Raw genomic sequence first — 57,671 nt, 5'->3', positions numbered from 1 at the left:
CTGTTTGTGGGCGGCATTTGGGCTGGCCGTGCTGTTGGGAAAGTGCAACATATGAGCGCTATCCGCCATAACGAGATGATCTGTGTTCAACCGGAAGCCCAATTTGCGATCGACGCCAGTGCCTTCATTTTCCACTTCCACAGCGATAAATGGCGCGTCATCAACCGCTATATGAAGCTTTTGATAGGGGGTCACCAAAGCAAAGCTATTATCCGCTTCATGGCGCAGCAAAGTTGAAAAGGCGCGGACCATGGCTGGTCGATTTATCGGCGATCCCTGATGATACCATGTGCCATCCACGGCAATGCGCATCTCGCTGTCACCCTGTTCTTCAGGCTGCCAGTCTTCCACCGGAGGCAATTTTTGGGCAGCAACCATTTCTGCAATGTCAGCAAGAGACAAGGACGCTAGCGCGGGCGGCGGAGTATAAGGCATGATGATGGCCTATTGAGAATATTGATGCCTGTAAAGTGGGAGGGGAAACTAGGTGGAATCTAGGCTAGGAGAATTTACCCGTTTTGCCCCGGAATCCAGGGCCCTAATTTGCCTTTTTGGGGTAGGATTTTGTCGGCAGAAGCCCGCACCAAAAGCCGTTCTGGATCCCAAGGGCCAGGCAGTTTCCAGCCCGATGTGCGATCAGGCGAAAAGCCAAAAAAGCGATCATAATAAGCCGGATCGCCAATCAGGATAAGCGGGAGGTTCTCATCCTCATGCAATTCCTTGAGCAAGCCGTTCATCAAGGCCTGTCCGACGCCTTGACGCTGGCAATCCGGATGGACGGCCACCGGGCCGACCATGATCATCGGATGTAATGCGCCCGCTTCATCAGTCAGCGCCACCGGCCAGCATTGTAAGGTTCCGAGCAGCTCATTTTCCGCCATGTCGACTGCCGCTACGCTTAACCCTTCAAGCATATTAACGCCTTCGCGCACTTTATATGCCGTCCGCTGCGTGCGCTGCTTGCCAAAGGCGGAGTCCAGCAGCTGTTCCACCAAAGCAGGATCGATTTCGGCAAGCGGGATGATCGTAGTCAAAATAGCGTCTCATCGTTCGGGAAAGATCAAGAAATAGCGCACTTAGCTGCAATATTCCACGCTGTCGAGCGCTGTGCTGCGGGTAAAGCTATGCCGATTGCACAATCGCTATGTCCGGTCTAAAAGATGGCAATTAAAGGGAGCGACGCGCGTGAATAGTGAACAAGAACAGCAACCACAAACAGAGCAACCCGTGGCGGAAAAAGGGGCGATCGCTAGCAAACTGGCAAAATGGGGTCAGGATTTAAAAGGACGGACGGTATTTGTCCTCGCTATAGCCTCGGTTGTCGTCTTTTTCGGCGCGTCATTTGGTTCGGGACTAGGATTATGGGGCTGGCAGGCCGGACTTAAGATCTTGCCCTGGACCGGGTTGGCCGCCTTGATTGCTTTGATAATCGCGATTGTTGGTATCATTGTTGATCGCCGCAAAGGCCGCAAGACGCGTTGGCCAATGCTCGGCTTGGGCGCGTTTGTATCGGTTGGATTTTTGGGCTTTTTACTCAGCTATGTGATGACCGGTGCCTCGCTGCCGGCAATTCACGACATTACGACCGATCTGGCTGATCCTCCCCAATTTTCGGCTTTGACCGTAAGAGCTGATAATTGGGATAATATTCCCGGGGCGGATGATGATGCGATGCGCGGCATGAATCCTCGGCAACGCTGGGCAACCTTGCATCAAGACGCTTATCCCGATGTCCGGTCGGTGCGCATTGATCAGCCCGTGGCGGAAGTAATTGAAAAGGCAAAGCGGTTGACCGAAGACCGTGGCTGGGAAGTTGTCAGCGTTGATCCAGCATCTGGGCATCTTGAAGCAACCGCGACTATTTCGCTTTTCCGGTTCAAAGATGATGTCGTTATTCGGGCGCGGTCAGCTGAAAATGGGGCTGCCAGCATCATTGATATGCGCTCTGTATCTCGCGTCGGTGTTCACGATCTAGGCGCGAATGCCAAGCGAGTGCGCCAGTTTTTGAGTGACTTGTCGGGAACAACCAGCGCTTCGCAATAGCCGGATTATCCCCGATTAACGGGCTGGGGTCAGTTTAAGCAACCGCCCGCCTTCGCCATCTTCCAGAACCCAAAGACCGCCATCGGGACCTTGTTCCACTTCCCGAATGCGGCGTCCCATATCATAGCGTTCTGCCTCTTCCGCGCTGTCGCCGTCAAACGACACCCGAATTATCGCTTCGCTCGCCAAACCACCGATAAAGGCGCTGCCTTTCCATGCGGGGAAGAGATCGCCAGAATAGAAAATCATACCCGACGGTGCGATGGTGGGAACCCATGCCACTTTAGGCGCTTCAAATTCTGGGCGCGTAGCGTGATTGGGGATTTTTTTCCCGTCATAATGATCGCCTTCCGATACAATCGGGTAGCCATAATTAGCCTTGGCGTTGACCAGATTAAGCTCGTCACCATCTTTCGGACCCATTTCCTGGTTCCATAAGCGGCCCTGGTCATCAAAGGCCATGCCCAATATGTTGCGATGTCCCGAAGACCAGATTTCAGGCAAAATATCATCTTCGCCGACAAAGGGATTATCTTCCGGAACCGAACCATCCGGATTGAGCCGGATTATCTTGCCCAAATTGCCGGTCATATCCTGTGAGGGGTCAAATTTTTGGCGCTCGCCGGATCCGATGAACAGATATTGGCCATCGGGAGAAAAGACCATGCGATGAGAATAATGGCCGCGGCCGGTTACTTTGGGATTTTGTGTCCAGATTTTGGTTAGATTATCCAATGCCGGTGCTTCGGCTTCGACGTCGGGCGAATTGGGTGCGAGCGACAATGTCGCATGCGCAACCACGGCACCGCGCGTGTCATTATCACCCGCTTCGACCCAACTGAGATAGATGCGACCGCTGGTGGCGAAATCCGGGGCCAAAATGACATCGCCAAATCCACCCTGACCGCCATAATCCACTTCCGGAATATTGCTGATTTCGGTCTTTGTACCGTCTTGATCCACAAGCAATAAATTGCCCTTTTTCTCGGTTACCAAAAGGCGACCATCGGGCAAAAAGGTCATTGCCCATGGTTCGTCAAATTCGCCGATTTCGGCTTTTGCAAAGGGGATCCGGTCAACCGGCGAGATATCGGACGTGGCTTCTTCTGCATCGCCTTGATTGGCTTGGGCGCCATTGCCGTTGCTGCAGGCGAAAAGGATGATCGATAGTCCGGTGGCGAGGGTTAAATTTCTCATTTTGGTTCCCATAATCATATTTAGCGGTGGCCCTGTTGGTTCGCGGATGACAGCAGCAGCGGTCGCTGCGCAACGTTTTTAAAAATATAGCGAACTCGCTTGATAATTCCTAGAATATTCGGCCCTTTGGGTAATGTTCACGGGTTGCTTACCATTTCTGGTTAAAGCGATGGCCTATGTTCGCAAGCAAATCAGAGGCCGATGATCCGCGCCCGCCTTCGGCGGTGTCCAGCGGTGTGGGCGTTGCGGGCCTCGTTGGATTGGGCTGTTGGATCCTGATTGCGCGGCAATATGGCCTGGATGGCCCCTATTCTGCGCTGGTTGCCTGCCTGTCTTGTGGTTTGCCCATGGTTATTTGGTCATTGCTTTATGACAAGGTGCATCTGCGGGCATCGACCGGGATTAATTGGAAAAATCCAAAACCCTGGAAAAAGACATTTGATATTAGCATCGCCAAAATAGCTGGGCTATGGGCGACATGGACAATCATTGCGCTCATCTATTGTGTCGGTCGTTGGTACTGGACCGGCCAGTATCAATTTTCGATGCAGATGATGGAGTTTGCAGCGCCCATCCTGATCGCGCTGTCTATACCTTATGTGATGTGGATGGATCGTCATTTTGTCGAACCCAAAGACGGCGCTTGGCATTTCGGTCAGTTTCTGATGGGCGCGCGTGGCGAATATGATCGTGAGGAAATCTATCATCATTTGCGGGCTTGGGCCGTCAAAGGGTTTTTCCTGGCTTTCATGATTTCCATTGTCCCGGGCGGCTTTGGGGAAATTGTGCGGCTTGATATTTCTCAGATCATCCACAATCCCGTAGCCATTGCCCATTGGCTGATCGTGGCTATGTTTGTTGTCGACGTGCAGTTTGCCACTGTGGGCTATTTGCTGACGATGAAACCGCTCGATGCGCATATCCGGACCGCCAATCCCTATCTCGCTGGTTGGGTGGCTGCGTTAATCTGCTACCCGCCCTTCATCTTAATGGACGGCCCTTTAAACTATAATGTGAACACCGCGGACTGGGCCTATTGGTTTGAAGGTCATACGACAATATTAGCTATTTGGGGCGGGATATTGGTGATCCTCACTGCGATATATGCGTGGGCAACCGTGGCCTTCGGATTGCGCTTTTCCAATTTGACCCATCGCGGCATTTTGACTCATGGGCCCTATCGCTTCACCAAACATCCCGCTTATGTTGCAAAAAACACCTATTGGTGGCTGGCAACTATGCCCTTTTTGGCGACCTCAGGCAGCCCGTCCGATATGATCCGCAACAGCGTTATTATGGTAGCAGTAAGCGGCGTCTATTACTGGCGCGCCAAAACAGAAGAGAAGCATCTGTTAAGCGACCCGGCTTATAAAGAATATGCCGAATGGATGGATCGCAACGCGCCCATTCCCAAGGCTGTAAACTGGCTCAAAGTGAAAGTGGGTTGGTGGCCACCGGCAGAACCGCCTGCACCTGAAATTCAGCCGGCAGAATAGAAGCGCAAAGAGGCTATGAAAAACCGATAAACCGGTTAAGTTCATGCCTATGACAATTATCGGTACAGATGGAAAACACCGTTGCTTTGGCGGGCAAGCGGGCAAAGAATTTTATGGTCAATATCATGATGAGGAATGGGCCATTCCGGTTCATGATGATCAGAAGCTTTTCGAGAATTTGATATTAGAAGGCGCTCAAGCAGGATTGAGCTGGGAAACAATATTGAGAAAGCGAGATGGCTATCGCCGTGCCTTTCACAATTTTGACGTTCGTCTTGTTGCGCAAATGAGTGATGCGGAATTGGAGGCGTTACGCCAAGATGAAGGGATTGTGCGGAACAAGTTGAAAATCTATTCAACCCGAAAAAATGCTCTGGTCTTTCTGGAGATGCAAAAAGAATTTGGCAGTTTTGACAACTGGCTTTGGGCGCATGTTGACGGCAAACCGATTGTCAATCGGCCTCAGGATTTTTCGCAGGTGCAAGCGACATCCGCAATCAGTGATGCGATTTCTAAACAGCTTAAAAAGCGCGGAATGAGCTTTGTCGGCAGCACGATCATCTATGCCTATATGCAAGCTGTTGGCTTGGTAGATGATCATTTGGCTGGTTGCTGGCAAGCCTGATCCGTCGCAAAATGGTTGGCGGATTCAATCTGTTTGGTTGGCAAGGTCTAGATATGCTGCGATAGGGCCGCCATGATAGACATAACGGCTTCCCGAACAGTCGGCCTTGCACGGCTCGCGACCTTCACCCCCAATATGGGGCATAACTATGCCCATAAGCGCAATTTCGATTATGGTCTGGAGGCTAATCTCGCACAAGAAACGTGGCGCGATAACGTATCCAAATTGTCACCTTTTATTCGGCACAGGCTGATTACCGAGACGGAGTTAATCACGCTTGCCATCGAAGCGCACGGCGCGCAGGCGACAGAGAAATTTGTCACTGAGATTTTGTGGAGAGCCTATTTCAAAGGATGGTTGGAACAGCGTCCTGAAGTCTGGGCGGATTATGTGCACACAAGAGACGTGCAATTTAAATTGCTTAAAGCGGATGGGGGACGCCGTAATATATATGAGAAAGCCATAGCCGGTGAGACCGGCATAGATGCGTTTGATCATTGGGCAAAGCAGCTGAAAAGCCATGGCTATTTGCATAATCATGCGCGCATGTGGTTTGCCAGCATTTGGATTTTCACCTTGGATTTACCCTGGCAATTGGGCGCTGACTTTTTCTTGCAATATCTGTTGGATGGCGATGCGGCGTCTAACAGCCTGTCTTGGCGCTGGGTTGGCGGATTGCACACTAAAAGAAAAACCTACCTCGCCACCCAAGATAATATTGTGCAATTTACCGATGGGCGGTTTAAGCCCGTAGGATTGGCAACCACAGCCAATCCGCTCACCGAAAACAAAAATTACAAGTTGCGCCCGCTGAAAATACCGCCGCAACCGCCAGCTGCATCGGCTTTTGCGCTCTTGGTTCATGAAGAAGATTGCCGCCCGGAAAGTTTGCAATTGCCGCAAAAACCGTCTTTGATCATTGGTGTGAGCGGGCCAGATGGGAAAAGCCCCCGCGGCGTGTCCGATCAAGTTCGCGCCTTTGCAAATCAGGCGGTGGACGACGCCATTACACGCGCCGCCGACCATTTTCAATGTGATAAGATCATGTGGAAAAAAGGCGAAAAACTGCAAGATATTCTCAAACGCGCGAAAATTGAACGGCTTTTGTCGCCTTGGCTTCCGGTTGGCGCATTGAGAGATGCTATTGGCAAAGAAATGAGAGGGAACAACGTGCGATGGGTGATGCGGGACTATGATGCCGCTCTTTGGCCCTTAGCTACAAAGGGCTTTTTTGCGGTTAAGAAAAAGGCCCCGGACGCATTGCGCGCCATCGGCATAAAACTGTAATTCACCGCTATCCTTATGGAATGACTGCACAAACCTATTGCAGACCTCATACCATTGCCGTTTGATCTCGTAAATCTATGTAAAATAGGGATAATAGGAAAATATTTACGAATTTTGGCTAGTCTTCAATGATCATGGGGACAAAAATGATTGTGCAAAATCCAATCGAAGAGCTGGGGCGCTCCGATCAAGATCTGATTTTACGAGAACAGCTTGCCGAACATGGCAAATCTGTGCGTGTCACTGTGTTTGCCAACGTGGTAAACGCGGCCATTCTTTCTTTTTTGTTTTTCGACCAAGTTCCGCTTGCGTTGCACTTCATCTGGTACGCAATTTTTGGATTGCTTTCCGCTCAGCGCCTCTATCTTTCAATACCGTCTCGCATGATTGGTGCAGCCCGAGAAAAACTGACTAAATTGAAAAATACGATAGCGCTCAATGCTGCTGGCTATGCTCTGGCCTGGGGCGGAGGCGTTGCTTCGCTTTTGTCGATATCATCGCCCAATCAGTTGATGCTGCTTGCCATTATTGGCGCCGGGAAAATGAGCACCGCAGTGGTTTCCTTCCGCCATATTCCTGAAGCATCACGCGCGTGGATCATCGTAATGTATACCGCGCTCACCATTGGATTGCTCTTCCTTGGCGGGATCGAAAGCTATGCAGCCATTGCTCTGCTCACCATGTTTGCGTCGGTTCTCTATGTGAACGGGGCTCATATTTTTGAGAATTTTGCCTATCAACTCGCGGCTGGTCAACAAATTCAACGCTCGGCCGAAACGGTGAAATTGCTGCTCAATGATTTTGAAGAACAAGCGTCTAGTTGGTTATTCTCTCTCGATGAGCAGGGCCGGTTGGTCAAAGTTTGTGAACGGTTTGCTGAAGTTGCACAACAACCGCGCGAAGCGATGAACGGTGTAAGCTTGGCATCGCTCATTGCCAAAGATGGTGACCATGATTTGTTGGTCGATCATATCGCCAATAACCGCTCCTTTCGCGATCTCACTGTCTCGGTTGATGCCGGTGAAACAAAACAATGGTGGACGATTAGCGCTCGGGCTGTCGAGGAAAGGCTCGATGCGGATGGCATTGTCTTTCGCGGTGTGATTGAAGATATTACGGCCCAGAAAAATGCAGAAGATAAAGTCAGCTATATGGCGCATTTCGATGGGCTTACGGATTTGCCCAATCGCCGTCTTTTCACCGAAACACTGAACCGCACGATACACCGTGCGAAACCAGAAGATAATGTTGCGTTGATCTTTTTTGATCTCGATCACTTTAAAGCGATTAATGACACGCTGGGACATCCCATCGGGGACAAGCTGCTGCAACGTATCGCTAGGCGTTTGGAGGCATTGGTGAAACCAGGGGATTTGTTAGCGCGTATTGGCGGCGACGAATTTGCCTTGCTGTTGACCGACAGAAGAGCGCAGCAAGCCCAAGATATTGCTGAAATGATTGTCGAACAAACTGGTCGGCCCTTTTTGGTCGATGATCATAATGTGGTTACCGGCGTAAGCGTTGGCGTAGCTGAATGGCAAAGCGATATTAAAGACGCAAATAAACTGCTGAAATATGCTGATCTTGCGCTTTATTCAGCCAAGGGCGCGGGAAGAAATCGTGTGGTTTGCTTTGAAGAGGGTATGGATGTCGCCGCCGAAGCACGTCGCAATATGGAACTGGATTTGCGGGCGGCGCTAGGCCGTGATGAAATGCGATTACATTATCAGCCGCTTATTGATCTGAAGACTCAGGAAAAAATTGGGTATGAAGCTCTGCTGCGCTGGGAACACCCGCGTAATGGGGTTGTCATGCCTGATGATTTCATTCCGCTCGCTGAAGAAACGGGCATGATTGTGCAACTGGGTGAATGGGTTATTCGCAAGGCGCTGGAAGATGCCGCGACTTGGGATGAAGAGTTGACGGTGGCGATAAACCTGTCTCCTTCGCAAATGCGTAGTGCGAGTTTGGTATCGACCATTGTCAATGCTTTGGCGCAATCTGCTATTGCTCCGCAGCGGTTGGAATTGGAGATTACCGAGAGTATTTTAATGCATGATAGTGAAGCCAATATTCGCACGCTTCATAGCTTACGCGATCTTGGCATCCGCATCTCGCTGGATGATTTTGGAACTGGCTACAGCTCGCTCAACTATCTGCGCAGTTTCCCATTTGACAAGATTAAAATTGATCGTTGTTTTGTCAGCGAAATCGATACACGAGAAGATTGCCGCGCGATAATCCGGTCGGTCATTAGTTTGGCGCAAAATCTGGGCATGACGACGACTGCGGAAGGTGTGGAACGGGAAGACCAGGTGGAAGAATTGCGCCTAGAAGGCTGTGATCAGGTCCAGGGTTTTCTATATGGTAAAGCTGAAGCCATTGGAGAATATACCGATTTGCGTTCCAATGACGCATCGGCTCCGCAAGTAGAAACAATTTATCTGCCCGCTTCGGATGTCCCATTGTTGCAAGATGAAAAGCGCAAAAAGGCTTAGGTTGAACAGAATCAAATCAGCAGCCATCCCGGGAACAGAGTAACACAAACCGGACAGGTCCACTGTCGGTCATGATATTCTTGACGCAGCGCTCAGTTCACAGCATGGCGATCGCATGCGATTTTTTTCAGACAATGCGGCCTCCGTTCATCCGCGCGTCTTGGCGGCGTTGCAGGATGCGAATGGACAAGATACGGCTTATGATGGCGATGCCCTCAGCGCTCAGTTGAGCGGCGCTTTTTCTGCGCTTTTTGGTACCGATGTCGAAGCCATGTGGGTGGCCACCGGCACAGCCGCCAATGCTTTGGCTTTGTCTGCAATCTGCCGGCCGCATCAAGCGGTGATCTGCCACAGCGAAGCCCATATTGAACAGGATGAAGCCGGCGCTCCCGGCTTTTATACGGGCGGTGCCAAATTGATGTTGGTCGACGGCGAAGGGGCTAAAATTTCGCCTGAAACTGTGGATCAACGCTGCGCTGCTATTCGCGACGATGTCCATCAGGTACAGCCCGCTGCTGTCTCGCTGACAAATGCATCGGAATATGGTCTCGTCTATTCACCGGATGAAGTGAAATCAATTTCGGACCTGTGCAAAAAACGAAATTTGCGCTTGCACATGGACGGGGCCCGCTTTGCCAATGCCGTTGCGTCTCTCGATTGCCATCCGGCGGATATAAGCTGGAAAGCTGGCGTTGATATATTGAGCTTCGGTTTTGTCAAAAATGGCGGAATGGGCGCAGAGGCGTTGGTATTCTTTGATAAAGAATTGGCCAAAGAAACCCATTATCGGCGAAAGCGTGCTGGTCATTTGCAATCCAAAGGACGGTTTCTCGCGGCTCAGATCTTGGCGCTTTTGGACAATGATCTGTGGTTGGACAATGCGCGCTCCGCCAATCAAGGCGCACAGATTATAGCCGTTGCAGCAGGCAACCGTTTGATCCACCCGGTGCAAGCCAATGAGATATTCATCAGACTGACAGCCCATGAGGCGAATATCCTCCGTCAAGCGGGGTTTGATTTTTATGATTGGGGGGTTGGCCAAGCGCGGCTGGTTACCAGTTGGAATCAGAGCGTCGATGATATCACACCATTGGCTGAGGCTATTGCTGCCTTATGAACGCTGAACCGGGGAGTGAACCCAACTTATTCAGCCCGCGCATTTTGATTCCGTTTCTTTTGGTATCGCTGATCTGGGGCTCCACTTGGTTGGTCATCAAAGATCAAATTTCCGACGTCCCGCCGAGCTGGTCGGTCAGCTATCGCTTCATGATTGCAGCATTGGCAATGTTTGTTCTGGTCGGACTGAAAGGCCTTTCGTTTCGATTGGGCTGGCCCGGGCAATTTTGGGCGGTTTTAATTGGCATTGCGCAGTTTTCGTTCAACTTTAATTTTGTCTATAATGCTGAACTTTACATCACATCCGGATTGGTAGCGGTGCTATTTGCTTTGCTAATGGTGCCCAATGCAATTTTGGGGCGGATATTTTTGGGACAGCGGATTAATGGTGCTTTCCTGTCAGGATCCGCCATTGCTGCAGTCGGTATAGCGCTCTTATTCTGGCAGGAATATAAGAGTTCGCCAGCCACGCTTACAGATGTGTTGCTGGGCGTGGTGCTGACCATTGGCGGCATATTGTCGGCATCTGTGGCCAATGTCATGCAGGCCTTGCCACGACTCAAAAGCTATCCGATTCTGAGCCTATTGGCATGGGCCATGCTTTGGGGTGCGGTCATAAATATTGTCCTGTCATGGATCACGGTCGGCCCGCCGGTCATTGAAACCCGGTGGGCCTATCTTGGCGGTATTTTTTATCTCGCCATTGTGGGTTCCGTCATAACCTTCCCGCTTTACTTCTCCATATTACGCGAAATCGGCGCCGGCCGAGCGGCTTATTCCAGCGTGCTGGTCCCGATCGTCGCGATGATTTTGTCAACGCTATTTGAAAATTATATTTGGACGATTTTGTCGGCGGTCGGCGCATTTTTGGCGATGGCAGGGCTTTTGGTGGCTTTACGGGCAGGCAAAGCGAAAAAAGAGAAATAAGCATTCAAGCGAAGAGGGAACCACTAAAATGGGAGCCTCGTTTTTCGCCTTAAATTGCGGCGCGGAACGCAGTGCATATATAAGAAGCGATCTATCCTCTCGATCTATTTAGTATTAAACCGCAACCAAAAGTGAATATTCTACCCGGTTCAAAATAATCGGGTCAAATCCTGAAATATAAAAGAAACTAACTCTTGTTTTTGCGGATAACTGGCATAAGATTACCGAAACAGGGGCACTAAACGAATATGAAATTCTGCGTTATTATGCTGGCCGCCTTGGTCAGTTTTGTGGTGGGATCCACCGCGCAAGCATCTCCAGATTTGAAATTTGGGCAACCCGGACAATGGGTGGAAATTGCTGATCTCGATCAGATATTGGAAGACAATCCAAATAGCGAAGCGGTTCTGGTGATATTGGATCAGCAAGAACAATTGCAGCCGGGGAAGGTCACTTCCTATCGCGACGTCGCAGTCCGTATCGATTCCGCCAAAACAATGTCTAGCATGATGTCGCTTTTCCGTCCGATCTGGCATCCTGATCAAGGGGATCTGACCGTGCATCGCTATGAGATTGTCCGCGGATCGGAAATAATCGATTTGACCGCAATTGACGGTCTTTTTGAAGTTATTCGTCGCGAGAAAGATTTGGAACGGCAGCAGGTGAACGGTATGTTGACCGCTATTTCTCAAATCGAAAATCTGCAACTCGATGACATTGTGCGGATGAGTTTTACCGTTACGGAGCAAAATGAAGCGCTGGCGGATAGAGTTCAATCATCCGGCGGCTTTGTTACGGCGACGGTCAAAATTGATTTTAATCGTCAATTGGTGCGCTGGCCCAAGAAAATGAAAGTCAAATGGAGGGGATCCAAAGAGGAAATAATCCCGGCAGAGGAAATTCGCGACGGTTGGAATATCTTGGATTTTGACTATCGTCCGGAAGAACCGCCCGTAAAAATCCCGAAAAACGCGCCGTCGCGGTTTAAACGGGGCAATTATTTTGAGGTGACAAGTTTTGCATCATGGAAAGATGTGTCTCGCGTGAACGCAGCGCTTTACTCTTTCGATGATGGAATTGTCGCAGGGGGTGATTTGGATCAAGAAATTGCGGCCATTGCCAAAACGACATCCGACAAAAAGAAGCGAATGGCACTGGCCTTGCAACTGGTGCAGGACAAAGTGCGCTATCTCTACAATGGCTTAGGGTTCGGTAATTACACGCCGCAAACGCCGGAAAAAACCTGGCAAATTCGCTATGGTGATTGCAAGGCGAAAACATATTTACTGATGGCGATCTTGCGCCGTCTGGGAATTGAGGCCGTCCCGATGTTGGTCAGCACCAGCAGCGGCGATACAGTGGTTGAACGGCTTCCGACCTTCCAAGCCTTTAATCATGTTATCGTGAAAGCGAGACTTGATGGGAAGGTCTATTGGTTAGACGGAACAGGGAGCGGCACGCGCTTGTCTGATTTGGGGGATTCGCCATCGCACCGGTTTGGCTTGCCAAGCCTTAAAAGCGGCTCCGAACTGGAAGAAATTCCTATTCGCCGTCCCGGACGCGCCTTTCAAATGGCCAGTGTAACCTATGATTTGACGGCGGGGACACATTTGCCGGCAACATTTAGCTTGCAAGCAATGCTGCGCGACCGCGATGCGATTAAGCTTAAAGAAGCAAACGCGCAATTATCTGATAAGAAAGCCAAGGAAATGCGGAAAGAAGTCGCGTTGCGTTATGTCTTAGACGGGCTGATCTCGGAAACCGAATTTACCTATGATGATGAAAATCAAACCGGTTATCTAACGGCCAAAGGTTTGTCCTATCTGGATTGGGAAAACAAAGCCGATCAACGCGAGCATGAGCTTTGGAGCATGTCGGAAACGATCAAGATTCAAAAGAGCCGAGATGAGGAAAAGCTTCGCGACTTACCAGTACGATTGGGATATCCGAATTACTTTAAATATCATGTCACCTATAATCTTCCAGACCGATATGCGGCAGCCAAATTGTCCGGAACGATGGAGTTAGATGAAGAATTGGGAGGATATCGCTTTAACCGGTCCGTCCGCAAAATGGGCAATCAAGTCGTTTCCAAAGAAGAATATTATAATAGCCGCTGGGAATTGCCTGCGGCAGAATTTGAATTGGAGCGTCAGCAATTAGCTTTGGTCAAGCGGAAGAATGTAAAAATTACATTGCCTGCAAATGACGCGAAACCTTGGCAGGAAACCGCCCGTTACAAATCTTCGGCAGGGATTGAAATCCATCGTCAGGCGTTTGACAATCACGTGGTGTTGGCGAAAGCCGATGATGATTCCGCGCTCACCAACCGCGCTTATTTTTTTCAAACTATCGGGGAATATGATCGCGCTATTGCGGATTTACAGGCCGCAATTGCGATCGAGTCGAGCGCGGAAAACTATAAATGGATTGGCGATTTGCAACTGGGCCCTGACCCTGAAGGCGCGATTGCGAGCTACCGTGCGGCGCTCGAAATCAAGCCTGCTTATTTCTCGGCGCTGTTGGAATTGATCCGGCTGCATGTTCGGCGCGAAGAGTTTAAAGAAGCGCAATCTGTCCTCGACCAGGCCAAGAAAAATGGATTGAGCGGGACCAGTGTGGATTCGCTGGAAATAGAGATTCTGCAAGCCGATGGGAAATTTGAAAAGGCACTCGGCATCATCAATGCACTGGTCGATGAAGATCCCGATGATGACAGCTATCTCGCCGATAGATGCATGCTTCGTGCGATGGAAAATATAGATCTCGATGCCGCATTGGAAGACTGCACCAATGCTATCGAATTGGCAAAACGGAGTGCCTATTATCATTTCGTTCGCGGGTTGGTTCACTATCGGAAAGGAGATTTTCAACGGGCTGTGAAAGATTTTGACAAGTCTCTCAAAGCCAATGATCGCTCTGGTTATGTCTATAAATTCCGTGCGGCAGCGCACGGCAAAATGGGCGATGCTGCTGCTTCTGCTGATGATCTCCAGGCCGCGACATATTATTATAAATATGCCGGCTGGTATTGGGGTTATTTTATTGACTGATATTTTGGCGCGCCGGTTCTGGCGATTGTCATTGCAAGGCCGGGCCGGTTGTAACTATTTCATCAAGGCGGTCATACCGGATTTGTAATCGGGATATTGGGGTGTCCAATTTAACGATCTTTTGGCTTTGCCATTGGCGACACGGCGATTTTCCTCGTAAAATCCTGCTGCTGAGGGCGAGAGATCTGCATCTGCCAGAGACAGAAGTGGCGGCGGTGCAATACCCAATAGCCGTGCGGCAAAGGCTATGACCTCATGTTGAGGCGCTGGCCAATCATCTGCGATATTATAGACGCCAGCGGGACCATCAAATGACGCCAAGATAGCCGCAATAATATCATCCACATGGATCCGGCTGAACATTTGTCCGGGCACGTCAATCCGTTTCGCTTTGCCTTGTTCCACCCGGGTCATTGGATTGCGACCCGGTCCGTAAATTCCGGGCAGTCGCAACACGCGAACATCATTGCGCAAATTTTGCCAATCAAGGTCGGCTTGGCTGCGCGCTTTGCGGCGCCCCAATCCAATCGGAGCGCTCTCATCCACCCAAGCGCCGTCAACATCGCCATAAACGCCGGTTGAGGAAAGATAGGCCGTTGCTTCAAAAGTCGCTGCCCGGATTGCCGATCCATAATGATCAAGCACGGGATCGCCGCCATCCCTGGCTGGTGGTACCGAAGAAAGAAGATGTGTGGCTTGTTCAAGGGCGTTTTCTATTGAGGCTTTATCATCAAAGGCGATCGCGTCATCACTAGCGATCCTTTTTGTTCCGGTGACATTCCAACCTTGGCGGCGCAAGGTCGCTGCCAACCGGGAACTCGTATAACCCAATCCAAAAATAAAAATATGTGGCATCTATTTTTTATATCCTATCGCGGGCCGGCCGGAAGCGCTGGACCATAAACGCAATTGCGCGACGTGCAAATGGCTCTTATGGCAGAAAACTATGCTCGATATTCAAAAGACCGAGGCCGCGATAGCTGCCGATCCGCCCGCCATTATCCGCCGCGAGGATTATCGGCCGCCTGCCTGGTTCGTGCCAACAATCGCGTTGGATTTTCAGCTCGGTCTTGATCAAACAATTGTCCGTTCGACACTGGATGTTCGGCGATCAAAATCAGCAAAATTTGATGAAATTCTGGTGCTTGATGGCGATGGATTAATCCCGACTGCGGTCAAGGTCGACGGTGCAACCTGGACGGATTGGCAACTGGTTGAGGGCAATTTACATGTGCCGCTCACCGGGCCGGCTCATATTGTCGAGATAACAGTTGAGATTGATCCATCGACCAACACTCAATTAATGGGTCTCTATGCTTCGCAGGGCATGTTATGCACGCAATGCGAGTCTGAAGGCTTTCGCCGCATCACATTTTTCCCGGATCGGCCCGATATATTGAGCCGTTATTCGGTACGGATGGAAGGCGATAAAAATCTATTTCCAATTCTCTTGTGCAATGGCGACAAAGTCGATCAGGGCGATAGCGAAAATGGACGGCATTGGGCACAATGGAATGACCCCTGGCCGAAACCAAGCTATTTATTCGCATTGGTTGCCGGGGATCTTGTCGCCAATTCTGACAGCTTCACCACCCAATCCGGCAAGCCAGTGGAACTGAATATCTGGGTTCGCGACGGCGATTTGCCGCGGACCGGTCACGCCATGCAAGCGCTTAAGGATTCCATGCGCTGGGATGAGCAGGTTTACGGCCGCGAATATGACTTGGGATTGTTCAACATTGTCGCCGTCAGCGATTTTAATATGGGAGCGATGGAAAATAAGGGCCTGAATATTTTCAATTCCCGCTATATTCTCGCTGATCCCGAAGTGGCGACGGATGGCGACTTTGATGGCATTGAAGGCGTGGTGGCCCATGAATATTTCCACAACTGGTCAGGCAATCGTGTCACTTGCCGGGACTGGTTTCAATTGAGTTTGAAAGAAGGCTTCACTGTTTATCGCGATCAGAGCTTTTCCGCGGATATGGGATCGGCGGCGCTCAAGCGCATTGAAGATGTCCGCATATTGCGTGCGGCCCAGTTCCCCGAGGATGCTGGTCCTTTGGCCCATCCGATCCGGCCGGAAAGCTATCAGGAAATATCCAATTTTTACACGGCCACTGTTTACAATAAGGGCGCTGAAGTCATTCGCATGATGGCGACTTTATTGGGCGTGGATCGGTTTCGCAAAGGAACGGACCTTTATTTTGAGCGCCATGATGGCGAAGCGGCGACCTGTGAAGATTTTGTTGTGGCCATGGAACAAGGCGGTGATATCGATCTGGGACAATTTCGCGCCTGGTACATGACGCCAGGTACTCCGCGTGTTGCCGCCAAACTGACCCATGATCCCCAAACCGGCACAGCCACGCTGCAACTGAAACAAAGCCTGTCCGCTGCCGGCGGCCCATTGAAGCCGTCACACATGGTGATCCCACTGAAAATTGCATTGCTCGATCCGAGCAGCGGTGACCATGATGGTGAGCAGCTGATTGTGATGGATCAAGCGGAGCAGTCTTTTTCTTTTGGCGAGCAGATGGATCATCCTATCCTGTCGATTAATCGCGATTTCTCGGCTCCGATTATTTTGGAAAGCAGCCGCAGCGCCGAAGAATTGGCTTTTCTGTCAGCCCATGACGATGATCCTTTCGCTCGGTTTGAGGCCATGCAACAACTCATGACCGGCTATTTATTGGCGCAAGTATCTGGCACACCAGCTGATCGGGATATTATATTGCAGGCGGTTGGAGCGGTGCTGGCGGATGAGCAAATTGACCGGGCGTTTTTAGCGGAATTGCTGCAATTGCCGAGTGAAGCTTTTCTCGGGGATCAAATGGCGGAAGTTGACCCGCAGGCAATTTACGAAGCGCGAGAAAAGTTGCGCGGAAAGATCGGTGTTCAGTTTGAACGCAAGTTTCGGCGGCTTTACAAACAATGTACGCCCGCTCCCTTTTCTCTCGATGCCGAGGCCCGCGCAGCGCGCAAATTGCGCAATGTGGCATTGGCCTATATCGCAGCTTCGCAAGTCGAAGATGCGGCCGAAATTGCTTATGAGCAATATTTGGATGCGGATAATATGACGGCGATGCAGGGCGCCTTGAATATTTTGTCGCACATGGATTGTGAAGAAAGAAGCTGGGCGTTTGATGATTTTTTCAAACGCTTCAAAGATAATGCTTTGGTCCTCGACAAATGGTTTACTTTGCAAGCCATGTCCCAACGAAGTGATACGGTGAAGCGGGTTGAAAATCTCGCTCGCCACCCGGATTTCACTTTATCGAATCCCAATCGCGTTCGGGCCCTCTATGCCGGTTTTACAAGCAACCCCGTTCGCTTCCACGATGAATCCGGCAAAGGCTATGCGCTTTTGGCAGACATGGTCATCGCTTTGGATGGGCAAAACCCTCAGACCGCTGCGCGCTTTATTCCGCCGCTGGGTCGATGGCGACGGTTCGAACGAGGCCGGTCCGAATTGATGCGCCTGGCACTGGAGAAAATAGCCGCAACGCCGGATCTGTCGAAAGATGTATCCGAGCAGGTTAGTAAAAGCCTCGCTTAGCGGCGGCTTTGACGGACAAGATATGGCCCTGGATATAGAACAATCTGAACTTCTCAACGGTTCAGCCCATGGGTTTCTGGGCCGATCCGGCGGATTATCAACCGGAATATATGCCGGTCTCAACGTTGGCTTGGGTAGTGATGATGACCGTGCAGCGATAGCGGAAAACCGGCAACGGGCAAAAAATGCAATTATGCCCGGCAGCGCCCTCTCAACCTTATATCAAGTTCATAGCGCAGATGTGGTGACCGTTGACAAAGTCTTCCCGGTTGATGCGCGGCCGCATGCTGATGCGATGGTTACCGACCGACCGGGGCTGTTGCTGGGGATACTCACCGCAGATTGCGTGCCGCTTTTGCTTTATGATCGGAAAGCACAAATTATCGGCGCGGCGCATGCCGGCTGGAAGGGGGCGATAGGCGGTGTGACGGATAATGTTATCGCTGCGATGGAAAAATTGGGGGCGTCGCGGGACAATATTGCCTGCGCAATTGGTCCGTGCATTGCCCAGTCCAGCTATGAAGTCGATGCGGGCTTTCGCGATAAATTTACTGAAACCGACAGCAAGAACACGCTATATTTTGAAGCCGGTCAGCCGGATCATTTCCAATTTGATATTGAAACCTATGTTGCTGACCGCTTGATCGCGGCGGGGCTTTCTGCTGTCGAAAAATTGGGTCTCGACACTTATTCGCTGGAGCAACGCTATTTTAGCTATCGCCGCAGTTGCCATCGCGGGGAAGCGGGCTATGGTCGGCAGATATCGCTTATCGGATTGCCCGCTTAACTGAACCGGCTGCAACAAGCGTATAGGGGAGTGACAGATGAACGCCCAGCGCATCGGACTATTTGTTGGTTTGGCGGTGTTTCTGACCATGCTGTTGCTTCCGGTTCCGGCCGCGATGAGCCCAGCGGCATGGCATGTTGCCGCCCTCACAATTTTAATGGCGACATGGTGGATGACCCAGGCTGTCCCGCTCACGGCGACCGCTTTGCTCCCCTTTTTGGCTTTGCCCGTTATGGACGTCATGGATGTCAAAACAACAGCGAGCCAATATTATTCTCCGATTTTGTTTCTGATCTTGGGTGGTGCTTTTCTTGCCTTGGCCATTGAGCGGGTCGGGCTCCATCGCCGCTTGGCATTGGCGATAGTCAACATGGCCGGCAAAAGCGCTTGGGGCATATTAATAGCATTCATGGTGGCAACGGCGCTGCTCAGCATGTTGATATCCAACACCTCTTCCACCTTGATCATGATACCCATTGCGGTCGCTGTATTGGTGGCGGGCGGTATCAAACCCAAAGAAACCGACGGGTTTGCCGGGGCGTTGATCATGGGCGTTGCTTTCGCTGCTTCCATTGGCGGGCTGGGGACATTGGTAGGCAGTCCCACAAATGCTATCGCCGCCGGATTGATCAACAAGACATTGGGCATGGATATTGATTTTTTGAGCTGGCTCAAATTTGGTTTGCCGGTGGTCCTGCTCGGTTTGCCCGTTTGTGCTGCCATATTGATCATGGTCCAGAAAGTTGGTCGGCATAGTTTTGATGGCTTGCGCGCCAAACAAGCCATTGGTTCGCCGGGTCCGTGGAGCCGACCGGAAAAGCGTGTTGTTCCGGTGGTATTGATCGTGGTCCTGGGTTGGCTTTTCTTACCTCAGATTAAAGCGGTGCTTCCAGATGGCGCGGTTCATGATGGCAGCATTGCTATTTTGGGCGGATTATTATTATTCCTTCTTCCCGACGGCACTGGCCGCAAATTGCTCAATTGGGAGGAAGCGGATCGCGCACCATGGGGTGTGATCATGATGTTTGGTGGTGGCCTGGCTTTGGCCGCCGGTATTATTGAATCGGGCTTGGCGGAGTGGCTGGGACTGGCGCTGTCTCCCCTCAAAAATGTTCCCGTCCTGTTAATCGCGGTTGCGCTAGTAGCGTTGGTTATTCTGGTGACGGAATTCGCTTCGAACGTGGCCACGGCCAGCGGCATCATGCCGGTGGTCGCGAGTTTGATATTGGCGACCGGGGTGGATCCCGTATTGCTCGCCATGCCAGCAGCCATGGCTGCCAGTTGGGGTTTCATGCTGCCTTCGGGGACAGGACCCAATGCCATAGCTTGGGCGACCAACCATATCGAATTGCCGAAAATGCTGAAATCAGGTTTCATCCTCGATCTGGCAGGCATCCCGATCATAATTGGCTCGATTTGGATGGTTTCATTTGTAATCAGTTGACTATTCGGGCATGAGCGCTGCCAATAAAATCCCACGGTGGAGAGAGTTGAAATGTCCGATCAAAATGACGAGCCGATTGTTCCAGTAACCCCGCGCAGAATGCCAAAAGCGCCTATTGAAGAAATTGGTGGACGCAAGTTGAAGCCAGCGACCTTGATGATGGGCCATGGCTATGATCCGGTCCTGTCTGAAGGTTCGCTCAAGCCGCCGATTTTCTTGACTTCAACCTTTGCATTTGAAAATGCAGCGGCTGGCAAACGGCATTTTGAAGGCATTACTGGCAAGCGCCCCGGCGGCGCAGATGGTCTCGTCTATTCGCGTTTTAATGGCCCCAATCAGGAAATTCTTGAAGACCGTTTGAGCATTTGGGATGAAGCCGAAGATGCATTGGTCTTTTCCAGCGGCATGTCGGCCATTGCAACGGTCTTACTCGCCAATGTCAATCAAGGCGATGTGGTTGTTCACAGTGGCCCTCTTTATGCGGCAACAGAAACCCTGATTAACAAGATATTGGGTCGATTTGGCGTGACCTTTATGGATTTTCCTGCAGGAGCAAGCCCGTCTGATGTTGCAGACATGCTCGAAAAAGCGAAGGAACAAGCTGCGCAAAGTGGCGGAAAAGTAGCGATTGTCTATTTGGAAAGTCCGGCCAATCCGACCAATGCATTGGTTGATATTGAAGGTGTGGCTGCTGCCCGAGATTCAGTATTTGCCGAGGGAAGCTTACCGCCCATTGCAATTGATAACACTTTTCTCGGGCCGCTATGGCAACAACCGCTTAAACATGGCGCAGATATTGTCATTTACAGCCTGACCAAATATGTCGGCGGGCATAGCGACCTGGTTGCCGGCGGAGTTTTGGGATCCAAGGATCATATGAATCCGATCCGTGCCATTCGCAATACGATCGGAACCATTTGCGATCCGAATACCGCTTGGATGCTGATGCGCAGTCTGGAAACGCTGGAATTGCGGATGACCCGCGCGGGAGAAAATGCGGAAAAAGTCTGTGCCTTCTTGCGCGACCATCCCAAAGTGGATGGATTGGGCTATCTCGGCTTTATCACCGACGCCTCGCAACAGGATATTTATGACCGACATTGCAGCGGCGCCGGTTCGACATTTTCGGTCTTTATCAAAGGTGGCGAGACAGAAGCCTTTGCTTTTCTAGACAGCCTAAAAATTGCCAAATTGGCGGTCAGCTTGGGTGGAACAGAAACGCTCGCCAGTCTTCCGGCGGCCATGACCCATTTATCGGTGCCCGATGATCGGCGCGCGGCCTTGGGTATTACCGACAATCTGGTGAGGATTTCCATTGGCGTGGAAGATCCGGACGATTTGATTGCGGACTTTGATCAGGCATTGGCCGCGGTCTGAGAGCATGGGCCAATAGAGGTGCTTTGCTTGGCTATTGGTCCCAGTCGACAATCTGCCAGTTTCGCTTTTTGGCCAGTGCGCGCAAAGCGCCGCTGGGGGTGGTGGCAATGGCTTCATCGGCATATTCGAGCATCGGCGCATCGCTGACATGATCGGAATAGGCCCGAATATGGATAGAATCTGGATCCAATTCTTGCGCGTCGAGATAGGTTTTTATCCGGTCGAGCTTAGCGATATCATAACAATTTTCGCCAACAATTTGGGGCAAGACCCGGTCCTGCTCGTCGATTTTTAGGCGCGTTGCGATGACCGCGTCAAAATTCAGCCGCGCCGCTATGGCGTTCACATAAAGTTCGTAAGAAGCGGTCGCGAGGATTAATTTGCGACCTTCAGCGCGATCAGATTCCACTTGCGCTAGGGCATTGGCGTAGCTGTTGGAGCGTATTACCTTGTCAGCATAATCTTCGATATGGGGTTGTAGGTCCGCTATTTTTGGACGGCTGCCAAGCAACAATCTTTGATTATAGGTCTTCAAACTTTTTCGACTGATAAGTTTCAGTCCATAGCCGATAAACCCAAAGGGAAGCAGTGGTAAGAATAACAAACGCCAAGGCGCGCGTGCAAAAACCATATGAAAAAGAAACGGCGTATAGGTTCCGCGCACCGTAATTGTCCGGTCCATATCGTAAATGGCTAAGTGGGTCATCAGGCCTCATTTCTTGCAATTCGTTTCTCTTTAGCAGCAGCAGAAGCGATAAACCAAGCAAATGACTTGTCATAATGGCTTGAGCTTTTGCGATTTTTCAGTCACCTATGACCGAGATGACAGTGCCAAGCGATTTTATCGAGGAAATGACAGAAGACGGAGTGTCAGCACTTCGTTTTTCCGGTGATTTGTCTATCGCGGCATTGGGTGACCTTCCCGAACGGCTAAGCGACTATGGTACGCATATCGAGCGGATTGATCTGTCCGATGTGGGCTATATTGATACGGTGGGAGCTTGGCTGATTCATCGTACTGCCCGCGACAGCGGTGCAAATATTGTCGGTGAAGATAATGAGGCAGAGCGTCTTATTGCGGCTGTGGCCGGTGTTGATCAACCGGCAGAAGTGCGGCCCGATCCTCCAAATCCGGTAATTCGCATACTGAATGAAATCGGCGAATCAACGCTCATTGCTTTGACCACTTTAGCGGGATTGGTTGGGTTTTTTGGTTCCGTCATGATTTCCGCCGGGACGTTGCTGCTCCATCCCAGCCGCATTCGCTGGAATGCCGTGATTCAGCGATTTGATGTGGTGGGGGTTCGTGCATTGGGTATCATTGGTCTGATGAGTTTTCTCATCGGACTTGTCATCGCACAACAAGGCGCAGTTCAATTGCGACAATTTGGCGCGGAGGTTTTCACAGTTAATCTTGTCGGCCGTTTGACGCTGCGAGAGTTGGGCGTTTTGATGACCGCAATCATGGTTGCGGGGCGTTCGGGTTCCGCCTTTGCAGCGCAAATCGGCACGATGAAATTGACCGAAGAAATTGATGCGATGCGCACCATTGGCGTGTCGCCGGTGGAAGCGCTTGTCTTGCCCCGGTTTTTGGCAGCCGTATTCATGCTTCCTCTATTGGGTTTTTACGCCTCTATCGTCGCAATAATCGGCGGTGGACTGTTAAGCTGGGTCGAGCTTGATATCCCGCCCGCTACTTTTTTTGCGCGTATCCGCGAAGTGGTGCCACTCACGGATGTTTATGTCGGTCTCGCAAAGGCCCCGGTATTCGGAGCGATCATTGCCATTTGCGGCTGCTATCAAGGAATGCAAGTCAAGGGCAATGCCGAAGAAGTGGGTAAACGGACAACCGCCGCCGTCGTTCAGGCTATCTTTTTGGTGATTGTTCTAGATGCGTTTTTCGCGGTCTTCTTCAGTTGGATTGGGTGGAATTAATGGCTGATCCGGAGACCATGATCTGCGTGAAGGGGCTGCGCAACAGCTTTGGGGATCAAGTGATTCACGAAAATCTCGACCTTGATGTACAAAAGGGCGAAATTTTAGGTGTGGTCGGCGGCTCTGGCACTGGCAAATCGGTTTTAATGCGATCGATTATTGGTCTGCAAAAGCCGGATGAAGGCGCAATTGAAGTCTTTGGCGAATCTTTGCTTGGCCGGTCGGAAGCGGAAACCATTGATGTGCGCAAACGTTGGGGCGTGCTGTTCCAAGGCGGCGCGCTGTTTTCCACGCTGACAGTGGCAGAAAATGTCATGGTGCCAATCCGGGAATTTTATCCGGAAATGGACCGCGATTTCCGCCGGGAAGTGGCGAAATATAAAGTATGTTTATCCGGTTTACCGCCTGAAGCATCACCAAAATATCCTGCTGAATTATCCGGCGGCATGCGCAAACGGGCCGGTATTGCGCGCGCACTCGCGCTTGATCCGGAGCTTTTGTTCCTTGATGAGCCGACGGCTGGATTGGATCCGATCGGCGCCGCCGCTTTTGACAATCTAACCCGGGAATTGCAGCAGACATTAGGACTGACCGTGTTTCTGATCACCCATGATCTGGACACTTTGCATGCGATTTGCGACCGGGTCGCGGTTCTCGCTGACAAGCAAGTCATAGCGGTGGGGACGATACCGGAATTGCTGGCTATGGATCACCCTTGGATTCAAGAATATTTCAATGGACCGCGCGGCCGTATGGCGGCGCCACAATGATGACCGCGCCATTGAAAAAGCAGGATAAAGACAGAGATTTGTTGCAGGGGCCGACACGGCTGGCCATAAAGGTGAAATAATGGAGACACGGTCCAATCATATTTTAGTGGGTGCAATCACCCTGACCCTTATCGCTTTAATGGCTGCCTTTTTGGTATGGATTGTGCGCTTTGGAGACGGGATCCAGAAAGAATATGATATTTTCTTCGCCCAATCTGTTGGCGGTTTAGCGAAAGGAACTGGCGTGACATTCGCCGGAGTGCCCTCCGGACAGGTTTTGGATGTCGAACTTTGGGAGAAAGATCCGGACTTTGTTCGCGTGCGCATCGCGGTCAGCGAAGAGACACCCATCCTGCAAGGGACCACCGCTACCATCCAGAGCATCAGTTTTACGGCCCCGCCTAATATACAACTAGACGGCGCGGTAAAAGACGCCCCTCCAATAGAAGAATTGGGCCCCGAAGGGGTTCCGGTCATCCCAACAAAACCGGGCGCTTTGGGTGAATTGCTTAATAGCGCACCTTTGGTCGTCGAGCGTCTGGCAACCTTGACCGATCGATTGACCTTGTTGCTATCCGATCAGAATCAGGAATCGATCGAAGGGATTTTGAACAATACCGAACAACTGACCGGTACGCTGGCCAAACAAGCGCCGAATTTGGAGCTGTTAATGGCAGAATCTGCTGTCGCCATTCGCAACGCTGGCGTGACCGCAGAAAAACTGTCTGCCGTGGCTGACAATACCAATCAATTGCTCAGCAATAATGGCGAGCCTTTGGCGAAAAATCTAACCAAGACGCTGGCTGCGGCGGAAAAAAGCATGGCCGCTTTGGGTGAAGTATTGGATGATGCCCGGCCCGGCGTGCAACAGCTCGGCGCGAAGACCATCCCGGAAGTCGATCAGCTGGTTCAGGATATGCAAGCTTTGACTCAGTCTTTGACATCGGTTTCGGAACGATTGGACCAAGGCGGCGCGGGTTCTTTACTATCGGCGCCAGCGCTGCCTGATTATGAACCAGGCAAATAGAAAAGCATCAATGGGAAAGCAGGGACCAATGACGAAATTGCGAAAAATAACAAGCCTGGGACCCTTGGCCATTTTGGTTGCGCTTGGCGGTTGTGTCAGTTTTGGCGGTGCCGAACCGCCGCCGTTTTTGTTATCACTGAGTTCAGATTTGCAAGTTGATGCCGGCGCCGTTCGAGCTGGTCCGCGAGCCGGAGCGCTGGTTGTGCAACTGCCTTCGACTCCGCAAAAGCTGAACAATGTACGGGTACCGGTTCAAACAGGTTCAACCGGCATTGCCTATCTGAAAGAGGCCACTTGGGTCGATAAGCCAGCCCGTTTGTTCCAAGCTTTGTTGGCCGAAACCATCGCCGCTAAAAATGACCGCTTGGTGCTGACTGCCGTGCAAGCGCAAGGCAAGGCGGAAACCTATTTATCCGGGCAATTGGTCAATTTTGGATTGGATGGCCCGAGCCTGACCGTCATCGTGACCTATGATGCGGTTAAAGTGCGCCAAGATCAGCCCGTTGAAAAACGGCGCTTTGAAGTCCGGGAATCCGTCTTTGCTGCTGAAGCCGGACCGGTTGGCGAAGCGTTGAACAAAGCGGCCAATAAAGTCGTATTGGAAGTGGCCGACTGGGTGGGATAAACCCGATCCGCTGAAGACCGCAGGCCGAGCCGGTTAGGGTTCTCCATAAGTAAAGCCTTCTGGCTCTGGCCATTCCATTGATGTCGCTGCCATGACCCGAAAAAGCCGCCCCATTTCATCTGGATGAGTTAGTCGATGATGAGCCGCGCGAATTGAATCGGCTTTTTTGGGCACTAGTTCCGCTAACCGTTTGGCCCGTTGATCAATGCCCAAAGATTTAAGCCATTGCCCTTGGCCAACCGGGCCGTGCACCGACAATAGCCGTGTTTTTGCAATATTGCCGAGGCTGTGAAAATCGACATGTGCGGTGAGGTCCGATGTTCCTGGACTATCAAAGGGGCTTATTGGCAAATGTTCTTTGACAGCCTGCAATGTGCTGCCGGTGCCGGGGCGATCATAGCCATAGTCGATGATCAGCATCAGCCCGCCTTGTTTGGCAATACGGCTCGATAGGGCGCCCAATATTTCAATACTCGCTGGAGAACTTTCCAATATTGTTCCCGCTGGCAATCCGGCTGAGGATTTGGAAACTCGATTATTGATGATTTCGGTACCGGGAATTGCGATAAACTTATTGCGTTCGCGCGCGACCATATGACGGCGCCAACCGGCCTGAGTTGCAATATATTGTTCAACCGGCAAAGCATCGAAAAATTCATTGGCAACGATCAGTAAAGGCCCGTCAGTTGGCAGGGTTTCAATGGTCTCATGCCACGCCGCGCTTTCGTGCACTTTGGCCTGCTTGGCCTTGAGTTCGGGGCTGGTTTCGACAAAATGCACTTGCGGCTTTGCGCCGAATTTTGACATGGCGCGCAATGCATCGGATGCCAAGGTTCCGCGTCCCGGGCCCAGTTCCACATAGTGAATATGATCCGGACTTCCTTTGCGAAGCCACAGGTCGGACAACCATATGCCAACCAATTCGCCGAAAATCTGACTCATCTCAGGCGCGGTGACAAAATCCCCTTGTTCACCAATGGGATCTTTCGCGGCATAATAAGCCGCATTGGCAATGGCCATATATTCGCTCAACGCAATCGGTCCGTCGCGATCAATTTTCTCGGCGAGATAGTGGGCAGCGGATTCTGCTTCAGGCAATGCTTTTGTCTCCAGCGGCCGGTTCGACACGGACCCGGCGTCCTTTAGCGGTAAAGACAAGATAGACGCCCAATATCAACATCGGGACGGTCAACGTCTGTCCCATGGTCAAACCCCAGCTGAGATTTTCTAGGCCTTGATCCGGTTGACGGAAAAATTCGACTGTGAAGCGGCTGAGCCCGTAAACCAACAATCCAGTCCCCACCAACTTGCCGGGATGATACCGGGCTTCGGTTTTCCAGAACAGCAGGGATGTGATAACAAAATAGAGCAAACCTTCCAGTCCCGCTTCGTAAAGCTGGCTGGGATGGCGGGGAACTTCTCCGCCCATAGGAAAGATGATTGCCCAAGGCACGTCCGTAACGCGGCCCCAAAGTTCGCCATTGACGAAATTGGCGAGGCGACCAAACAACAGACCGAAGGGAATGACACAGGCAATATAATCACAAATACGCAGGAAGCTCAGCTTTTCCTTTTTCGAAATATACCAGATGGCCAGAACAACACCCAACACTCCGCCATGGAGCGACATTCCGCCATTCCAAACTTGCAGAATTTTGAGTGGTGTTGCGAGAATTTCCGGTTTGTAGAAGAAAACATAGCCGAGTCGGCCGCCCAAGATAATGCCCAAAGTCGCATAGAAGATCATATCATCGGCATGGCGGCGCGCGAGCGGCGCGCCCGGTTCTTTGATCAGCTTCGTGAGATACCAATAGCCGATTAAAATACCGGCGAGATAGGCCAGCGAATACCATTTTAGTTGGAAAAAACCGAGATCCAGCGCTGTCGCGGACAGTCCCAATTCCTCAAATCGCGTAAATTGCACCGCGCTTGCAAGAATAATATCAATCAACTCTTTTCCCCGTTCGCTTTCATCGTCATATAGCAAGGGCATATAACGGGAAATTCTCCGATACCAAGAGAGAAACCCAAAGAGCCTTTGTGGGAGAAAATGAAAATGCCATCGCCATTAGATACGATGATCGACGAAACATTACACGCCATGACCCAACCCGGTCAGCTTTTGGAGCTGGACAAGGTCGAAAAATATGGCGTGGATATGCCGATTTTCAAAAATGCGCCGAATAATGTTTCTGACTATCTTGCGTTTTTCAGCATGCAACATGCCGATAAAGAATTTCTGGTTGATGGCGATATCCGACTGACTTTTAAGGAAACTTATGCAGCCGCTAAAGCCTTAGCCGGTGGTTTGGTCGTAGGCCATGGCGTAAAAAAGGGTGATCGGATCGGTATTGCTGCCCGCAATTCTGCCAACTGGATCATATTGGATATGGCAATCACCATGGCCGGCGGAATCTGCACCAAGCTTAATGGTTGGTGGCAAGGTGATGAACTGGCAGACGGGATTGAAGATGTTAGCTGCTCAATTGTTTTTGCCGATCAACAACGCGCGGCACGGCTGACCGAATCGGGACGAGATCATGGCGCGGAAATTATTTTGTTCGAGCATGACCTGCCGCCATTGGAAGGATTAAAGGCCTGTTTGGCCAAAGGCGGTGACGCAGCCACGTCTTTGCCGCAAATGGGCCCCGAAGATAATGCCACAATATTGTTCACCTCTGGGTCAACCGGCCGCTCCAAAGGGGCCTATGCAGAGCATCGCGCGGTCGTCCAGGGCGCTATGAGCTTCGTCGGCGCCTTTGCGGTCATGGCGCATCTGATGGAAAAGGCAGGGACTTTGCCGGATATTCAACCCACCGCTCTGGTCGCAGTTCCCTTGTTCCACGTTACCGCCTCAGTTCCCTTGGTCTTGGTCAGCTATGCAATCGGCCGAAAATTGGTGATGATGAAAAAATGGGATGCCGAAGCCGCCATGGCGCTTATCGAGAAAGAGAAAGTGACCTATTTCGTAGGTGTTCCCTTGATGAGCATGGAAATTTATTCGCATTCTAAACTTGCCGATTATGATTTGAGCACATGCGTATCCATGGCGGCCGGGGGAGCGCCCCGCCCGGTTGATCATGTCAAACGGATAAAGGAAGGCATGGGCAAAGGCTTCCCGCTGATCGGCTATGGCCTGACCGAAACCAATGGCGTCGGCTGTTCCAATCAAAATGAAAATTATCTCGCCAAACCAGATAGCACGGGACGGGCCACGCCGCCAATTGTCGATGTTGGCATTTTGGACGATGATGGGGCAAAAGTCCCGCAAGGAGAACGCGGCGAAGTTTGCATAAGGTCCAGTGCCAATTTCACGGGCTACTGGAATAATGATCAAGCGACCCAAGAGGCTTTCACCACAGATGGCTATTTCCGAACCGGCGACATTGGATATCTCGATGAAGACGGATATTTGTATATTGTTGACCGGAAAAAAGAAATTATCATCCGCGGTGGTGAGAATATTAGCTGTCAGGAAGTGGAAGCGGCCATTTATGCAAATAGCGCCGTAGCCGAAGCCTGTATATTTGGTGTGGATGATGAGCGTTTTGGCGAAGTACCGGCCCTGGTCTATCATGTGAAAGAAGGCGAAAGTCTCGACCAAGAGGCTCTGCTTGATTTCCTCAAGGACAAGCTCGCGCCCTTTAAAATGCCGGTTCATATCTGGCAATATGATGAACCCTTGCCCAAGCTCGGGACCGCGAAAATTGCGAAAATTGTGCTGGCCAAAAAACACCGGGAAATTCTGGCTAACTCAGGATGAATATTCGCGCGGACATACCCAAGCCGGCAGCGGATCCGGGGAAACGGATTGTCCGGCAGCGGGATATTATCGATCGCCGTAAACTGGTCGAGACCATTGAAGCGCTGGTTGCTGATCTGGGCATCGCAAAAGCGCGCCCACAAATATTGCCTTTGCTGCAACAAGCATTGGCACAGGGGCGCACGGAGATTAGCCGGCGTTTGGTGGAAAAGCCTTCGGCTGGTCATGATGCCGCTGCGGCGCAATCCTTTTTGATCGATCAACTGGTCCGCATCATCCATGATATTGCTGTTGGTCATCAATATCCGGTGGGCAATCCGTCTGCTGGCGAACGGATTGCGGTCATGGCCGTGGGCGGATATGGACGAGGCGAAATGGCACCGCATAGCGATGTTGACATTGCGTTTCTCACCCCATTTAAACAGACCAGTTGGACCGAACAGGCCATTGAAGCGATGTTATATTGGCTCTGGGACCTCGGCCTGAAAGTGGGTCAAAGCAGCCGCTCAATCGACGAGATGGTGCGCATGGCTGGCGAGGATTTGAGCATCCGCACCGCCTTGCTGGAGGGGCGTTATATCTGGGGCAATGCCGATGTCTATGAAGAAGCCAAGATGCGCTTCTATGCAGATGTTGTGTCCGGGACAGACCGCACATTTGTTTCCGAAAAACTCGCTGAACGCGACGCGCGCCATGTGCGCATGGGCGATAGCCGTTATGTTGTCGAACCCAATGTCAAAGAAGGCAAGGGCGGATTACGCGATTTGCAAACCTTATACTGGATCGGAAAATATATACACCGCGTCAGTGCCGCCGAGGAACTGGTGGACGTCGGCCTATTGACCGCGACCGAATTTAAACGGTTTCGCAAAGCGGCAAATTTTTTGTGGGCGGTGCGCTGCCACATGCATGATATGACCGGCCGCGCGGAGGACCGGTTGACTTTTGATCTGCAGCCCGGCGTTGCCGAACGGATGCGATTTGCCGAACGGCCTGGAAAATCCTCGGTCGAACGGTTCATGCAATATTATTTCCTGAACGCCAAAGTCGTGGGCAATTTAACCGGGGTTTTCCTGGCCCATCTCGACGAAACCCACAATGCTGGTGTTCGGCGATTCATCCCCAATATTACTCGGCGGCCGAAAAAGCTGAAAGGTTTTACCCTCGATCGGGGGCGATTGGCCTTGCCCGATGATGCGTTTTTTGCAGATGATCCGGTCCGGCTGATCGAAATTTTCCAGCTGGCCGACAAACATGGGTTGGAAATTCATCCCTTAGCTATGCGCGCAGCGCGCCGGGACGCCAAATTAATTACCAATAAGATCCGCAAAGATCAGCGCGCCAACAAGCTGTTTCTCGATGTTCTGTGCTCTCCCCGCGATCCCGAATTGGTGCTGCGCTGGATGAACGAAGCTTCGATTTTTGGCCGGTTCATTCCTGATTTTGGGCGCGTTGTGGCGCAGATGCAATTTGATATGTACCATCATTATACGGTTGATGAGCACAGTATTCGCGCCATTGGACTATTGGCGCGCATCGGCAGCGGCGATCTGATCGATGATCATCCCAATTCTACTGAAACGATCAAGAAACTGAAGAATCGGCGCGTCCTCTTCGTCGCTACCTTGCTGCATGATATTGCCAAGGGGCGCGGCGGCGATCACAGTATCCTCGGCGCTGAAGTGGCCATGAAGCTGTGCCCAAGATTGGGACTCGAGCCCTATGAGACCGAATTGGTTGCCTGGCTGGTACGGCATCATTTGTTGATGTCAGCCATGGCCTTCAAACGCGATTTGTCAGATTTTAAAACCATTCAGGATTTCGTTAGCCAGGTGAAATCGATCGAACGGCTCCGTTTGCTGACGGTTTTGACCGTTGTGGATATTCGCGCGGTTGGTCCGGGCATTTGGAACAGTTGGAAACGGCAACTGCTTACCGACCTTTTCCAAGCGTCGGAAGAAATGTTGCTGCTGGGACATAAGCAGCGCGGCCGCAAGGAACGAATCACCCAGAAAAAATCCGAATTGGCGGAGATATTGGATCTTCCGAAGGCCCAATTCTCGAAATTGGCAAAGCGGTTGACCGACCCGTATTGGATTGCTGAACCTGCGGATATTATCGTCCATAATGCACGGCTCATGCTCAGCGCCGGGGATGATAATCTTGCTATTTCAGCCGAAGCTTATCCCGAGCGCGGAGCCACATTGGTAACGATCTACGCTGCGGACCATCCCGGGCTATTCTATCGGATTGCCGGCGGCATCCACGTGGCAGGCGGCAATATTATCGATGCCCGTATCCACACTACCCGTGATGGCATGGCGCTCGATAATTTTCTTGTACAAGATCAAAATGGTCAACCCTTTGCAGAAGACCGTCAGCTGGAGCGGCTAAAACAAGCCGTGGAAGATGCATTGGCCAATCGCTCGAAACTGGCCACCAAATTAGAAGCGCGGCCATTGGCGCATTCTCGAGCGGGCGCCTTTACAATCGTCCCCAATGCTATGGCCGACAATAGTGCTTCCAACCGTTTCACAGTGATAGAGGTGACCGCGCAAGACCGTCCGGCATTGCTAAACGAACTGGCTTATGTTCTGTTTGAATCGAAGGTCACCGTGCACAGCGCCCATATCGCAACATATGGAGAACGTGCAGTTGATACATTTTATGTCACGGATTTGCTTGGCGGAAAAATAGAGAGCAAAGTCCGGCTGAACAATTTGAACAAGAAGCTGATCAAAGCGGCGGCGGATAAGGAAGAAGAGAAGAGCGCGGCCTAGCTCAATTTGTCTTTGAGCGCCGCAAGCGCGCCAAATGGCCCGGCTTCTTCTTCGCTTTTTAACCCCTTTTTGTCCGCAACTTTCTCAGCATTTGGACCACGCGGATAAGGATCTAACGCCAGTAAAAGCGTCTGGGCCACCGCTTCCCCAATGTCGATCTGCGCCTGTTCATATTCAATCATGTCGCAATCGTCCGATTCCAGTTCAATCTCCTCTTCGCCGCCGGAATACTCCTGTTTCTCCACGAAAATAATATGAAAATCTTCCAGGACATGAACCGGAAAGGCTTCACCGCTAATCGCACATGTTTGTTCCAATTGGGCGTCGATCGAGCCGGTAAACAGAATGTCGTCTGTTCTGGCCTCTAGCCGATAACTGGCGGTCAAGCTTTGGATGGAGGGAAGGCCAAAGCGCTCGGCCAGCTTCAGACATTGCTCATCCGTGGCGACAATAGAATCCGTTGCCGGGGTGGCGCCCAAATCGGACAGTTTGATGAGGACAGACAATTCTGGGGTCGGCAGCGCCGGTACAGAAGTCATGATGAGCCAGCTCCAATTTGTCCGGCAATGATTTGCGCGGTGTCGGTCTTTGTTAATTCTATATAGAATTTTTCGAAATTCTCGGATGTAAAGAAAAGCGCCTCATCATCAGGTTTTTCGCCGCGATAGAGATTGCGGGTAAGGGCTTCAGACAGGTTTTCTTCGTCCATCAGACTGCTTTTATAGGCTCCCAATCGGCCGCCCAAGGCTCCCATCATTTCACCCACACGTTTCCCAACGATCAAATCGCCGATCCCAATTTGGCGCAATTGTCCTTCCATATCACTGACAAATAACTCGGTCAGCCACGCAATTTCTTGCCGGGCATCATTCGTATCGTCCAACCGGATCAGGACTGCACAGAATATTGCTGCAATCATATCAAAGCGGCCATCTAGACTATCGGGCACTTGGCCGCGTTCATACCAATCAAGGCGCCGCCCTTCGGCAATCACCGCATCATAGAGAGGCTGCATGACCATATTGGGGTTTTTGCGACCCAGCAGTTCATTCAGAAATGACATTATTCGAACCCCATATTATCTTCGGCATAGCTATGGCCGGCCATCGGCTTAATGTTAAGCCTACATACAGGGGATATTGATATTTCTACCGCGAGATGCAATGGGCCATGTAACGAGCAGATAATATTATGCTGCATGGTAAAGATTGTCGTTTCGGCTTCGCGGCTGTGAGACATCTGTTTTGGAGAATAGAGTTGATGCGTAGCCAAATGAAAAGGCCAAATGTTAAAAAGCAGGCGCTGTTAACCGGCTTAATAGCTGGCGGATTGCTGCTTTCTGGCTGTTCTCAAGTGCGGGGCCATCAAGGCTATATTGTCGATCCCGTTCTAACCAATGCGATTCAACCGGGTATTGACAATCGCCAATCGGTGGAAGCATCCTTGGGCCGCCCAACATTTACCGGGCAATTTGATGAAAATAGTTGGTATTATGTGTCCCGAGAAACCAAGCAATTGGCCTTTAATTCTCCAACGCCGCGCGATCAAATGGTCATGCGGGTGGTTTTTGATCAAGCCGGCAACGTGGCTTCTGTGGATCGGACCGGTCTGGAGCTCGTGGCCAGCATCAGCCCAGATGGCGACAAAACTCCGACGCTAGGCCGAGAACGGTCTTTCTTCGAAGAATTATTCGGCAATATTGGTGCGGTGGGTGCTCCTGGTGCACAAGGCGCCAGCAACGACCCAACACGTCCTTAAGCACGCAAAACCAGCGGCGCTGGTTGGGCTATTTTGCAATCCCGCTGGCAGCCAATACTGCGAGTGTCACCAATTCCGATGCGGTTGAGGCCATGGTGGCAATTTGGACTGACTTGTCGAGTCCCACCAACATTGGACCAATAACGGCATCACCGCCCAGTTCACGGAGCAACTTGGCCGATAGATTGGCCGATTGCAGGCCAGGCATGACCAAGACATTGGCCGTGCCGGACAAGCGACTAAACGGATAATTGGCCATCAACTTCGGATTAAGCGCGACGTCGGGTGCCATTTCCCCTTCATATTCAAAATTCACGCGGCGGCTATCCAATGTAGCGACGGCTTCGCGAATATTCTCGAGCCAACGGCCAGGAGGATTGCCGAAGGTGGAATAGCTGAGAAAGGCCACGCGAGGTTCATGGCCCATTTTGCGGGCAACGGCAGCAGTTTGCTCGGCAATGTCCGCCAATTCTTCTGCGCTCGGCCGTTCATTGACCGTGGTGTCAGCCATGAAGACGGTATGGCTTTGGCCGACCATGACATGAATACCAAATGCCGTACGGCCTTTTTCAAGATCAATGACCTTTGCGACATCTTTGAACGTTTGCGAATAGGGCCGCGTCACGCCCGTAATCATGGCGTCTCCTTGGTCCATGGCCAAAAGCGCTGAACCAAATATATTACGGTCTTGATTGACCATGCGTTTGATATCGCGCTTCATATGCCCTTTGCGGTGTAACCGTTCGTATAACATATTGACCATGTCAGGGACGAGCGGGCTGTTGCGCGAATTGTGAATTTCAAAGCGATCAGGATTGCCTTCGCCTAGCTCTTTGAGCTTGTCGCGCACCCGATCATCTCGGCCGACCAAGACGGGCGTGCCATAGCCGCCATCTTGGAATTGAATCGCAGCGCGCAACACGACGTCTTCTTCCGCTTCTGCGAAAATGACCCGTTTGGGCGCGATGCGGCATGCTTCATAGGCCTGCGTGAGGACGGAGGTGGTGGGATTGAGTCGCGCCTTGAGACTTTGCCGGTAAGCATCGAGATCTTCGATCGGCTTTTGCGCAACCCCGCTGTCCATGGCGGCCTTAGCGACAGCCGCAGACACCACGTCCATTAACCGCGGATCAAACGGGGCTGGGATGATATAATCAACACCAAAAGTGGGCGCTTGTCCGCCATAGGCTGCCGCGACCTCTTCGGGCACTTGTTCCCGCGCCAGTTCGGCAATGGCGGTGGCAGCAGCGACTTTCATCTCATCATTAATCCGTGTGGCGCGAACATCGAGTGCACCGCGGAAAATAAACGGGAAGCCGAGAACATTATTGACCTGATTGGGATAATCCGACCGACCGGTGGCAACAATGGCGTCAGGACGCGCGGCCTTGGCATCGGGCGGGGTAATTTCTGGATCAGGATTGGCCATGGCAAAGATAATTGGCTTGTCGGCCATATCCTTGACCATTTCAGGTTTTAGCGCGCCAGCGGCCGACAAGCCAAGGAAAACATCCGCGCCTTTTAAGGCTTCGGTCAAATCCCGCGCTTCGGTGTCAATCGCGTGGGCTGATTTCCATTGGTCGACATTGTCCCGCCCTTGGTAAATTACACCCGAGCGATCGCACATGGTAAGATTTTCATGAGGCACGCCCATGGCTTTGATCAGCGATGCACAGGCTATCGCAGCGGCGCCGGCGCCGTTGACGACAACTTTAATGTTTTTGACATCCCGCTCGGTTAGCAAGCAAGCATTGATGATACCAGCCGCTGCAATAATCGCTGTGCCATGCTGATCATCATGAAAGACCGGTATGTTCATCCGGTCGCGCAAGGTTTGTTCGATGATAAAGCAAGCCGGTGCACCAATATCTTCGAGATTAATGCCGCCAAAGCTCGGTTCCATCAGTTCGACCGCATTGATAAAGGCATCCGTATCTTCGGTGTCGAGTTCCAGGTCGATCGAATCAACATCGGCAAAGCGTTTGAACAAGACGGCCTTGCCTTCCATCACCGGTTTGGAAGCCAATGCCCCAAGATTGCCGAGGCCTAAAATGGCAGTACCGTTCGAAATCACGGCGACCAGATTGCCCTTGGCGGTATAATCATAGGCGGTTGTCGGATCCTCTGCGATTGCCCGTACCGGGACCGCAACGCCGGGAGAATAGGCGAGGCTTAAATCCCGCTGTGTCGCCATCGGTTTGGAGGCGATAATCTCAATTTTTCCAGGACGCCCGTGGGAGTGAAACAAGAGTGCTTCGCGCTCGGAAAACTCTACATTGCTTTTGTTATTGTCGGCCAAATTATCTCTCCGTGATTCAGATTTGGCATCCCCTGCCAAGCTGTTGCGCTTCCCAAAAACGTGCCTACTCCGAATGATGGGCATTGGGCAAGGGGGGCAATATTGCTGTTTTGCCATGTTAGATTTCAAATATGGAATTGTGGCTCTTTTATGTATCGCCATTGTCCGCTATCGCTGCGGCCATGTCGACGAAAGCAAAGTCAAAAAAAGCACAAAAAGCAGGAGCGGATAAAAACGCCAAGCCAAAGCTGACGCCGATGATGGAACAATATTTTGCACTAAAAGAAAAAGCGCAGGATTGTTTGCTTTTTTATCGCATGGGCGATTTTTTCGAATTATTTTACGAAGATGCTAAATTGGCATCGGCTGCTCTGGATATTGCGCTGACGTCGCGCGGCAAAAATGCCGGTGAACAAATCCCGATGTGCGGTGTGCCCGCCCATGCCGCGGAGAGCTATCTTGCGAAATTAATCCGAGCGGGGTTTAAAGTTGCTATTGCGGAACAAACCGAAACTCCCGCTGAAGCAAAGGCGCGGGGTGGTTACAAAGCGCTAGTGGCTCGCGATATCATTCGATTTGTCACGGCCGGCACGCTGACCGAAGATAGTCTATTGGATGCACGGTCGGACAATATGTTGGCCGCAGTGGCGGAAGTGCAGGGGCAAATTGGCATAGCCGCGAGTGATATTTCGACTGGCGATTTTGAACTGCTACAGATCTCACAAGATGCGCTGAGGGCAGAATTGTCGCGAATTGCTCCTTCGGAAATTATTTGTAGTCCTGCGCTGGCGGAACGCATTGATCAAGCCAGCGCGTGGCCAAAAGAAGATTTTGATAGCGGCCTTGCAGAGAAGAAATTGAAAAGCCTTTTCGGTGTGTCGACTCTCGATGGGTTTGGGGATTTTACGCGGTGTGAATTGGCCGCGGCCGGTGGTCTCATTGCCTATATCGAACATGCAGCCCAGGGAGATACACCCTATATAAAACCGCCCGTACAGCGTCATGCCGGAGAATATTTGCTTATCGATGGCGCCACGCGCGCGAGCCTCGAAATCGAAAAAACAATGGCGGGGGTACGGGCCGGCAGTTTGCTGGACAATATTGATCGCACGGTCACGCCGGGCGGTGCGCGCTTGTTGGGCCGGGATTTGGCGGCCCCTCTTTTCGAGGAACAGAAAATCAATTTGCGACTGGGTATGGTGCAATGGTTTCACGATGCCCCGGTCATTCGCGATGATGTCCGCGATGCGTTAAAGGCTATGCCGGATATTAGCCGTGCCTTGGGCCGCCTATCGGCTGGACGCGGAAGCCCGCGTGATATGGGACAAATTCGTGATGGCCTTAGAGGCGCGCGGCTGTTGCGTGAAAATCTGGTGGTGGATATTGCCTTGCCGGCGATGATGAGCGACTTGCTGCCCGCTCTTGATGGTCACGCGGCGATGGTCGATCTGTTGACACAAGCCCTGGTCGAAACACCCCCGACGGACATGACCAATGGCGGCTATATAGCGAGCGGCTATGATCCTGCGTTGGATGAGTTGCGCAATGCGGGCTCTGATGGCCGCAAAGCGATTAGCATTTTGGAAGCACGCTATCGTGAGTCCACCGGCATTAATACGCTGAAGATTAAGCATAATGCGGTTTTGGGATATTTTGTCGAAGTGCCGGCGCGCCATGGCGACAATTTGATGGCGGAAGATTCTGGCTTCACGCATCGCCAGACTTTGGCCGGCGTGGTCCGTTTTAATTCCATTGAATTGCATGATGAGGCGGTTCGCGTGAGCCAAGCCGGAGCCCACGCGCTGGCCGCAGAAGCCGCCCATTTTGAAAAATTGATCGAAACGATATTGGATCGTAAAGATGCCATTGCCAGAAGCGCGGATGTCTTGGCCCGTATTGATGTCGCTGCGGCTTTGGCGGAACGGGCCGTGGAAGGCCAATGGAACCGGCCGGAATTTGTTCCGGGCAATATGCTCGATATTGAAGCGGGCCGCCATCCAGTTGTTGAAGCCGCGCTGAGCGCGGATGGCGATCCATTTGTTGCCAATGATTGCGCCTTATCAGATGCCGAACGTTTGTGGCTCGTGTCAGGACCCAATATGGGCGGGAAATCTACATTCTTGCGCCAAAATGCGTTAATTGTCATTCTCGCACAAGCCGGGGGATTTGTTCCTGCAGCTGCGGCAAAACTCAGTCTGGTTGATCGCTTGTTCAGCCGCGTGGGCGCTTCGGACAATTTGGCCCAAGGGCGCTCGACATTCATGGTGGAGATGGTTGAGACGGCGACAATTTTGAGCCAAGCCACGAACCAAAGTTTTGTAATTCTTGATGAAGTGGGACGGGGCACATCGACTTATGATGGACTTGCCTTGGCCTGGGCGGTGGTTGAAGCGGTGCATGAAACCAACCAATGTCGCTGTCTGTTCGCGACTCATTATCATGAATTGACACGGCTAGCGGATCGGTTGGATGCGATGTCTTTGCATCATGTCCGCGCACGGGAATGGAAAGGCGATCTGGTGCTGCTCCATGAACTGGCTAAAGGACCGGCCGATCGCAGCTATGGCCTCGCTGTGGCTAAGCTTGCTGGTATTCCAAAGCCGGTGCTCAAACGCGCCAAATCGGTGCTCGATAAATTGGAAGCGGGCAAGGCAGAAACTGGTGGCTTGGCCGCAGGCCTTGGCGATTTGCCTTTATTTGCCGCAACTCTTGCCGAAGAAGAGGCGGACACCGATATGCTCCGAGAGGCGTTACAGGAACTGGACGTGGACGCGCTCAGCCCCCGTGAGGCGTTGGATCAACTATATGCGCTAAAAGCAGCGCTGGAACAGGAAGAATCATGAATCGTTGGATTATCTTGATTATGCTGACATTGCTCATCGGCAGTGGTGCTTATGTCTATAGTTCGCGCAGCGCCAATGCAGAGCCGCTGGAAGTGGGGGCTGTTGCGCCGTCTTTTCAAACAACCGGTGCGCTGGCTGGCAAACCCTTTCCGGTCAATCTGTCCGAAAAGCTCAAAAACGGACCGGTCGTCCTCTATTTTTTCCCAAAAGCCTTTACCGAAGGGTGCACGATTGAGGCGAATATGTTTGCAGAAGCGACGGCCGATTTTGAAGCGGCCGGAGCGACGGTGATTGGCATGTCTGGGGACAGTATGGAGGAATTGACTAAATTTTCGGTGGAGGAATGCCGCGATAAATTTGCCGTGGCGCGGGCTGATGATGCGGTGATGGATGGCTATCAAGTGCGCATGGAACCGACCTTGGCCCTGACCAATCGAACCAGTTATGTTATTGATCAGGATAGTAAAATTGCATTGGTCCATAGCGCGCAAGATCCCCGTGGTCATGTCAAAATGACGTTGGAAAAAGTGCAACAATTGGCCCGTATCAAAAATGCGGCTCCGCCTGAAAATTGATAAAAATCTTGCATTTAGCGTGAAGCTGGATTGAAAGACAGCATGACCGATCAATCCACCACTCATGCCCCTGATCCGGCGATGCTCGCCAAAGCGGAAACGCTCACAGAGGCTTTGCCCTATCTTCAGCGTTATGCTGGGAAAACTTTTGTCGTCAAATATGGCGGCCACGCCATGGGTGATCCGACATTGGCCCGCAATTTTGCCGAAGATGTTGTATTGCTCAAGGCGGTCGGCATTAATCCGGTCGTCGTTCACGGCGGCGGCCCGCAAATTGGGGCCATGCTAGAACGGGTTGGCGTGGAAAGTGAATTTGTCGATGGCTTGCGGGTGACCACCAAAGAAACCGCTGAAATTGCCGAAATGGTTTTGTCAGGAGCGATTAACAAGGAATTGGTCAGCTGGATCGAGCGAGCCGGCGGCAGCGCCATCGGTATTTCCGGTAAAGATGGGGGCTTTGTTAAAGCCGCCAAATTGCGCCGGACAGCCCGCGATCCGGACAGTAATATTGAACGCATTATTGATCTTGGTTTTGTCGGCGAGCCTAAGCATGTTGATCGCAGTGTGGTAGATACGATTTCGACGGCGGGGATGATTCCGGTCATTGCCCCTATAGGTGTCGGGCAAGATGGCCACACCTATAATATCAACGCCGACACCATGGCTGGCGCAGTCGCCGCTGCGTTGCGCGCGTCTCGCCTGTTCTTGCTGACAGATGTCGCCGGTGTGCTCGACAAAAAAGGGGAATTGCTGACTGACCTTAGCCCCACAGAAATCCGGCAATTGCAAGGCGATGGAACCATTTCAGGCGGCATGATTCCGAAGTTGGAAACCTGCGTGGATGCGGTGATCAAAGGGGTTGATGCAGCGGTGGTTTTGGATGGCCGCGTGCCTCATGCCATGTTGCTGGAAATATTCACCAGCAAAGGCGCGGGGACGTTGATTCGCGATGATTTTGAAACGGTTGATTAATAGTCTAACTGTATTATATTATTGATACAGTAAATTTTGGCATAGATTGCTTGGCATTGCATGCCACTATCGTTTAATGGCCATCAATAGACGAAAAGGTTTTCATCCATGTTTTTTGCCTTATTTCAAATTATCGCCATTTTGCTTAATGTTGCGATCACAGTCATCATTGTTCAGGCGATCATGAGCTGGTTGCTCGCATTTAATGTGATCAATCTGCAAAATGACATTGCGCGGGCAATTTGGACGACATTGGATGCGCTGACGGCTCCAATTTATCGGCCGGTGCGAAAAATCATGCCTGATTTCGGTTCTATCGATCTCACACCTATGGTCGTGATTATCGGCATCATAATTTTGCAAGATGCCATTTTGCCGCCTCTGCGCGCGACCCTTATTCCTCTGTTATGAGAATTCCTACATGACCGATGGCGGGGCAAAAATTATCGATGGCAAAGCCTTCGCTGCAAGATTGCGAGAGCGGGTCAAAAATGCCGTCCCCACATTTCGAAAGGAAGCTGGCCGTGCGCCTGGGCTAGCCGTGGTTTTGGTTGGCGATGATCCAGCCAGCCAAGTCTATGTCGCATCCAAACATAAGGCGACTATTGCCGCTTCTATGGAAAGCTTTGAACATCGCTTGCCGGATGATACGGCCCAAGCCGAATTGATAGCACTCATCCAAACACTCAATGCTGATGATGCCGTGGACGGTATATTGGTGCAATTGCCTTTACCCGGTCATCTTGACGAAAAAGCCGTGGTCATGGCGATTGACCCGGACAAGGATGTTGATGGTCTGCATATTATCAATGCGGGCCGTCTGGCAAATGGTGAAGACGCGCTCACCCCATGTACACCGCTTGGCAGCCTGATGCTGCTCAAAGATCAATTGGGGGATTTGTCGGGCCTCAACGCGGTGGTCGTCGGGCGTTCTATCTTGGTCGGCAAACCCATGGCGCAGCTGCTGCTCGCTGAAAATTGCACGGTTACAATGGCCCATAGCCGCACGCGTGACTTGCCTGATGTGGTTCGCCGGGCCGATATTGTGGTCGCAGCCGTGGGGCGCGCGGAAATGGTCAAAGGCGATTGGCTGAAAGAGGGCGCGGTGGTGATTGATGTTGGTATCAATCGGCTCGCTCCCGAAGCGGGCAAGGAAAAAGGCCGCTTGGTCGGCGATGTCGCCACGGCGGAAGCAATGGATCATGTGCGGGCGATCACGCCTGTTCCGGGAGGGGTTGGGCCGATGACGATTGCTGTGCTATTGCGCAATACGCTGGTCGCCGCATCCGCGCGTGCAGGCCTTGCTAAGCCTGAAGGACTTTAATCCATGAAACAGCTATTTGCGGCAACGGGCATCGCTCTTCTATTGGCTAGTTGTGCGAGCAATGGGCGATCCACGGATCGCGAACGGTTTGTGCGCGCGGCGGGTAAACCGGTTGCTAATCCCAGTGATATTGTGAAGGCCGAATTGGCTTTTGCGCGGCTAGCCCGAGAAAAAGGCCAATGGACGGCCTTTCGCGAAACCGCGGCACCTGATGCTATCATGTTCACCCCTGAAATTGTTAGCGCTCCGGTTTGGTTGAAAGGCAAAACCGATCCCACCAAAGCTGTCGAATGGCAGACCCACAAGGTGTTCATGTCCTGCGATGGCAATATGGGCGTCGCCACGGGCGCTTGGCAAGGCACTGAAGGCGGCAATGGCTATTTCACGACCATCTGGCAAAAACAAGATGCGCAGAAGCGCCGTTTGCGGGGTCAAGATGTCGAATGGAAATGGATTTTTGATCATGGTGCGTCTGTTGACAAGCCGTTGGCGGAGCCAGATTTTGTCAACACGCGTGTGGCCAGTTGTGCCAAATCCACTCCGACCCCGATCGCCGCAGCACCATCTGGCGACAATAATAAGTCTGGTTTTTCAACAGATCGCACGCTTTTCTGGAGCGCAGAAAGCTCAGCAGATAAATCCCGTTCCTTGTTGGTAAGGCTATGGAATGGCGAACAATGGGAAGATGTTGTTTTTGACGATATCGCTGCGCCTTCTTCATGACTGAGCTTTTCGTATCGGCATTGATCACGTTTTTCGTGGCCATCGATCCTCCTGGATGCGCGGCCATTTATGCCAGCATGACCACCGATGCCAGTCCAGCGCAACGCCGCGCTATGGCGTTTCGCGCCATTTTTGTGGCAACGATTATATTGCTAATTTTCGGGTTTTTTGGGGAAGCCTTGCTCGATGCCATGGGGGTGACGCTGGACAGTTTCCGCATTGCAGGCGGGATTATGCTGTTCATCATTGCGATTGAAATGGTGTTCGAGAAGCGGACGGAGCGCCGCGAAGGGCGCGCGCAGGAAATTATCGACACGCCCGAAATTGAAGATGTCTCGATATTTCCGATGGCAATGCCCATGATTGCGGGTCCCGGATCAATCGCGGCACTTATGCTTTTCATTGGGCGCAGCGATGGATGGAATGAACAGCTTGTCGTGTTGGCGGCGATGGGCGTTATTTTACTCGTCATGCTAATTTCGATGATTGCTGCGGGGCCGCTGATGAAAATCATGGGGCAAAAAGTCGAAACAGTTATCACCCGAGTATTAGGCGTTATCTTGGCTGCGCTGGCGATCCAATTTGTCGTCGATGGCATCAAAGCCAGCTTTCTATAATTTTCTCGCTTTTTCGATCAATAGAACCGGAACGCCCAATTTTATTGGGTAAGCCAAACCCGCAGCTGCGCTGATCAATTCTTGCGCCTTGGCGTCATATTCCAGTGATGTTCGGGTTATCGGGCATACCAAAAAAGCGAGCCATTCAGGGGAAAATCCAGGGGCTGGCTGATTGCTCATTGCAGGGTGACGCGGCCTTCATCGCCATCCTGCCGGCCAAAAAATTCGAGCAGCTGGATGATCAGTTCGGCGCGATTGGCAAGACCATCGACTTCAAGCAGAGCCTGTTTCGATGCCGCATCAAAGGGCGCTATTTGAGCGATGCCATTGACAAATGATGTGTCATCCAGCCGTCCAATACTGTCCCAATCGACTTGATAGCCCTGCAAATCTGCAAATTTGCGTGACTCTATCTCAAGGGCAGCCCGTTCCGCACTGGCCAAAATTTCATCTTCTTCGCTATTATCTTCAATTTCCGCGCGAACTTGGCGAAAGGCCGTTGACGCGTCAATTTCTTCAATGACACGAAATCGTGAAAGCCCTTCAAGAACGATGTTGAACCGGCCATCATCCATGGCTTCTATATCCACAATTTTTCCAACGCATCCGATATCAAATAATTGCGGGACATCGCCCTCTTCTTTCGGTTGGATCATGCCGATTTGTCTGTCACGTGCCATAGCGTCGTTGATCAGCGCGCGATAGCGCTCCTCAAAAATGTGGAGCGGCAAATGCATGCCGGGAAACAAAAGAGCGCCGGTCAGCGGAAAAATCGAGATGCGTTTGGTTTCGGTCATATCTATCCAAATAAGATGGCGGAAAGCTTGCGCCGCGTTGCCGCCACCCATTCATCTTCCAAGCCAACCACCTCAAAAAGGGATAGCAATTTCGCGCGCGCGGCCCCATCATTCCAATCTTTGTCCGCTGCGATAATTGCCAATAAATGGGCGGCGGCCTTATCATGATCGCCTGACGCAATCATCGCGCTGGCCAAATCGAAGCGCGCCTGATGATTGCCAGGATCGGCTGATACAGACGCTTCCAACGCTTGGGTTTCGCTATTGTCGGGGCGATCTTTTGCCAGCGTAAGCGCCGCTTTTGCGCGTTCTATTGCCGGGTCTTTCGCCATGGCTTCCGAAACGCCTGTCAGCGCGGCTTCTGCTTCGGGGAGATGATCGGCCAGCACCAGTGCACGGATGAGTCCACCGGCCGCTTCGGCATTATCAGGGGCCATTTCGGCAATTTGTGCGAATATGCCCGCCGCCCGTTCTCCGTCACCTTGGCCTAGAACCTCCTCGCCCATTGCAAGCAAGGGTTCAATATCCTGCTGCGGTTCTTCTCCGGCTTCTCCGATCGGCAATTGGGCCAATAGCTGATCGAGAATTTGACTCAGCTGGCTTTCGGTGCGGGCGGATGTGAGGTCAGCAACGGGCTTGCCCTGGAAAATCGCGTAGACGGTAGGGATCGATTGAACCTGAAATTGCGATGCGATAAATTTATTTTCATCAACATTGACCTTAGCCAGCATCACACCTTTGTCGGCATAGCTTGCCGCCACTTTCTCCAGAACCGGAGTGAGCGCCTTGCATGGTCCACACCATTCTGCCCAGAAATCGAGAATCACCAATTTGTTCATGCTGGGTGCAACGACGGCCTGTTGAAATTCCTCAACCGCCTTTTGTTCGTCCACCGTTAAACCTGCTGTCGCCAATTGTTGCTCCTGTATTTTCTATTCCGAGTCTCCGCCTCTCATAGAGCCTTGTGCGGTATTTGTCGGAAATTCGTGTCTAATTTTCTTATTTATGCGTGCTTTATGTGGGGTCAGACCCGGCAAAGCCAAGCATATTTTTACTTTTCATCGCTATGGATTGAAAAATGGGGCTTGCCGGGTTGTATAACCCATGCTAACCGCGCGCCTCAACTGCTGATGACGACGTTTATAACCCAATGTCTCAGCAACGCCGAGCGGGCGTAGCTCAGGGGTAGAGCACAACCTTGCCAAGGTTGGGGTCGAGAGTTCGAATCTCTTCGCCCGCTCCAGTTTTTTCAAAATTTCCAACAAAAAATGCCGTTACGGCAAGGCTGCGTCGCGCCATCATCGTTGCGGAATGGCAGAAAAGTGGGTGATTTAAGAGTTGACGGTCATGCTTTGGGTGATTTAATCGAGTGATTAAATTCAATATTGAGGATTTTATCATGAGCATTACCGTCGATATTCAATCTGACGTGGCTTTGATCACCATGGACGATGGCAAGGCCAATGCGGTCAATTTTGATTTAATGGCGGCGCTTAATGATACGCTTGATCAGGCCGAATCTGATGCCAAGGCGATTGTTCTGGCCGGTCGCGAAGGGCGTTTTTCGGGCGGGTTTGACTTGAAAGCCATGGCGAATTTCAAGCCTGATGACGCAGCCGTTTTGCTGGATAGGGCCAGTGAATTATTGCTGCGTCTTTATGGCGGCCCATTGCCGGTGGTGGGGGCCTGTACCGGCCATGCCATTGCGATGGGAACCTTTTTGCTTCTCGCCTGTGACACACGTATAGGCGCGGATGGTGATTTTAAACTGGGTGCCAATGAATCCGCAACCGGAATGACTTTGCCGGTCTTCGCTTTGGAATTGGCCCGCGATCGCTTAAGCCCCCGGCATTTGACCCGGGCGATGATCCAGGCCTTTATCTATAACCCCAAAGGGGCAGTGGATGCTGGCTATCTTGATATGCTCAGCGCCCCTGAAAAAGTGGTTGAGCAATCCTTGGCGATTGCTGGACAGCTGACGGCCTTGTCAACGCGGGCTTATGCTTATCAGAAAACCGCTTTGCGCAAACCGACCTTGGATGCAATCCGCGCGAGCATTGGCAATCATCCCAACCTATGATTGGCAAGCCGCCCGCCCGTGCGGGCCAATGTGCCAGCAGAAGACCGTCTAGCTGTCCCTCGTGACTGGCCTTATCCCTTGGCTGGAAAGAGCTTGGGATTGCGTAGCAAGGTGGCTGAGAGCAGAGCGATGATGAAGCCGACGGGGAATATTTCAACAAAGGTCATCGGCAAACGGATATATGGTTTGGCATAGTTACTCTCCATCTCGTCCATGTCTGCAATCAGATTTTGCAATTCTGCCCCGCTCAACCCTTCGGCGGTTCGCGCTTCAATAATCCCGGCGGCATATTGTCCGATGAAAGCATAGTTGGTATTGTATAAATAGAGTTCCCAAACACAAACATAGACCAGCGCTGCGATTGCGGCGATTGCCAAGCCAAAGCCGAAAGCAGGGAAAAATTTGACCACACCGCCCAATTGCGTATCGCGATAGCGCTTCACCCCCACGAAGATCATCGAAAGAGCAACGAGCATTAAAAGATAGCCGAAATATTCGGAGGCGAAGAAGCCCTGACCGTCGCTCGCCAACAGGCCGAAGATCATCGTACTGATGATGATAGCGCCAGAAATCAGTCCGTATATAAGTGCAATTTTTAGCGACGATTTTGTGAATATAGCCATGATTACCTCCCTGTTTACAGCCTCTTAGTGCCGTAAAACACGTCCTCAGGATATCACCCTTATGGGTGATTGAGGCAAATTCAGTCAAATGGGTTAGGGAATGAGCTGCAAGGATTTGGCTTTTTCGATCGCGCGCACCCTTCGATCGACGGACAATTTGTCAAACAGACGGGCGACATGTGTTTTGATTGTATTGGGTGAAATGCCGAGCGTTCGCGCTATTTCTTTGTTCGATTGCCCTTGCGCCAAAGCCTCAAGAACTTCCAGTTCGCGATTCGAAATGCCCAATGATTTTATGGCCGGATGGTTGCGTTCAAAGGGTTGGGCGGGGGCTTGGACGGTCAAGCGATGACCAACCCAAATGCCCAATGTGACAAAGATCAGGGCGAGAATGATAATATAAATTTCGACCGATATGTTTTTGAGAAAGAATTTATATTCCAGCCATTGCAGGGCAAACGCCGTTAGCGCCAACCCCGACGCATATAAGAAAATGGTACGATAGGCCTTGCTTGTCATCCGCGGCGATGATCACGGATGACACTGGCAAGGTCAATCCCTTTCAAACACGATTTTTATGTCGCTTTCCATCATAGCATCCGCGGCTTGTGAAAAAGGTACCGAACGGGTGATCACTTTATCGGGCATCAGGGTTCCGCACTGGGCACAGTCGAGCAGATGATCAATTTCCGCCCGCGCGTGGACGCGTCCCAGCGTATAGGTAATTCCTTTCATATACATGGAGCGCAGCGGGATATTGGCGCGGGTACTTGTTCCTGCGGAAACACCGCTACATATTCCGCAAGGCTGTGTTGAGCGTATCGCAAAGGTCAAGGCATCGGGTAATCCGGCGGCTTCGACAACAATTGGAAATTCTTCTTCCGCTCTGAGGTCAGGCCCATATTGTGTGTGGATCGCTTCTGCACCCAAGGCCTTTGCTTTGGCCAACCGACCCGCATCAAAATCGCGATATATGATGCGGCCAGCGCCCAAGGCGCGCGCGGCCTGAATGGCAAATAAGCCAACGCTTTGTGCCAGCCCGCCAAGGATTAATATATCCGCCCCGGGCCGCTGGGCTAGGGGGTCTGCAACGGTGCGGTAGCCATCTGCAGCATTGTCGGAAATGGCTGCCGCTCCGGGCAAAGACACCGTATCGGGAATTTTCACCAACATTGCTTCGGCAAAAGGCACATTGATCAAGTCACTTAAACCGCCGCCCCATAGTCTTTCCCCAGTGGGTGCAAAACCATATGCGGAGAAGGGCGCGACGGTGGTACAGGCATTGGTCCAGCCTCGCCGGCAATTGTCACAGGTTCCGCAATTTATCTGAAACGGAACAATCACGCGATCACCGGGCGCAAAGCGGGTGACGCCATCACCAGTTTCTACGACTTCTCCTGCAATTTCATGGCCAAAGGCAAAAGGCCCCTGGATCGGATAGCTGCCTGTGGCCATGTATAAATCCAGATCGCAGCGCGTGACCGCCAATGGCCGGACGATGGCTTCTCCGGGTGAGCCGATAGCCGGCGCCGCCACTTCCTGCCATTCCAACTGCTGGGGCTTTATGAAGGTCAGTTGTTGCATCGTTGTCATGATCCGCATCCTCGGTTGCAAGGGGTGGTTGTGCAGTCGAACCGCACGGTATCGAGGAATATTGGCTATTTTCAATTGACTCGGCTATTTCAAATTTGAATATTTATTGTGCATAATTGAAAATTAGAATGCGAGAGATGAAATGGCTATTGATTGGGATACGGTGCGGTGCTTTCTCGAAGTGGCCAATAAAGGATCTCTATCTGCAGCGGCACTATCATTGCGAATGTCTAATGCAACCTTGGGACGTAAAATTGATGCCTTGGAAGCGGGTACGGGTTTGCAATTGCTCGAGCGCGGACCGAGCGGCGTTCGTTTAACAGCAGAAGGGAAAGAAATAGAAGAGCGGGCGCAAAAAGGTGGAGATCATCTCTACCAATTGGAGCGCCTGGCATTTTCGCTCAAAGCTGACCGCAGCGCGTTGCCTATTCGTGTGTCCGCAACCGAAACCACTGTTTCCGCCGTGCTTGCTCCCCAATTGCCGCGGCTTTGGAAAAACCATCCCCAGATCATGGTCGATCTGGTGATGTCGACAGAATTGGCCGACTTGAACCGCAGAGAAGCCGACATAGCCATTCGGTTGGCGCGTCCGAAAAACGAGGGTCTTATTGCTCGCCGCTTGCCGGTAATCACCGCTGGCCTATATGCATCTGCTGATTATCTTGGCGGACGTGATCCCCGTCGATTGGATTTGCAGGCGGAAAAACTTGCGGGTCTCGACGAAAAATATGGTCAAATTCCCGAAGTGGTCTGGGCCACACGCCATGATCTACAACAAGCGTTATCGGTGCAGTCGAGCAGTATTTATGCGCTACTGGAAATTGCAAAATCTTCGGCGGCTATCGCCATGCTTCCAGATTTTTTGGCACGGCGACATGACTTAATCCCGATAGCCGCTCCTCCGATTCCGGTGCGCAAACCATGGATTGTGTTTCACCGGGACAATCGGACCAATCCCGAAGTCAAAGCGGTACGAGAATGGATTGTCCAATCCTGTCGGCAGTATTTTACCGACAGCTAATCTTCCGGCAACGCTTCGTCTGATCGCATGATTTTTCCGTACATCCAACCAATGCCGATTAGAGCGATGCCGAGCCCGAGGAAGGATAAAATCCGCAGCAAGCCTTCCAGCTGGGCCGCATCGATGAGGAAAACCTTGAAGGTGACTAACGTCAGCAACAGCAAACCAGCAATGCGCAGCAAGGAATTGCTGGTTTGAATGCCCCGGGCCAGCCACGCAATTGCAAGCACCAATAGACCCGCGCTGTACAAATATGTCTCCGTGGAGCTAAAGGGCGGCGTCGCAATATCCGAGCCATGGACCGCTTGCCGAACGGTAACCATCACCACAAGAATAGCCGCCAGCAAACTGGCTATTTCCAGCGGTCGCACGGCTTTCGGCAATAAGTCTCCCAATGCCCGGGTTCTGGCAAAGAGCCATAGCCATAGCATTGCGATAGCAAAATGGATTGTTCCCAAATTGGCGATTGGCGCTGGACCCAAAGCTTGCTTAACAGCCGTTGGACTCAGCAGGAAAATATCAAAATAAACAAACCGGAACAGCGCCAGCCCAGCACATGCAAAGCCAAGAGAACGCAGTGAAACGTCTAATTTCCCATTCCAGGATTGCCGCAAAAGCAACCAGCCGGACAAAGCCAGTGCTTGCGTAAATATGGCCCGCTCCGCAAATCCATAGGCGACAAAATCCTCGATCGGTCCAAGAGCCAACGGCTGTTTTGCCAAGAGATAGATAAACCCGCCCACGGCGGTGCAACCAGATATCGCAACAATTCTCGACCCTATTTTATTCATTTCTTCTCGGAAGAAAAAGGCAATGGCGACAATGGCTAAGGCCGGCAGCAGTAACTCAACAGCGGACCGACGGACCTCTGGGAAATAAGGGAAGAGATCGGTTTCTCCAATCAGGGATTCGAACAATCCCTCGATCAACCCAGCGGATTTGGCCAGCATGAGCACACTAGCCACGGCAATGGCCGAAACGGATTGGACGATTATGGCCCGGCTAGTTGTGAACCGCGCCCATATCGCCAGAAGCGCCGCAATTGCGGTTGCAACCAGTGCCGCAAAAATGTCCGGCGTCCATGTCCATAAGCTAATCGCGACTAGGATGGCAGAGAGACCGCTGGCAAAGGCGAGAGGAAGAATTTTATCAAATACGCGGGTGCGCCAAGCCATTATGGCTGTTGTAATGGCGGTGGCCAGACATATTACGGCCCAATGATTTTCGGTCCAATCTAAGTCACCAAAGACGAACGTCACCAACAAGAGGCTTACCGGCGCAAGCACGCCGATGAGCGACCATATCCAACCGTCTTTGCTGCGCGCGGCAAAGATATGCCCGGCCGCGGTAAAAATCAGGGTCAATGCGAGAGTGGCAAAAAGCTGCAGCCGATCCGCGCCATGATCGCTATAGGCGCTGGCAATCAACCCGACCGACAATAGCAATGTTCCCGCAACAGCGGGTGTAAGATTGGCATTGCGCCATGCCAAGGTGATGGCAAAGACGGCCAACGTACCGAAGAAGAACCAACTTAACATCGAAAATTCGATGAGCGGCGCTAAGGTTATGAGTTGCAGCAATCCAACCGCCAGCGGAATGACTTGCAATATCGACTGAGGGATACCGAAGCTGGTTCCGGTTCTCGAGAGCGTCAGCACGCCGCCAATGGCAAGCAACACGATAAAGGCCCCAACAAACGGTATGTCCTCACCAATATCCAGGAATAATAGAGCTGTTGTCCATAAAACACTGCCGCCAGTGGCCAAAAGTGCAAGCCACGCCCAGCCGCGATGAATGGCTAGTCCAAATAATCCGGCCGTAAATATTCCGAGATAAATAAGCAACGGCGCCACCGATTCCGGCCCGAGGCCTGCAACATAGGGAGCAGCGAAACCACCCAATAAGCCCATTATCGCGGTCGGAGGACCATGACGTTGGGACAATAAAAAGGCTAAAAGCGTTACGCCAACCAGACCAGCGAGTGCCGGATAAAGGCCGAGTAGCCCGTAAAGCTCGCTCGCCATGTAAAGCGTGGCATATAGCACCGCGATGCCAGCGCCGGCGATACTATGACCGATGCGCAGATCATCGGTAAATATCTTACCAAATTTTGGAATTTTAAAGCCAAATTCACTCAATCCGATGAGCAAAAGGCCAAAAAATGCGGCGGTGATGCAGCGGGCAACTGGCCCAAAAAGGCCTGCTTCAATCGAAAAGCGTACAAGGAAGAATCCGGCAAATATGAGCGCAATGCCGCCAATCCAAATCGGCAATTTGCCACCGATAAGATCTTCAAAGCGTTTGGCGATACTCGGTTTAGGTGCTCGGGGTTGTTCGGTTTTGGCAACGCTTTCCTTTGGTTTTGTTTTTGGCTCATAGACCCGCCGCGATGGTTCGGCCGCTGGTTCCGCAATGCGTTTGGGTTTCGCGGCAGATTTGGCCGCTTGTTTAACTGGCGAAGCCGCTGCGGGATCAGGCATAGCGGGGCTTACCGGATCCGCAGGTGATGCCGTTTGTACCGGTGCCAGTCCAGCGCTGTTCTGATTTTCGAGATTTTCTATCCGCAAACGTAAAGCTTTGATGGTACTGCGGGCATCAAGAACCAGCACAAACAGGATAACTGCTCCCATGAAGACCAGTATTTCCATTCACTTATCCCCGTTTAGCAGATATTTTTGCCAGAATAGCAGAGATGCCCAGAACTGATAGTCCGCATTGGCTTTTTTGCGAAAGCCATGGCCTTCGTTTTTAGCGAGCAAATGCCAAGCTGGCCGTTTATTCGCGCGGACAGCTGCGACAATCTGATCGGCTTCACTGGCTGGCACGCGGGGATCATTCAGCCCGGTGACGACCATCAAAGGGGTGTTGATTGAATCGGCCCGCCGCAACGGGCTAATTTCCTCTAGCTTCGCTCTTTGTTTGGGAACCCGTTCATCGCCATATTCGAAGCGGCGCAAATTGCGCCGATAGGGCTGGGTGTTTTCCAGGAAGGTGACAAAATTAGATATACCGACTGATTCCAGACCCGCTCTCAATTGACGACCATAGCGCAGCATGGATGCCAGCGTCATATAGCCACCATAGCTTCCCCCGGTGACGGCAATGCGGCTCTTGTCGATCCGAAAGTCCCGGCGCAAGTGGAACAAAAACGCGCCAATATCTTTGACACTATCTTCCCGGCGAAAGGGTCCGTTATCGAGCGCCAGGAACCGTTTCCCAAATCCGGTTGACCCGCGGACATTGGGATAAAAAATGGCGATGCCCAGTTCGTTGATCAGATAATTGTTGCGGCCCAGGAAGCGCGGTTTGGCCTGGCCTTCCGGGCCACCATGGATATTGATGATCAATGGCCGCTTGCCGGGATGTTTTTGCGGATCGGGCCGATAGAGAAAGCCGGACATTTTTTCGGCATCAAAGCTATGAATTTCGACAAGTTCCGGCATGACATTGTCACTGGCATCCAGCCCGCCTGTTTCGCTTTGGGTCCAGCGCGTAATCTTCAAATTTTCCGGGGTTATACTGTAACTGTCGCTTCCCGCTTGGTTGGTATTTAGCGTGAATCCTAACGCGCCCCAAGGCGAGAATTTTAAACCGCTAATCACACCCGGCGCCAATGCGCTGACGGTGCGGATTTTTTTGCTTTTCATATCGTAAATTTTTAATACAGACTGTCCGGCTTGATTGACATGATAGGCAATCCAGCGGCCGTCTTTGCTGATATCGAAATCCGATATGTCCCAATATCTTTCACTGATAATTGGATTAAATTCGGACGTTTGTTGATCAACAGTACCGAGCCGCTGGACATCACTGCCATCATCTGAGGCAGCCCAAAGCGCGCCGTCCGGGGCGAACTGCAGGCCATTATAGGTAACCGGGTTGTTGCTGTTCGTCAGCTTGCGGGCTGTCCCATTGGCTATATCGATCAGATAAAGCTGATTGTCGGTCACCGAAACATAGTTGAAAACCAGCAGATATTTGTCATCCGGTGAAAAATCTATCGGGAACCAGCCACCACCATTGGAAGCAATGAGCATGACTTCGCTATCCGGCTTAGCGGGATTGATCAGATAAATATCATTATATAGCCCGGTGCGTTTGTTCGATCCAAAAGCCAACATATTCATATTATTGGCCCACGGCCCCAGGCTGTGACGACTTTTCCCATCGGTCAGCATTTTGGGGACGCCGTCTTGCATCGCAAAAATCTGATTGACCTCATTGCCGCCAATATCTTTTTGAAACACCAAAATAGATCCGTCTGGCGCATAGCTGGCACCGCGTGCGGGCTCTTCGCCAAAGGTAATTTGCTCGCGCGTTCGGCCTGGGGATGCAACGCGGTGAAGCTGACTGGTATCAGCAAAACGGGTGCGTACCAGCATTGCCTTGGTCTTGGGATCCCAATCAACAAATCCGGCGGTGCGAAATTCCATATAAGGCCGAGTCTGTTCAACAATCGATACAGGAATATCCGGTATTTGATCGGCGACCAAAGCCGCAGGCTTGGTGATAAATTCTTCTCTATTTTGGGCGATGGCAGGCGCAAGAAGAGCCGCGAATTGCAAGGACGCTGCGACACATGCGACCGAAAATGTGATGCGCATCCGGCACCTTTCCCCGTTGAGTTTCTTTATGCTTATGGACGAACGGCATAAAAAGCAATTAGGGGAGGTTTATGGCATTTTATGATAAACCTTTCATATTGCTCGATGATGCAAGAGCGGATGGCGATGCCGTGCCGGCTCGTCTCTATCGCAATCCGGTAGAAATTATCGTCGCCGAAGATTCTAAATCGCTCGACATTGCCATGGAAAAAATTGCGCAGGCCGAGCAACGCGGCCTGCATGTTGCCGGCTATATGAGTTATGAAGCCGGCCTGACTTGGGAAAGTCGATTGCAGCCGCATTTGCCAGAGCGGCTTGCTTGCCCGCTCGCATGGTTCGGATTGTTTGAAGACTATAATGTGCTGGCGCCCGAGGCAGTGGTTGAGCATCTGCCTGATCGCACCGGAAGCTGGTTGGGTGCTTTGCAACCTGGCGTGACGCGAGAGGAATATGATCGCGCATTTGCCGAGGTGCAAAACTATATTTTGGCCGGGGATATCTATCAGGCCAATTTGACCTTTCGGGCTTATGCGCGCTTTGCCGGTCACCCTTTGGCGCTTTACGCCGCAATGCGAGATCGCGCCAAGGCCGGCTATGGCGGCGTCGTGTTTGACGGCAAAAACTGGATGCTTTCATTTTCTCCGGAATTGTTTTTTGCACTAAAAGACGGCCGGGTCACTGCAAAGCCAATGAAAGGCACAGCCGCTCGCGATCGCGATGAAAAGCGTGATGCTATCGTCCGAAGAAATCTCCAGACGGATTCCAAGCAACGGGCTGAAAATCTGATGATTGTCGATCTCTTGCGCAATGATCTCTCGCGCATCGCGCGGCCAGGTACTGTCGATGTCCCGGAATTGTTTCACATTGAAAGCTATCCGACAATCCATCAAATGACTTCGACAGTTACCGGCGCCCTGGCTGATGGCAAAAAGGCAGCTGATGTCATTCGGTCCATCTATCCCTGCGGCTCAATTACCGGTGCACCAAAAATTCGGGCGATGGAGGTAATTGAAGAGTTAGAAAGCGGCCAGCGCGGTATTTATTGTGGCTCGATTGGCCGGATCGATGCCAATGGAGATGCTGCGTTCAATGTCGCCATTCGGACATTCTTTCTCAGCGCTGATCAAGAAACGCTTTCCATCGGCCTTGGCTCTGGCATAGTGGCAGACTCAGTCGGGGGCGATGAATGGCGAGAATGTCTCGCTAAAGGGAGATTTGCGGTTGTGCGCAATGGGGTGAAAAAGGATTCTGATGACCATGGGGCGATCGACCTGATTGAAACCATGTCTTTTGACCCTGAACATGGAATTGTCCGATTGGAACTTCACTTGGAACGGATGAAAGCCAGTGCCGCGGCTTTGGAATTTGAATTTGATCGGCACGCCGCCCGCAATACTATTCAGGCCATTACATTTCATCAGGATAAGCCGGCCAAGGTTCGATTGATGTTATCGCGTTCCGGTGCCATCGCAATCGAATTGCAACCCTTGCCACAGCCGCTCGATGAGCCGGTGCCAGTTCAACTCGTGCCAATGACGGCGAATGCGCAGGATTACCGCTTGCACCACAAGACAAGTGATCGCAGCATCTATGCCGCGCCGGACATTGACAATGCTTCACATCCGATTTTTTATGATGCCGGCGGCTATCTGACCGAAGGCGCGATCTGGAATATATTTGTTGAACGGAATGGCAAGCTGTTGACGCCCCCGCTGTCACGAGGCCTGCTACCTGGAGTTTTGCGCCGCGAATTACTGGAAAGCGGTAAGGCGATGGAGGCGGATTTGCAGGCCGAAGATTTAAATGGCGGTTTCTATGTTGGAAACAGTTCGCGCGGCCTGTTGAGAGCGAAATTGGATTCATAATAGTTTATGCTGGAAGGTAGTGCCTCATGACTGATCACTTAGAAACCATGGCCGTTCATGCGGGCACCGAACCGGATCCTGCGACCAATGCGCGGATCACACCAATTTACCAGACGGCGTCCTATGTGTTCGATGATGTCGATCATGCGGCTGATCTTTTCAATCTTGATGCGGTGGGTAATATTTATACGCGGATCATGAATCCGACCAATGGTGCGCTGGAAGGTAAGATCGCGGCAATGGAAGGTGGCGAGGCGGCGCTTGCAGTGGCCTCAGGTCATGCCGCCCAATTGTTGATCTTTCATGTGCTTATGGATCCCGGTGCCCATATTGTTGCGGCCAAGAAACTTTATGGCGGCTCGCTCAACCAACTGGCGCATAGCGTCAAGAAATTCGGTTGGAATGTGACTTTTGTCGATGCCGATATTCTCGATGAGGTCAAAGCCGCTATTACCGACGAGACGCGCTGTGTATTTATCGAGAGCCTCGCCAATCCTGGCGGTGTGGTGCAGGATATCGCCGGCATTGCCGACATCGCCCATGCCGAGGGCATCCCTTTGATTGTGGACAATACAATGGCTTCGCCGGCGCTGTGCCGTCCGATCGAACATGGCGCTGATATTGTGGTGGAAAGCGGTACGAAATTTCTCGGCGGCCATGGGAACAGTATTGCGGGTCTGATCGTCGACAGCGGCAAGTTTGACTGGACAAAAAGCGAAAAATTCGCGTTTCTGAATCAACCCAATGCTTCCTATCATGGCAAGGTTTTTACCGAAGCCTTTGGTCCGGTTGCGTTCATCTTGGCAGCGCGGGCGCTATCCTTGCGCGACCTTGGGCCGGCACTTGCGCCGTTTAACGCGTTCCAGGTCCTGACCGGGATGGAAACGCTCACGCTGCGGATGGAGCGGCATTGCGATAATGCGCTGGCCTTGGCGCAATGGCTGCAAGGCCGTGGCGAGGTAAGCTGGGTATCCTATGCGGGCTTGCCTGACAGTGAATATCACGCATTGGCGCAGAAATATCTCGGTGGCAGAGGCGGTGCGGTTTTCACCTTTGGATTGAAAGACGGATATGAAGCGGGAACCAAAATGGTGTCAGCGGTGAAGATGTTCAGCCATCTTGCGAATATTGGCGACACTCGTTCGCTGATCATCCACCCAGCCTCCACCACCCATAGTCAACTTTCTGGCGAGGAATTGGTTGCAGCCGGCGCCGGCCCTGATGTCGTGCGCGTGTCGGTCGGCATTGAGCATATTGATGATATCATAGAAGATATGCGTCAGGCCTTGGATTCTCTGTAAAAAGCGTTCTGGGGGAAATCACCCGGTTGCACTGCTCGGTTAACACTATTATGCGCTGGCTGTAATTTCCTTGAAACAGGATTCTCAGATGCCCCAACTTTCTAAAGCATTAGGTCGTATTCAACCCTCCGCTACCATGGCCATGTCCGGACGCGTAACCGAGTTAAAGGCACAAGGTATCGATATTATCGGTCTGTCGGCCGGTGAACCCGATTTTGATACGCCTGATTTTGTCAAGGAAGCCGCGATTGCGGCCATTCGGGACGGCGATACAAATTATACAACGGTTGATGGCACAACGGCTTTGAAAGAAGCGGTTGCGGCTAAGTTTCTGCGCGATAATCAGCTCAGCTATACGCCTGCGCAA

General features: G+C 51.7%; 49 protein-coding genes and 1 tRNA gene (2 of these 50 running past the window's edge). 32 read left to right on the top strand and 18 right to left on the bottom strand.

The window, feature by feature from the left end:
* Together ABJU74_RS05415 and ABJU74_RS05410 are read right to left on the bottom strand one after the other, a co-directional pair.
* Window positions 1–435 carry the 5' portion of a DUF1285 domain-containing protein gene (locus ABJU74_RS05415; RefSeq protein ID WP_348383137.1) on the bottom strand. The gene continues 159 nt to the left of window position 1, outside the view, so the window shows 435 of its 594 coding nt (coding positions 1–435); it begins with the start codon at window positions 433–435; its stop codon lies off the left edge, out of view.
* Window positions 436–509: 74 nt separating this feature from the next.
* The gene (locus ABJU74_RS05410) at window positions 510–1,034 is read right to left on the bottom strand and encodes an N-acetyltransferase (protein WP_348383136.1); all 525 of its coding nucleotides are present in this window, start codon (window positions 1,032–1,034) and stop codon (window positions 510–512) included.
* Window positions 1,035–1,185: 151 nt separating this feature from the next.
* Here ABJU74_RS05410 and ABJU74_RS05405 point away from each other — a divergent pair, with 151 nt between their 5' ends.
* Window positions 1,186–2,043, top strand: coding sequence for a DUF1499 domain-containing protein (locus ABJU74_RS05405; RefSeq protein WP_348383135.1), 858 nt, complete (start codon window positions 1,186–1,188; stop codon window positions 2,041–2,043).
* Window positions 2,044–2,058: 15 nt separating this feature from the next.
* On the opposite strand, the gene ABJU74_RS05400 is transcribed toward ABJU74_RS05405, so the two are convergent.
* On the bottom strand, window positions 2,059–3,240 hold the full coding sequence (locus ABJU74_RS05400; protein WP_348383134.1) for a PQQ-dependent sugar dehydrogenase: 1,182 nt from the start codon (window positions 3,238–3,240) through the stop codon (window positions 2,059–2,061).
* Between the two features lie 176 nt (window positions 3,241–3,416).
* On the opposite strand from ABJU74_RS05400, the gene ABJU74_RS05395 reads away from it, so the two are divergent.
* The 7 genes from ABJU74_RS05395 to ABJU74_RS05365 all read left to right on the top strand — a co-directional run bounded on the left by ABJU74_RS05395 (window position 3,417) and on the right by ABJU74_RS05365 (window position 14,242).
* A complete protein-coding gene (locus ABJU74_RS05395) occupies window positions 3,417–4,736 on the top strand; it encodes an isoprenylcysteine carboxylmethyltransferase family protein (protein WP_348383133.1) in 1,320 nt (439 codons plus the stop codon).
* A 43-nt stretch (window positions 4,737–4,779) separates the two neighbouring features.
* Window positions 4,780–5,361 (top strand): DNA-3-methyladenine glycosylase I, encoded by a 582-nt coding sequence (locus ABJU74_RS05390; RefSeq protein WP_348383132.1) that lies wholly within the window; start codon window positions 4,780–4,782, stop codon window positions 5,359–5,361.
* A gap of 72 nt (window positions 5,362–5,433) precedes the next feature.
* Window positions 5,434–6,648 carry an FAD-binding domain-containing protein gene (locus ABJU74_RS05385; RefSeq protein ID WP_348383131.1) on the top strand — a complete coding sequence of 405 codons (1,215 nt, stop codon included), beginning with the start codon at window positions 5,434–5,436 and terminating at the stop codon, window positions 6,646–6,648.
* Window positions 6,649–6,794: 146 nt separating this feature from the next.
* The gene (locus tag ABJU74_RS05380) at window positions 6,795–9,146 is read left to right on the top strand and encodes an EAL domain-containing protein (protein WP_348383130.1); all 2,352 of its coding nucleotides are present in this window, start codon (window positions 6,795–6,797) and stop codon (window positions 9,144–9,146) included.
* A 115-nt stretch (window positions 9,147–9,261) separates the two neighbouring features.
* Window positions 9,262–10,263, top strand: a complete 1,002-nt coding sequence (locus ABJU74_RS05375; protein ID WP_348383129.1) for a low specificity L-threonine aldolase — start codon at window positions 9,262–9,264, stop codon at window positions 10,261–10,263.
* A complete protein-coding gene (locus ABJU74_RS05370) occupies window positions 10,260–11,189 on the top strand; it encodes a DMT family transporter (RefSeq protein ID WP_348383128.1) in 930 nt (309 codons plus the stop codon). The genes ABJU74_RS05375 and ABJU74_RS05370 overlap by 4 nt, the downstream gene beginning before the upstream one ends.
* Window positions 11,190–11,437: 248 nt before the next feature.
* Window positions 11,438–14,242: a tetratricopeptide repeat protein gene (locus tag ABJU74_RS05365; RefSeq protein WP_348383127.1), complete on the top strand. Its 2,805-nt coding sequence runs from the start codon at window positions 11,438–11,440 to the stop codon at window positions 14,240–14,242.
* 54 nt (window positions 14,243–14,296) lie between these two features.
* On the opposite strand, the gene ABJU74_RS05360 is transcribed toward ABJU74_RS05365, so the two are convergent.
* Window positions 14,297–15,097, bottom strand: coding sequence for an SDR family oxidoreductase (locus tag ABJU74_RS05360; RefSeq protein ID WP_348383126.1), 801 nt, complete (start codon window positions 15,095–15,097; stop codon window positions 14,297–14,299).
* A gap of 91 nt (window positions 15,098–15,188) precedes the next feature.
* Between ABJU74_RS05360 and pepN the strand changes: the two genes are divergently transcribed.
* The 4 genes from pepN to ABJU74_RS05340 are packed head-to-tail and all read left to right on the top strand — an operon-like array spanning window position 15,189 to window position 21,409.
* On the top strand, window positions 15,189–17,801 hold the full coding sequence (gene pepN, locus ABJU74_RS05355; protein ID WP_348383125.1) for an aminopeptidase N: 2,613 nt from the start codon (window positions 15,189–15,191) through the stop codon (window positions 17,799–17,801).
* Between the two features lie 22 nt (window positions 17,802–17,823).
* Window positions 17,824–18,588, top strand: coding sequence for a peptidoglycan editing factor PgeF (pgeF, locus tag ABJU74_RS05350; protein ID WP_348383124.1), 765 nt, complete (start codon window positions 17,824–17,826; stop codon window positions 18,586–18,588).
* Between the two features lie 37 nt (window positions 18,589–18,625).
* The gene (locus tag ABJU74_RS05345; protein WP_348383123.1) at window positions 18,626–20,032 is read left to right on the top strand and encodes a DASS family sodium-coupled anion symporter; all 1,407 of its coding nucleotides are present in this window, start codon (window positions 18,626–18,628) and stop codon (window positions 20,030–20,032) included.
* 51 nt (window positions 20,033–20,083) lie between these two features.
* On the top strand, window positions 20,084–21,409 hold the full coding sequence (locus ABJU74_RS05340; RefSeq protein WP_348383122.1) for a cystathionine gamma-synthase family protein: 1,326 nt from the start codon (window positions 20,084–20,086) through the stop codon (window positions 21,407–21,409).
* Window positions 21,410–21,440: 31 nt separating this feature from the next.
* On the opposite strand, the gene ABJU74_RS05335 is transcribed toward ABJU74_RS05340, so the two are convergent.
* Window positions 21,441–22,115, bottom strand: coding sequence for an HAD family hydrolase (locus ABJU74_RS05335; RefSeq protein WP_348383121.1), 675 nt, complete (start codon window positions 22,113–22,115; stop codon window positions 21,441–21,443).
* A gap of 116 nt (window positions 22,116–22,231) precedes the next feature.
* Here ABJU74_RS05335 and ABJU74_RS05330 point away from each other — a divergent pair, with 116 nt between their 5' ends.
* The 4 genes from ABJU74_RS05330 (at window position 22,232) to ABJU74_RS05315 (ending at window position 25,766) form a co-directional block, all read left to right on the top strand.
* Window positions 22,232–23,344, top strand: a complete 1,113-nt coding sequence (locus ABJU74_RS05330) for an ABC transporter permease (protein ID WP_348383155.1) — start codon at window positions 22,232–22,234, stop codon at window positions 23,342–23,344.
* Window positions 23,344–24,114, top strand: coding sequence for an ABC transporter ATP-binding protein (locus ABJU74_RS05325; RefSeq protein WP_348383120.1), 771 nt, complete (start codon window positions 23,344–23,346; stop codon window positions 24,112–24,114). Before ABJU74_RS05330 ends, ABJU74_RS05325 begins: the two co-directional genes overlap by 1 nt.
* Window positions 24,115–24,193: 79 nt before the next feature.
* Window positions 24,194–25,141, top strand: a complete 948-nt coding sequence (locus ABJU74_RS05320) for an MlaD family protein (protein ID WP_348383119.1) — start codon at window positions 24,194–24,196, stop codon at window positions 25,139–25,141.
* A 28-nt stretch (window positions 25,142–25,169) separates the two neighbouring features.
* Window positions 25,170–25,766 (top strand): ABC-type transport auxiliary lipoprotein family protein, encoded by a 597-nt coding sequence (locus ABJU74_RS05315; RefSeq protein WP_348383118.1) that lies wholly within the window; start codon window positions 25,170–25,172, stop codon window positions 25,764–25,766.
* Between the two features lie 33 nt (window positions 25,767–25,799).
* Here ABJU74_RS05315 and ABJU74_RS05310 read toward each other — a convergent pair whose 3' ends face one another.
* Both ABJU74_RS05310 and lgt read right to left on the bottom strand, forming a co-directional pair.
* A complete protein-coding gene (locus ABJU74_RS05310; protein ID WP_348383117.1) occupies window positions 25,800–26,864 on the bottom strand; it encodes an SAM-dependent methyltransferase in 1,065 nt (354 codons plus the stop codon).
* Window positions 26,857–27,717 (bottom strand): prolipoprotein diacylglyceryl transferase, encoded by an 861-nt coding sequence (gene lgt, locus ABJU74_RS05305; protein ID WP_348383154.1) that lies wholly within the window; start codon window positions 27,715–27,717, stop codon window positions 26,857–26,859. Before lgt ends, ABJU74_RS05310 begins: the two co-directional genes overlap by 8 nt.
* A gap of 105 nt (window positions 27,718–27,822) precedes the next feature.
* Here lgt and ABJU74_RS05300 point away from each other — a divergent pair, with 105 nt between their 5' ends.
* Entirely contained in the window at window positions 27,823–29,529 is a 1,707-nt protein-coding gene (locus ABJU74_RS05300; RefSeq protein WP_348383116.1) for a class I adenylate-forming enzyme family protein, read from the top strand.
* Window positions 29,526–32,309 (top strand): [protein-PII] uridylyltransferase, encoded by a 2,784-nt coding sequence (locus ABJU74_RS05295; RefSeq protein WP_348383115.1) that lies wholly within the window; start codon window positions 29,526–29,528, stop codon window positions 32,307–32,309. The genes ABJU74_RS05300 and ABJU74_RS05295 overlap by 4 nt, the downstream gene beginning before the upstream one ends.
* Here ABJU74_RS05295 and ABJU74_RS05290 read toward each other — a convergent pair.
* Together ABJU74_RS05290 and ABJU74_RS05285 are read right to left on the bottom strand one after the other, a co-directional pair.
* A complete protein-coding gene (locus ABJU74_RS05290; RefSeq protein WP_348383114.1) occupies window positions 32,306–32,848 on the bottom strand; it encodes a DUF177 domain-containing protein in 543 nt (180 codons plus the stop codon). The genes ABJU74_RS05295 and ABJU74_RS05290 overlap by 4 nt on opposite strands.
* Entirely contained in the window at window positions 32,845–33,372 is a 528-nt protein-coding gene (locus tag ABJU74_RS05285; protein ID WP_348383113.1) for a ubiquinol-cytochrome C chaperone family protein, read from the bottom strand. The genes ABJU74_RS05290 and ABJU74_RS05285 overlap by 4 nt, the downstream gene beginning before the upstream one ends.
* A 197-nt stretch (window positions 33,373–33,569) precedes the next feature.
* Here ABJU74_RS05285 and bamE point away from each other — a divergent pair, with 197 nt between their 5' ends.
* Window positions 33,570–34,067 carry an outer membrane protein assembly factor BamE gene (gene bamE, locus ABJU74_RS05280; RefSeq protein ID WP_348383112.1) on the top strand — a complete coding sequence of 166 codons (498 nt, stop codon included), beginning with the start codon at window positions 33,570–33,572 and terminating at the stop codon, window positions 34,065–34,067.
* A gap of 28 nt (window positions 34,068–34,095) precedes the next feature.
* On the opposite strand, the gene ABJU74_RS05275 is transcribed toward bamE, so the two are convergent.
* On the bottom strand, window positions 34,096–36,366 hold the full coding sequence (locus ABJU74_RS05275) for an NADP-dependent malic enzyme (protein ID WP_348383111.1): 2,271 nt from the start codon (window positions 36,364–36,366) through the stop codon (window positions 34,096–34,098).
* Between the two features lie 257 nt (window positions 36,367–36,623).
* Between ABJU74_RS05275 and mutS the strand changes: the two genes are divergently transcribed.
* The 7 genes from mutS to ABJU74_RS05240 all read left to right on the top strand — a co-directional run bounded on the left by mutS (window position 36,624) and on the right by ABJU74_RS05240 (window position 43,420).
* On the top strand, window positions 36,624–39,209 hold the full coding sequence (gene mutS, locus ABJU74_RS05270; protein WP_348383153.1) for a DNA mismatch repair protein MutS: 2,586 nt from the start codon (window positions 36,624–36,626) through the stop codon (window positions 39,207–39,209).
* On the top strand, window positions 39,206–39,784 hold the full coding sequence (locus ABJU74_RS05265; protein ID WP_348383110.1) for a peroxiredoxin: 579 nt from the start codon (window positions 39,206–39,208) through the stop codon (window positions 39,782–39,784). The genes mutS and ABJU74_RS05265 overlap by 4 nt, the downstream gene beginning before the upstream one ends.
* Window positions 39,785–39,826: 42 nt before the next feature.
* Complete coding sequence (gene argB, locus ABJU74_RS05260) at window positions 39,827–40,756, top strand: acetylglutamate kinase (RefSeq protein ID WP_348383109.1); 930 nt, start codon at window positions 39,827–39,829, stop codon at window positions 40,754–40,756.
* A gap of 108 nt (window positions 40,757–40,864) precedes the next feature.
* Window positions 40,865–41,167 (top strand): YggT family protein, encoded by a 303-nt coding sequence (locus tag ABJU74_RS05255; protein WP_348383108.1) that lies wholly within the window; start codon window positions 40,865–40,867, stop codon window positions 41,165–41,167.
* Window positions 41,168–41,177: 10 nt separating this feature from the next.
* Window positions 41,178–42,080 (top strand): bifunctional methylenetetrahydrofolate dehydrogenase/methenyltetrahydrofolate cyclohydrolase FolD, encoded by a 903-nt coding sequence (gene folD / locus ABJU74_RS05250; RefSeq protein WP_348383107.1) that lies wholly within the window; start codon window positions 41,178–41,180, stop codon window positions 42,078–42,080.
* A gap of 3 nt (window positions 42,081–42,083) precedes the next feature.
* A complete protein-coding gene (locus ABJU74_RS05245) occupies window positions 42,084–42,803 on the top strand; it encodes a hypothetical protein (RefSeq protein WP_348383106.1) in 720 nt (239 codons plus the stop codon).
* Window positions 42,800–43,420, top strand: a complete 621-nt coding sequence (locus ABJU74_RS05240; protein ID WP_348383105.1) for a MarC family protein — start codon at window positions 42,800–42,802, stop codon at window positions 43,418–43,420. Before ABJU74_RS05245 ends, ABJU74_RS05240 begins: the two co-directional genes overlap by 4 nt.
* Here the strand turns inward: ABJU74_RS05240 and ABJU74_RS05235 are convergent.
* The 3 genes from ABJU74_RS05235 to ABJU74_RS05225 are packed head-to-tail and all read right to left on the bottom strand — an operon-like array spanning window position 43,415 to window position 45,131.
* Window positions 43,415–43,600 (bottom strand): Trm112 family protein, encoded by a 186-nt coding sequence (locus tag ABJU74_RS05235; RefSeq protein ID WP_348383104.1) that lies wholly within the window; start codon window positions 43,598–43,600, stop codon window positions 43,415–43,417. The two genes, ABJU74_RS05240 and ABJU74_RS05235, sit on opposite strands and share 6 nt — an antisense overlap.
* Window positions 43,597–44,217 carry an LON peptidase substrate-binding domain-containing protein gene (locus ABJU74_RS05230; RefSeq protein ID WP_348383103.1) on the bottom strand — a complete coding sequence of 207 codons (621 nt, stop codon included), beginning with the start codon at window positions 44,215–44,217 and terminating at the stop codon, window positions 43,597–43,599. Before ABJU74_RS05230 ends, ABJU74_RS05235 begins: the two co-directional genes overlap by 4 nt.
* A gap of 2 nt (window positions 44,218–44,219) precedes the next feature.
* A complete protein-coding gene (locus ABJU74_RS05225) occupies window positions 44,220–45,131 on the bottom strand; it encodes a tetratricopeptide repeat protein (protein WP_348383102.1) in 912 nt (303 codons plus the stop codon).
* 254 nt (window positions 45,132–45,385) lie between these two features.
* Here ABJU74_RS05225 and ABJU74_RS05220 point away from each other — a divergent pair.
* Together ABJU74_RS05220 and ABJU74_RS05215 are read left to right on the top strand one after the other, a co-directional pair.
* Window positions 45,386–45,460, top strand: a tRNA-Gly gene (locus tag ABJU74_RS05220).
* 156 nt (window positions 45,461–45,616) lie between these two features.
* Entirely contained in the window at window positions 45,617–46,297 is a 681-nt protein-coding gene (locus ABJU74_RS05215; protein WP_348383101.1) for a crotonase/enoyl-CoA hydratase family protein, read from the top strand.
* Between the two features lie 71 nt (window positions 46,298–46,368).
* On the opposite strand, the gene ABJU74_RS05210 is transcribed toward ABJU74_RS05215, so the two are convergent.
* From ABJU74_RS05210 to ABJU74_RS05200, 3 genes are all read right to left on the bottom strand, one after another.
* A complete protein-coding gene (locus ABJU74_RS05210) occupies window positions 46,369–46,920 on the bottom strand; it encodes a DUF4199 domain-containing protein (protein WP_348383100.1) in 552 nt (183 codons plus the stop codon).
* A 93-nt stretch (window positions 46,921–47,013) separates the two neighbouring features.
* Window positions 47,014–47,439, bottom strand: coding sequence for a LuxR C-terminal-related transcriptional regulator (locus ABJU74_RS05205; protein ID WP_348383099.1), 426 nt, complete (start codon window positions 47,437–47,439; stop codon window positions 47,014–47,016).
* Window positions 47,440–47,472: 33 nt separating this feature from the next.
* A complete protein-coding gene (locus ABJU74_RS05200; protein ID WP_348383098.1) occupies window positions 47,473–48,513 on the bottom strand; it encodes an alcohol dehydrogenase catalytic domain-containing protein in 1,041 nt (346 codons plus the stop codon).
* Between the two features lie 142 nt (window positions 48,514–48,655).
* Between ABJU74_RS05200 and ABJU74_RS05195 the strand changes: the two genes are divergently transcribed.
* The gene (locus ABJU74_RS05195) at window positions 48,656–49,534 is read left to right on the top strand and encodes a LysR family transcriptional regulator (protein ID WP_348383097.1); all 879 of its coding nucleotides are present in this window, start codon (window positions 48,656–48,658) and stop codon (window positions 49,532–49,534) included.
* Here the strand turns inward: ABJU74_RS05195 and ABJU74_RS05190 are convergent.
* Together ABJU74_RS05190 and ABJU74_RS05185 are read right to left on the bottom strand one after the other, a co-directional pair.
* The gene (locus ABJU74_RS05190) at window positions 49,531–52,182 is read right to left on the bottom strand and encodes a DUF2339 domain-containing protein (RefSeq protein ID WP_348383096.1); all 2,652 of its coding nucleotides are present in this window, start codon (window positions 52,180–52,182) and stop codon (window positions 49,531–49,533) included. The two genes, ABJU74_RS05195 and ABJU74_RS05190, sit on opposite strands and share 4 nt — an antisense overlap.
* Complete coding sequence (locus ABJU74_RS05185; RefSeq protein WP_348383095.1) at window positions 52,183–54,138, bottom strand: prolyl oligopeptidase family serine peptidase; 1,956 nt, start codon at window positions 54,136–54,138, stop codon at window positions 52,183–52,185. It abuts the gene before it with no gap.
* A 71-nt stretch (window positions 54,139–54,209) separates the two neighbouring features.
* Here ABJU74_RS05185 and pabB point away from each other — a divergent pair, with 71 nt between their 5' ends.
* The 3 genes from pabB to ABJU74_RS05170 all read left to right on the top strand — a co-directional run.
* Entirely contained in the window at window positions 54,210–56,003 is a 1,794-nt protein-coding gene (pabB, locus tag ABJU74_RS05180) for an aminodeoxychorismate synthase component I (RefSeq protein ID WP_348383094.1), read from the top strand.
* Window positions 56,004–56,029: 26 nt separating this feature from the next.
* Window positions 56,030–57,304 (top strand): O-acetylhomoserine aminocarboxypropyltransferase, encoded by a 1,275-nt coding sequence (locus ABJU74_RS05175; RefSeq protein ID WP_348383093.1) that lies wholly within the window; start codon window positions 56,030–56,032, stop codon window positions 57,302–57,304.
* Between the two features lie 88 nt (window positions 57,305–57,392).
* Window positions 57,393–57,671 carry the 5' portion of a pyridoxal phosphate-dependent aminotransferase gene (locus ABJU74_RS05170; RefSeq protein ID WP_348383092.1) on the top strand. It continues 924 nt past the right edge of the window, so 279 of the gene's 1,203 nt are visible here — the first part of the coding sequence; its start codon is at window positions 57,393–57,395; the stop codon falls past the right edge of the window.

It is taken from the genome of Parasphingorhabdus sp. (assembly GCF_039982415.1).
Classification (GTDB): Bacteria; Pseudomonadota; Alphaproteobacteria; order Sphingomonadales; family Sphingomonadaceae; genus Parasphingorhabdus.
Note: the sequence above shows the minus strand (reverse complement) of the source record. Positions and strands in the feature narration are given on the sequence as shown.

What these genes read in the sequence shown, in the direction of transcription:
- pepN (WP_348383125.1), top strand. Translation starts at nt 15,189, where the DNA reads ATGCTCGATATTCAAAAGACCGAGGCCGCGATAGCTGCCGATCCGCCC.
- ABJU74_RS05240 (WP_348383105.1), top strand. Translation starts at nt 42,800, where the DNA reads ATGACTGAGCTTTTCGTATCGGCATTGATCACGTTTTTCGTGGCCATC.
- bamE (WP_348383112.1), top strand. Translation starts at nt 33,570, where the DNA reads ATGCGTAGCCAAATGAAAAGGCCAAATGTTAAAAAGCAGGCGCTGTTA.
- ABJU74_RS05205 (WP_348383099.1), bottom strand. Translation starts at nt 47,439, where the DNA reads ATGACAAGCAAGGCCTATCGTACCATTTTCTTATATGCGTCGGGGTTG.
- ABJU74_RS05285 (WP_348383113.1), bottom strand. Translation starts at nt 33,372, where the DNA reads ATGTCATTTCTGAATGAACTGCTGGGTCGCAAAAACCCCAATATGGTC.
- ABJU74_RS05315 (WP_348383118.1), top strand. Translation starts at nt 25,170, where the DNA reads ATGACGAAATTGCGAAAAATAACAAGCCTGGGACCCTTGGCCATTTTG.
- mutS (WP_348383153.1), top strand. Translation starts at nt 36,624, where the DNA reads ATGATGGAACAATATTTTGCACTAAAAGAAAAAGCGCAGGATTGTTTG.
- ABJU74_RS05360 (WP_348383126.1), bottom strand. Translation starts at nt 15,097, where the DNA reads ATGCCACATATTTTTATTTTTGGATTGGGTTATACGAGTTCCCGGTTG.
- ABJU74_RS05335 (WP_348383121.1), bottom strand. Translation starts at nt 22,115, where the DNA reads ATGACCCACTTAGCCATTTACGATATGGACCGGACAATTACGGTGCGC.
- ABJU74_RS05190 (WP_348383096.1), bottom strand. Translation starts at nt 52,182, where the DNA reads ATGGAAATACTGGTCTTCATGGGAGCAGTTATCCTGTTTGTGCTGGTT.
- ABJU74_RS05325 (WP_348383120.1), top strand. Translation starts at nt 23,344, where the DNA reads ATGGCTGATCCGGAGACCATGATCTGCGTGAAGGGGCTGCGCAACAGC.
- pabB (WP_348383094.1), top strand. Translation starts at nt 54,210, where the DNA reads ATGGCATTTTATGATAAACCTTTCATATTGCTCGATGATGCAAGAGCG.
- ABJU74_RS05185 (WP_348383095.1), bottom strand. Translation starts at nt 54,138, where the DNA reads ATGCGCATCACATTTTCGGTCGCATGTGTCGCAGCGTCCTTGCAATTC.
- ABJU74_RS05295 (WP_348383115.1), top strand. Translation starts at nt 29,526, where the DNA reads ATGAATATTCGCGCGGACATACCCAAGCCGGCAGCGGATCCGGGGAAA.
- ABJU74_RS05195 (WP_348383097.1), top strand. Translation starts at nt 48,656, where the DNA reads ATGGCTATTGATTGGGATACGGTGCGGTGCTTTCTCGAAGTGGCCAAT.
- pgeF (WP_348383124.1), top strand. Translation starts at nt 17,824, where the DNA reads ATGGCCCTGGATATAGAACAATCTGAACTTCTCAACGGTTCAGCCCAT.
- ABJU74_RS05385 (WP_348383131.1), top strand. Translation starts at nt 5,434, where the DNA reads ATGATAGACATAACGGCTTCCCGAACAGTCGGCCTTGCACGGCTCGCG.
- ABJU74_RS05395 (WP_348383133.1), top strand. Translation starts at nt 3,417, where the DNA reads ATGTTCGCAAGCAAATCAGAGGCCGATGATCCGCGCCCGCCTTCGGCG.
- folD (WP_348383107.1), top strand. Translation starts at nt 41,178, where the DNA reads ATGACCGATGGCGGGGCAAAAATTATCGATGGCAAAGCCTTCGCTGCA.
- ABJU74_RS05210 (WP_348383100.1), bottom strand. Translation starts at nt 46,920, where the DNA reads ATGGCTATATTCACAAAATCGTCGCTAAAAATTGCACTTATATACGGA.
- ABJU74_RS05340 (WP_348383122.1), top strand. Translation starts at nt 20,084, where the DNA reads ATGTCCGATCAAAATGACGAGCCGATTGTTCCAGTAACCCCGCGCAGA.
- ABJU74_RS05230 (WP_348383103.1), bottom strand. Translation starts at nt 44,217, where the DNA reads ATGACCGAAACCAAACGCATCTCGATTTTTCCGCTGACCGGCGCTCTT.
- ABJU74_RS05400 (WP_348383134.1), bottom strand. Translation starts at nt 3,240, where the DNA reads ATGAGAAATTTAACCCTCGCCACCGGACTATCGATCATCCTTTTCGCC.
- ABJU74_RS05390 (WP_348383132.1), top strand. Translation starts at nt 4,780, where the DNA reads ATGCCTATGACAATTATCGGTACAGATGGAAAACACCGTTGCTTTGGC.
- ABJU74_RS05300 (WP_348383116.1), top strand. Translation starts at nt 27,823, where the DNA reads ATGCCATCGCCATTAGATACGATGATCGACGAAACATTACACGCCATG.
- ABJU74_RS05320 (WP_348383119.1), top strand. Translation starts at nt 24,194, where the DNA reads ATGGAGACACGGTCCAATCATATTTTAGTGGGTGCAATCACCCTGACC.
- ABJU74_RS05200 (WP_348383098.1), bottom strand. Translation starts at nt 48,513, where the DNA reads ATGACAACGATGCAACAACTGACCTTCATAAAGCCCCAGCAGTTGGAA.
- ABJU74_RS05370 (WP_348383128.1), top strand. Translation starts at nt 10,260, where the DNA reads ATGAACGCTGAACCGGGGAGTGAACCCAACTTATTCAGCCCGCGCATT.
- ABJU74_RS05375 (WP_348383129.1), top strand. Translation starts at nt 9,262, where the DNA reads ATGCGATTTTTTTCAGACAATGCGGCCTCCGTTCATCCGCGCGTCTTG.
- ABJU74_RS05365 (WP_348383127.1), top strand. Translation starts at nt 11,438, where the DNA reads ATGAAATTCTGCGTTATTATGCTGGCCGCCTTGGTCAGTTTTGTGGTG.
- ABJU74_RS05175 (WP_348383093.1), top strand. Translation starts at nt 56,030, where the DNA reads ATGACTGATCACTTAGAAACCATGGCCGTTCATGCGGGCACCGAACCG.
- ABJU74_RS05255 (WP_348383108.1), top strand. Translation starts at nt 40,865, where the DNA reads ATGTTTTTTGCCTTATTTCAAATTATCGCCATTTTGCTTAATGTTGCG.
- ABJU74_RS05235 (WP_348383104.1), bottom strand. Translation starts at nt 43,600, where the DNA reads ATGAGCAATCAGCCAGCCCCTGGATTTTCCCCTGAATGGCTCGCTTTT.
- ABJU74_RS05290 (WP_348383114.1), bottom strand. Translation starts at nt 32,848, where the DNA reads ATGACTTCTGTACCGGCGCTGCCGACCCCAGAATTGTCTGTCCTCATC.
- ABJU74_RS05215 (WP_348383101.1), top strand. Translation starts at nt 45,617, where the DNA reads ATGAGCATTACCGTCGATATTCAATCTGACGTGGCTTTGATCACCATG.
- ABJU74_RS05265 (WP_348383110.1), top strand. Translation starts at nt 39,206, where the DNA reads ATGAATCGTTGGATTATCTTGATTATGCTGACATTGCTCATCGGCAGT.
- ABJU74_RS05330 (WP_348383155.1), top strand. Translation starts at nt 22,232, where the DNA reads ATGACAGTGCCAAGCGATTTTATCGAGGAAATGACAGAAGACGGAGTG.
- ABJU74_RS05345 (WP_348383123.1), top strand. Translation starts at nt 18,626, where the DNA reads ATGAACGCCCAGCGCATCGGACTATTTGTTGGTTTGGCGGTGTTTCTG.
- argB (WP_348383109.1), top strand. Translation starts at nt 39,827, where the DNA reads ATGACCGATCAATCCACCACTCATGCCCCTGATCCGGCGATGCTCGCC.
- ABJU74_RS05380 (WP_348383130.1), top strand. Translation starts at nt 6,795, where the DNA reads ATGATTGTGCAAAATCCAATCGAAGAGCTGGGGCGCTCCGATCAAGAT.
- ABJU74_RS05245 (WP_348383106.1), top strand. Translation starts at nt 42,084, where the DNA reads ATGAAACAGCTATTTGCGGCAACGGGCATCGCTCTTCTATTGGCTAGT.